The following is a 57,671-nucleotide window of genomic DNA, read 5'->3' on the forward strand; positions in this document are numbered from 1 at the left end:
GGGCTTATCCTATAACGTTTGCTTGGTCCATACAACCGGCAGACACCAACAAAGGCTTTCAGCAGCCTGATCTTTCGTATCCGGTTTTCAGCGTGCAATCCACGCTACGTTTGGTGGCGATGGCGGAGGGGAACCACGCGTTCCCATACCGAACACGACCGTTAAGCCCTCCAGCGCCGATGGTACTTGGACCGCAGGGTCCTGGGAGAGTAGGACGTCGCCAAGCACGGGAAGCCTGTCGCAGTTATGCGGCAGGTTTTTTGTTGTGCTTGAATCGGTCCGCACTCTCCCGGGGAGAGTAACTGAACCATGATCGAAGTCACTCGTGAAGCAGGCCCGGCTTAAGCACAGGAAGCCAGTCGCATGCGATAAGTTTTTGTAGCATATCAGTCATTTCTTTATAATAAAAATAGGCCTTAGAAGCTCGCTAAAAAGCTCAAAGGCCATATAGGCTCACCGATGATAATAGGACGCTTCACGTGATTGAAGGCGTAATATGCCGTCTTTCTTTTCGTTTCGGAACGAAAAAGAAAGCAGAAGGCGAGGGATAAGCAGCCATAAATGCCAGGTAACCAGACTGATCATGAGCGTTTCCTTTACCCATGGATAAAGAGCGGCAATGGCGCATAAACCAATCCAGAAGAGATGCCTGTGAACCCGGCGGAATAGCAGCAGCTTGATATCGTTAGCGGGCTTAAAGCCGATCCACGGGGGAGTGATCCGCCATACCCATTTTCGATCTGCTGCTTCGTCTACCCGAATAAAGGTTAAAAGTATAATGGCGATATGGATCACCTGTATGACTGCAAATCCGAATAACCAAGAAAACAGCCCGTCCATTTGATACATGAGCAGCTGAAAGGCCAGCAATATTGCCGCAACAAGCAGATGGCTTTGAATGAGCTCGGGCCGGATCAGCTTTCGCTTTACAAGCTGATATTGATAAATCGTTGCATTTTTTTGCTCGGATAACGTTTGTCGCATGCAAAACGCTCCCTCCCGTAAATGTCGTTCATACTTTCGATTTGTTACTCGATAACTATATCGGTTTTCGAATCGGATTTATCCAGAGCGAATTGGAACATTTTCAAAACGCAAGTCACCATTAGCCCATTTGTTGCATAGGATATATAAATATTTGAAATGGGCTATGAAACAAGTATAAAAAGATAGATTTTATGCCATAATAATAGCTATATAGGATTGTAAGAGAAAGTGGTGAAAGTAATGGACAATAAACTCGAGCATCAATGCGTCATTTGCGGAGAGCAAAAGTCCGAAGGCGAAGGAATCCGGATTATTTCCGGGTTTATATGCGAACCCTGTGAGATGGAAATGGTACGGACGGATGTAAGGGATGACAAGTATCCTTTTTTTATCCATCAGATGAAACAAATCTTTTTGGAGAAAAACGCTTGAGCGGCTTCTGAATCATGAAGCTGCTCTTTTTTTGTGCATTCTTTTTAGTACAATAGATAGTAAATCCAAACGGATGATGTCAGACATGCAAGGAAAGGAAAATCTTATATAATGAAACCTTTTTATTCGCCTGTATTAAATGCTCTGGTCAGTCACGCCCGGAGATCTCCCGTCAGCTTCCACGTGCCAGGCCACAGTTATGGAGGGGCGATGGAGCTCCAGCTTCCGGTCAGCGCTCCTGACATACAGCCTGCGGATTGGTTCAAGTCGATTATGAAGCTGGATGTAACGGAGCTTTCCGTCACCGACGATTTGCACCATCCCGAGGCATCGATAAGGGAAGCTCAGCAGCTGGCGGCGCGTACCTTCGGGGCGGACGAGACTTATTTTTTGGTGGGCGGCAGTACGTCTGGAAATATCGCGCTGCTCTTAACATTATGCGGTCCAGCGGATTTAGTCATTTTGCAGCGAAACGTACATAAGTCGATCATAAACGGTTTGAAGCTGGCGGGAGCGACTGCCGTTTTTTTAACTCCGCAAACGGAGCCCTTATCCGAGCTTTCAACGGTCCCTGCGCTCGAGCAATTAGAGGAAGCGCTCAAAAAGTATCCTGATGCGAAAGCCGTTGTATTATCCAATCCTAATTATTACGGCATGGGTGTGTGTTTAAAGGCTTATGCGAAAATGGCCCACCGCTATAATAAACCGCTTATCGTGGACGAGGCACATGGTGCTCATTACGGCTTTCATCCACTGCTGCCGCAGTCGGCATTGGCTGCCGGAGCAGATGCTGTTGTGCAATCCGCCCATAAAACGCTGCCGACACTAACGATGGGGGCCATGCTGCACGTGCAGGGAGGCCGGATAGACAGAGCCGCATTAAGAGAGCATCTGGCTATGATCCAAAGCTCAAGCCCATCATTTCCGCTTATAGCGTCCATTGATATTTCCCGAGCAATGATCGACTCTCTGGGAAGCGGAATGTTTGAGCAGGCTTTGGCAGCTGCAGCTGCTTTACGAACATGGCTGAACCTGCGCTCTTGTTCAATACAAGAAGCGGAAATTTCCGATGAATACCTGGAAAACGGTCACGTTTATAGGGATCCTCTTAGATTAATAATTTTCGACAGAAGCCGAAAGTTGTCCGGCTTTGATCTGCAGCTGCGTCTAGAAGAGTATGGATGTTTTACCGAAATGGCCGATCCGCGTTATGTGGTGCTTTTATTCGGCATAGGAGCAGCGATGGAGGATTGTCACAGGCTACAAGAAGCAATTGAGGGAATTGTAAAGGAATGCGGCATAGAGGATGTCCTTATGCACAAACAGGACGCAGCCCCAGCCCCGGTAGACAGGAAACATGTAGCACCGGAGCTATCGGAGCCTGTGCCGTTCACAAGAGAACGGTTCAAGAATGTCCCGACCGAACGCGTCGAACTCCGACATTCCGAGCATCGGATTTCGGCTGAGATGGTTACTCCCTATCCCCCCGGCATATCCGTCTTATATCCAGGGGAAATGATATCACGAGAAGCAATCGACAAAATCACCCGTTTATCGGCAGCAGGCGCCAAGTTCCAAGGTTCGGCAGATTCTGCGATGGAGACGATCGCCGTTTATTGCGTTTGAGATGACATATAGAATGAAGCTGCGTGAAAGCGATTGTGTATGTACAAACAGGATGCTAAGATAGAGGAACGAATCATTAACTTATATGTTAGGAGAAGCCTAAGCTTGAAACAGGGGATTTTCATTACAATAGAAGGCGGAGAAGGAGCAGGAAAATCTACACTGATTGAGCGCCTCTCGAATATGATGCTTGAGCGGGGCAAATCAGTGCTGACGACAAGAGAGCCCGGCGGCATTCCGATTGCAGAGCAGATTCGATCCGTTATTTTGGACAAAGCGCATGTGACAATGGATGCGAGAACGGAAGCCTTGCTTTACGCGGCTGCCCGCAGACAGCATCTGGTGGAAAAGGTTGTGCCGGCGCTGCAGCAGGGGCAATTCGTCATCTGCGACCGGTTCGTCGACAGCAGTCTCGCTTACCAAGGTCATGCTAGAGGGCTCGGTATGGACGCCGTTTGGGAAATAAACCGTTTTGCGATCCAGGAGCTCATGCCCGATCTGACCATTTATATGGATGTGACGCCGGAGACCGGCCTTTCCCGGATATCTCAAGCTGCGGAGAGAGAGGTTAACCGGCTTGATTTGGAGCAGATGTCGTTTCATGAGAAAGTAAGGGAAGGATACCACCTTTTATTGGAAAAGTTCCCGGAGCGAATCGTGTTGATTAATGCCGAATTAGGTCCGGAACAGGTATATCATGACGTATTAAACGTAATCGAGCAGCGATTTGCAGGATTTTTTGCAACCGATGTCAAACTTTAAGGGATAGGCTTTTTTATTCACGAACAGCCGAACACCTCAATAACCTATTCTAATAGTAGTCAAGGGGGAATGAAGATGAAATTAGTAATCGCGGTTATTCAAGATAAGGATAGCAACCGGTTGTCTAACGCTTTGGTTCGCGAAGGCTTTAGGGCGACAAAGCTTGCGAGTACCGGCGGATTTTTGCGGGCGGGAAATACGACGTTTATGATCGGAATAGAGGATGAGCGGGTACACGAGGTGCTCCATGTCATCAATTCCAATTGCAAAGTGCGCGACCAATTGGTCACGCCGGTATCCCCGATGGGCGGATCTACGGATTCCTATATTCCGTTCCCGGTTGAAGTGCAGGTCGGCGGTGCAGCCGTATTTGTCGTTCCGGTCGAACGGTTTGAACATTTCTGAACGGGCGTGACCACTCATGAAAATTGACCATGGCCTCCGGCCGCTTGGGCAAAGCCGCACAAGCAACGATTCGGGCTCCAGTAAAGTCCAGCCGAAAAATTTTGCCGATGTGATGGTTCAGCAGGATGCGATCCGCACCCGGGAACAGCTGCAGCAGAAGCTGCAGGACATTCACAGGCAGGGCGAGCGGCTGGCCAGGACGATGACCGTACGCGAGCTCAAGCTGTACCGTCAAATGGTTAAGCAGTTTCTCGAGGATACGGTCCGCCGCGGCGTGGTGCTGAAGGAAGTCAAGGGCTTCGACCGCAGGGGGCGCATCAAACGATACAAGCTTCTCGATGAAATCGATGCCGCACTCGTTACTATGGCGGAAGATCTGCTGGACAGCGAGCAGGGCAGAATCGAGCTGCTGGGCAAGATCGGCGATTTGCGGGGCTTGCTCATTAATTTGTTGTTTTAACGAAAGAAAGGTAAGAACGTTATGAGCCTTGAACAAGTGTCTGGACAATGGAAAGCGCAGCGGATATTGAAGCATGCTCTGCAAAGCGGTAAAATTTCACACGCCTATCTGTTCAACGGTCCGTCCGGAACGGGCAGGATGGCGATGGCTCGGGAATTTGCCAAAGCGTTATTTTGCACGTCGGGCGGAGTTGAAGCTTGCGGGGAGTGCCTGGAATGCCGAAAATTCGAGCACGGCAACCAAACCGATCTGACGGTCGTATCACCGGACGGGCAATCGATAAAAATCGACCAAATCCGCGAGCTTCAGCGCGATTTCTCTTATCGCAACAGCGGTACGAAACGCAAAGTATACATGATCGAGCAGGCGGATAAAATGACGCTGCAGGCTGCCAACAGCCTGCTTAAATTTTTAGAGGAGCCGTTATCGCCTGTCGTTGCGATTTTGCTGACCGATAACGGACAAGCCGTACTCCCTACGATTCGCTCGCGCACGCAGTGGGTTCCTTTTCTTCCTATGCCGCCTGAAAGCATGCTCAAAGTGCTTGTTGCGGAAGGCGCACCGCAGGCGCTGGCGAGAGCAGCCGTTCATCTGACCTCCGGTCTGGACGGAGCTAGGCAATTTCTCCAGCAGAATCAATTTGCAGAAATCAGAAACCTAGTGATACAATTAGGCAAGGAGAGTTTGACCCGATTCACCGCGGCGATGATCACTGCCCAGCAGCAGCTTTTTAAGACGGAATTGGTCGAGCATATTCAATTGCTGCTGTCGTTATTGGTTTTATGGTTTAAAGATATGATTCAGTTCCAGGCCGGAAGGCAGGATAATATCGTTTTTATAGATCAGTTGGAATGGATAAGCAAGCATGCTTTTCACCGGTCTGTGGCAGGATGGGTGCAGGGCATCGAGCATACGCTCGAAGCGGGCAAGCGTATGCGTGCAAATGTTGCGCCTCAGCTCGCATTTGAGCAACTATTGGTTAAGCTACAGGAGGGCTAATCCTTGTATAATGTCGTCGGTGTTCGCTTCAAGAAAGCGGGCAAGATCTATTACTTTGATCCGGTCGACCACCCCGTAGACAAAGAACAACACGTGATTGTCGAGACAGCGCGGGGAATCGAATACGGTAAAGTGGTGGTGGGACAGAAGCAAGTCGGTGAATCGGATGTCGTCCTTCCTCTTAAGAAAGTGATTCGTATTGCCAGCGATGTGGATGCGAAGGTTGTCGAAGAAAATCGCACCGCAGCTAAAAATGCATTTGTCACTTGCCTTGAGAAGATCAAAGGTCACCAGCTTCGCATGAAGCTCGTTGACGTGGAGTTTACGTTTGACCGCAACAAGATTATTTTTTATTTTACGGCAGAAGGCAGAGTCGACTTTCGGGAGCTGGTGAAGGATCTGGCCAGTGTATTCCGGACCCGGATCGAGCTTCGCCAGATTGGCGTAAGGGACGAAGCGAAGATGCTCGGAGGCATTGGACCTTGCGGCAGGGTGCTTTGCTGCTCCTCGTGGCTGGGGGATTTCGAGCCTGTGTCGATCAAGATGGCGAAGGATCAGAACCTGTCGCTTAACCCTACGAAGATTTCGGGATTATGCGGCCGGCTTATGTGCTGCTTGAAATATGAGCATGACAATTACGAGAGCGTCAGGGAAGAGCTTCCGGCCGTCGGCAAGATTGTTATTACCTCGTATGGTGAAGGTAAAGTGACCGGCCTGAACACATCCGCCAAAAGCGTGTATGTGCAACTATTCGATCTACCAGGTAAACCGAAAGAACTGCCGCTCGATGACGTAGTGATCAAGTAAAGGCAGGGTGCGTTCTCACGGGTGAGGCAGCACTCACGCTTGAAGCTCTGGGGTGGAAACTTGGAGAATAAAGATATATTCGTAAAAATGGACGAGATGGACAAGCAGGTCGGCGTGTTTCACTCCGAATTGGTCGCCTTGAAGCAGAAGGTTAAAGAGCTGGTTGAAGAGAACATGCGCCTGAGCGAGGAGAACGACCAGCTGCGTCAGCTGTTTAGAAGGGAAGCCGAGCTGAAGCGGGGCAAGGAAGCGAACCTTGCTCCGCCTAAGCGGAAGCATGCGGCCGTAAGCCAAGCCGTGGCGGCTGCCGTCGAGCAGACTTTCACGGATACGGGTGCAGCTGTCGGAGAAGGTCACGATAATCTGACTCGGTTGTATCACGAAGGATTCCACATCTGTAACGTATATTACGGACATTTGCGGACGGAAGGTGACTGCTTATTCTGTTTATCCTTTCTAAATAAATAGCGGAATTCGAATGACATGCCGTCCTTGCCGCAAAGGGCGGTATTTTTTGTTATTATAGAAAGAGGAAAGTCATCATTAATCGTCAAGCGTAGACGGCTGGCGCTACGCATGAACCGTTAGCTGCATCTTTACGCAGCTCGGTTCTGTGCCATCCTTTGGCGGTAAAAGCTCGTTTCGCGTTGAAATAGAAGTCATTTATATACTCAAGTTTATAAATTCTTATATTTTGGAAAAGGAGCTTTCATTCACGTGTCAGAACCAATAATTATTGCTGAAAATGAGCGGTTGGACGACTTAATGACGGATTCCGGGCTAAAAATAATACAAAGCCGCGACGTATTCAGTTTTTCGCTGGATGCAGTGCTGCTCTCGCGGTTCGCAAAGGTGCCGAAATACGGGCGGATCGTAGATCTTTGTTCGGGCAACGGGGTGATCCCGCTGCTGCTGTCCGACCGGACGAAAGCAAGTATCGATGCGGTCGAAATCCAGCCGCGTCTGGCCGATATGGCGAGAAGAAGCGTAGCGCTTAACGGGCTGTCCGAACAAATACGGGTTATTGAACAGGATTTACGTGTGTACAAGCAGCTTGCCGGTAATGGTGTCTATGATGCGGCTACCGTCAATCCTCCCTATATGCCCGTAACGGCCGGGGACAAGAACGAGAATGAGCACTATGCGATCGCCAGACACGAAATTCATTGCACGCTGGAGGATGTGGCGGAGGCATGCTCAAGGCTCGTACGCCCGGGAGGGAAAGTTTCGATGGTGCACCGCCCTTCAAGACTGCTGGATATTGCAGAGACGCTGCGCAAATGGCGCCTGGAGCCGAAACGGATCCAGTTCGTTCACCCACATGCCGGGGCCGAAGCCAACATGATATTAATCGAAGCCGTTCGGGATGGGAAGCCTGATATTAAGCTGCTTCCGCCGATTATGGTTTATGAGAACGGGGTACAGATCGTATGAATGTACAAAAGAGCTTTTCGCAGGATGAGCGGTCTAAGTTAGGCTGCCTGTATTTGGTCGGTACGCCGATCGGCAATTTGGAGGATATGACCTTCCGCGCCATTCGAATATTAAAGGAAGTACAGCTTATCGCGGCGGAGGACACGAGACAAACCAGGAAGCTGCTGACGCATTTTGAAATTGGTACGAGAACGGTCAGCTACCATGAACATAATAAAAAAGCAAGCGGACCGGAGCTGATCCGGCTGCTGCTGGAAGGCCAGTCGATTGCGCTGGTCAGCGACGCCGGTCTTCCGGCCATTTCCGATCCGGGCGCCGATCTGGTCAGGGAAGCCGTCAGCCACGATATCCCGGTCATCCCCGTACCAGGAGCTAATGCGGCCCTATCCGCTCTGATCATGTCAGGTCTTCCTACGGAACGTTTCTTGTTCGCGGGTTTCCCGCCGCGCGAGCGGAAGGTGCTCTCGAAATGGCTGCTTGAGCTGAAGCTGCAAAAAGAAACGTTGATTTTCTACGAATCTCCGCACCGGTTGGTGAAAACGCTGGAAGTGATGGTGGAAAGTTTGGGAGACCGGAACATCGCCTGCGTAAGGGAACTGACGAAGAGGCATGAGGAAGCGGTGCGCGGACGGATATCCGAATGCATGGCATGGTTCGGTGACAATCCGCCGCTCGGCGAGTTCTGCATTATTATAGAAGGAATAGATCAAGAGACGTTCGATGACAATGCGCAGGAAACGGCTTGGTGGTCGGGGCTGGATCTCGAAGCCCATGTGGCTAGTTATGAGGAGCAGTACGGCCGTAAGGAAGCAATTAAGAAAGCGGCTCAGGATCGCGGGTTATCGAAGCGGGACGTATATAATGAAGTAAACCGGTAATAATGCGCTTGTCCGGCGGGAAGAGGATGGATGGCTAGATGGTCATTATAAAAAAAAGGACCTTCCTGGCCGGGTTCTAGCGCAGGAAGGCATCAAGGAGTTTATAAAAAGGTTAGAATTAACAATTGGATAAGTACAGTATAACCTATTTTTTTTATTTTGTCACAGGTGTAGGCATCTCAGATAGACAAATATGGCAAACAATTTTTCCTTTGAAATAGGAAACGTTCTCTGCATTGCCGCAGAAGATACAAGCCGGCTCGTATTTCTTCAGCATGATGCGCTCGCCGTCTACATAAATTTCAAGGGCATCTTTTTCGCCAATACCGAGTGTACGGCGCAATTCGATCGGAATAACAACGCGTCCAAGCTCATCGACCTTACGAACAATTCCTGTAGATTTCATCATAATCTATCATTGCCCCTCTCCAAAATGTGTTTCGCCATCGTTCGACATAATTCTTACTTTTATGATTATTATAATACCAACCATTACCAAAATAGTCAACTGGAAAATAGCTTGAAATCACTGGTATTATGGGGCATTTGACTAGATAATAGGGTCATATTACTCTGTAATAGAATACAACAGCTTCGACAATTTGGAAACTGAAATACGACACTATTCGACATTCTTCATAAGATTGTGTCGAAACCATGAACAAAGGAGATGAGAGCAATGAAGGAACAGCTGACGGAAGAGAAAGTTTTCAAGGATCCCGTACATCATTACATATATGTCCAGGATCAGACTATTTGGGATTTGATCAATACAAATGAGTTCCAGCGTCTAAGGCGGATCCGGCAGCTCGGCACCTCTTATCTAACCTTCCATGGCGCGGAGCACAGCCGGTTTTCGCATTCGCTCGGCGTATACGAAATTACGCGCAAAATCATATCGCAATTCGAGCGGAACGGTTACCCGGATTGGCCGGTGGGAGAGCGGCTGGTTTCGCTGTGCGCCGCCCTTCTCCACGATATCGGTCATGGACCGTTCTCTCACTCCCTGGAGGAGGTATTCGACACGGATCACGAGGAATGGACCTGCAAAATCCTGCTGGAAGATACCGGAATCAACCGTGTTCTCCGGGAGGTTTCCGAGGACTTTCCGGACAAAGTGGCAGCGGTCATTCAAAAGAAGTATCCGCAGCCGATCGTCGTAAGCCTTATCTCCAGCCAGATGGATGCCGACCGAATGGATTACTTGCTGAGAGACGCTTATTTTACCGGTGTGAATTACGGAACGTTTGATTTGGAACGCATTCTGCGCGTACTCCGGCCGCATAAAGGGCAGATTGTAGTGAAGGAAAGCGGCATGCATGCCGTCGAGCATTATTTGATGTCCCGCTATCAAATGTATTGGCAGATTTACTTCCATCCTGTTACCAGAAGCTCAGAGATCATTTTACGACAAATATTTCGTAGAGCGCAGGAGCTTTATGTGGGTGGCTATGTATTTGAGTGGATGCCAGCGCCTCTAAAGGGGCTTCTTCATAACCAATTATCGGTCGATGATTATTTGAAATTGGACGAAGCTCTTGTTCAGACGGTATTTATGCAGTGGCAGGAGGAGAGCGATCCTCTGCTTAGCGACTTGTGCGACCGGTTCTTAAACCGTAAGTTATACAAGTACGTAACCATCGAAAATCCGGATGAAACGTTACTTAATGAAATAAGCGAATGTTTTTCTTCTATTGGAATGAATCCGGATTATCACATGGAAATCGACTTTCCGTTCGATTTGCCGTACGACGTGTACCGCCCAGATAAAAAAGAAGGCGAAAAAAGAGAAAAAGCGCCGATTTTGTTGTTACTTGGAGAAGATGAAATAAGCGAAATATCTGCGAAATCCGACATTGTTCGCTCAATTACGGGTCTGCATCAAGGCCAATATCACTTGTATTATCCGGAGGAGCCGCTAAAGGAGTCGGTTCATCTGCTAAGCGAACCTCTAAAAAAATTGTTTAAATTAGAATAGGAGCCTGATACCGATATGACATTATTGTTCGATACTCATACACATCTCGATTCGCATAAATTCGATCAAGACCGGGAGAGCGTAATTGCACGGGCGCGGGAAGCGGGCGTCCACACTCTTCTAAATATTGGATTTAACCGCGAGACGATTCCAACGACAATCGCGCTCACCGAGAAATACGATTTTATTTATGCAGCGGTAGGCTGGCATCCGGTAGACAGCATCGACATGCGGCCGGAGGACCTCGAATGGATCGAGCGCCTGTGCGCCCATAAGAAGGTGGTGGCTATAGGCGAAATCGGGCTTGATTACCACTGGGACACTTCCCCGAAGGAGGTTCAGCAGCGCGTATTCCGGGAACAAATCCGGCTCGCCCGCAAGCTTCAAATGCCGATCGTCATCCATAACCGGGATGCTCACGAGGACATCGTCCGGATTCTGAAGGAGGAACAAGCGTCCGAGGTCGGAGGAGTCATGCACTGCTTTTCCGGCAGCTGGGAGACGGCCAAGCAATGTCTCGATATGAACTTCTACATTTCGTTCGGGGGGCCTGTCACTTTTCAAAACGCAAGGGTTCCGAAAGAGGTTTTGAAAAGGGTTCCGCTCAACCGGATTTTGATCGAAACGGATGCTCCGTATTTGGCTCCTCACCCATTCCGGGGCAAGAGAAACGAATCTGCATATGTGACTTTAGTCGCAGAGACGGCAGCCGAATTATTAGGTAAAACGGTGGAGGAAATCGGTGCAATCACGACAGAAAACGGTAAAAAATGTTTTGGTATTGTCTGAGAACGGCTGAAATCACGAGAATTAAAGACCTTTATCAAGAAAAAACTGTTTTTTAACTCGTGAATCGCTTCATTTTTCCGTCTTAACCAGACTTTTTCGCTAAAATCGTCTTTTATCGTATCTTTACAATTCACCACGTATGAGGGTATGATTCATTTCAGAGCATAACATTATGTATTGGATTTCCAGTTTGCGCTTAATCTCCGAATAGGGAGAGCGGGGGAACCAAATGCGGTTGACGAATCGCATTTAGAATTTTATTCAGGGGTGAATTTCGAAAGCTTTGCCATGAGCAAGGTGCATCGATTAGGGCGACTCTCTTGCCCGAACCCGTCAGCTAACCTCGTAAGCGACCATAGAGAGCGATCAACCTCGTGCATCCATTTTTTCTGTATCCCAGAGTATTAAGTTACCAGGGAAGCCACGAAACAGATCCTCTGTCGACGGCTTCTTTTTATTTTCGAATATTCGGAAATCGGTCGACATAGGGTTAGAAAATGGAGGTGGGAGGTCGGAGAGTAGTTCTGGATTGCGTGCCTGCACGCCAATATACTAATAGTCGCGTCAGTTGGATCATGCGTCACACTTGGCGGCGGGGCTATGAAGGAGGACCGAAGAAGTGGGACTACTCCAGGTTAAGGACACCCATGGGAAACGATCATCCAGCATGTCTTTCGCATTGCGATGGAAGCGTGAAAACTTGCGTTTGATACTTTTAAGTGCTGCTATCTCAATCGCTATGACTTTCATGTTTTTGGTGTTGTTGTACGGAACGGCTGTCAAAAGCGTCTCCGTAGTAGTGAACGGACAAGAAACCGTTGTTGAAACCAAACAATGGGTCCTGCAACGCCTACTGGATGAACAAGCTATCACAATTGGACCACATGACGAGGTATCCGTCCCGCTTAATGCGGCAATTAAAGACGGTGATCGAATCGAGGTTAAACAGGCGATTCCGGTCATTGTGAAGGCTGATGGCAAGACATCAACGGTGTACACGACAGAAAGAACAGTTAAAGCAGCGGTAGAGGAATTAAATATTTCGATACGTAGTCAAGATAAAGTAACGCCTGCGCTTCAAACCAAATTGGATCCGCAGCAGACAGTAACCGTTGTACGTGTAGATACGCGAGTATCGGAGACGGAGCATAAGGTTCCGTATTCTATCGTGAAGAAGAATGACCCGACGCTGGAGGCCGGCAAAGAAAAGCTCGTGCAGACCGGCAAGGAAGGCGTTGTCGTTGAACAAATCGAGAAGAAATATGAGGACGGCGTCCTCATTTCGAAGAAGTCGGTCAGCAAGGTTGTGGAAACCGCTGCCGTCAATCAGGTAGTCGCGATCGGAACGAAGAAGCCGGCACCGAAAGTGACGGTGCTGTCGAACTCCGCCCCAAGCGTGAAGACATTGACCAAACGGGGAGTCACTTTTAAAGCGAAGAAGGTATTGAAGAACGTTACGCTTACCGCTTATTCCGCTGGCGTAGCTTCGACCGGCAAGGATGAGAGCCATCCTTTGTACGGGATTACCGCTTCCGGCACCCGTGTTCAAGAAGGCCGCACTATAGCCGTAGATCCGAAGGTTATTCCGATCGGCTGGTGGGTCTATATAGAGGGAATCGGCTTCCGCCGCGCAGAGGATAAGGGCGGTGCCATAGACGGCAACAAAATTGACGTCTATTTTGACAGCACGAAGACCGCAATGAAGTTTGGCAGGAAAAAGGGAATTACCGTTTATGTCCTTGGTCCGAATAAACCGACTGCCAGCTAATAGAACAGGTTATTATTAATTTATTTTAAGAAAGAATTAAATATGCCATTATAAGAAGAGGCACTGCCTCTTCTTTTTGCATGTTGTAAAGCGAAACAAGCAAGCGGAAAGGAATGAACCGGGTGATCAAGGAGATCATTGTTGTAGAGGGGAAAGACGATACGGCTGCGGTGAAGCGGGCCGTCGAGGCGGATACGATCGAGACGAACGGATCGGCTATCGGGGAGGATGTGCTGAGGAGGATTGCACTCGCGAACGAGCGGCGCGGCATTATTATTTTCACGGACCCCGACCATGCCGGCGAGCGGATCCGGAAAATCGTGGCCCGTCACGCTCCAGGGTGCAAGCATGCTTTTTTGCCGCAGGAGAAGGCCTTATATAAAGGGGATATCGGGATTGAAAACGCGAGTCCGGAGGCTATCCGGCAGGCGCTGTCCGAGCTCCGTACCGAATCCGCAAGCGAGACCGGCGAAATCAGCTGGGAGGATTTGATGGAGGCGGGTCTTATCGTTCATCCCGATGCCGCGAATAGGAGGCTTCTGCTCGGTAAGCTGCTTGGGATCGGTTATGCGAACGGAAAACAATTTTATAAGCGCTGCACCAGCTTCCGCATCTCGAAAGAGGAATTTATGGCTGCGCGCAAGCAGATGGAAGAGAAATTGGGGGAATAGCGAAGTGAGCGGACAAGATATCGCAACACCGAAGAGGACGAAGGAAATTATCGCGAAATACGGATTTTCCTTCAAGAAAAGCTTGGGCCAGAACTTTTTGATCGACCAAAATATTTTGAACAAAATCGTAGCGGCGGCCGAGCTCGATAAATCGAAGGGTGCGCTTGAGATCGGTCCCGGAATCGGTGCGCTTACCCAGCGGCTGGCGGATGCTGCGGGGAAAGTGGCCGCCGTCGAGATCGACAACCGGCTTATTCCGATCCTGAAGGAGCTGCTGGAAGGTGAGGAGCATACGACGGTCATTCACGGTGACGTACTGAAGCTGGACCTGAAGCAGGTGTTCGCAGAGCGCTTCGAAGGTTTAACGGGCGTAAGCGTAGTCGCCAATTTGCCTTATTATGTAACGACGCCGATCTTGATGAAGCTGCTGGAGGAGAAGCTGCCGCTCGAGAATATCGTCGTGATGATACAGAAGGAAGTAGCGGAGCGGATGGCTGCGAAGCCCGGCGGCAAGGAGTATGGCAGTCTGAGCGTAGCAGTCCAGTACTACTGCGTGCCTGAGGTCGTGTGCACGGTCCCTCATACGGTATTCATTCCTCAGCCGAATGTCGATTCCGCGGTTATTAAGCTGGCTCTGCGCGACAAGCCGGCCGTCGATGTGCCGGACGAGGAGCATTTTTTCCGCGTCGTGCAGGCAAGCTTCGCCCAGCGCAGAAAGACGCTCGGCAACAATTTGACGGCATTCGTCGGCAAGGAGCGGCGCGAAGAGCTGACGGAGCTTCTACGGGCATGCGGTATCGATCCCGTGCGACGGGGAGAGACGCTGTCGCTCGAGGAATTCGCAGTTATCAGCCGGGCGATGCTGGAGAAAGGCTGGCGCGGCTAAGCTTCCCAAAAAATACTCACCATTCGCCCTCTCTGCCCATAGGATAGACGAAGAGGTGATTAACCCATGAAGCAAGGGGACCTGGTCGTCCGCAATTCGTATGGCGGTGACGTGCTGTTCCGAGTAGAAGCCGTTCGCACAAATCATGCCGTATTGAAAGGCACGGACTACCGATTACTTGCGGACGCTCCGATTCCCGATCTGTCGGTCGTACGCGATCCGGAATCGACAAGAGCGGTGCAGCAAGTCCGGATTAAAGTAAATGACTCCATCAATCGTATGCGGTCGGAAAGAGAGCGGCAGACGGAAAAAGCCGAGCAGCATATTCGTCATGCCATGCAGCAGCAGAATCAATCCTTCTTTGAAGTGCCCGGAAAAGTATTGCATCTTGACGGCGACGGCAATTATTTAAAGAAAAGCATGCAGCTGTACAATACGATGCATGTCCCTTCCCATGGCCTTCATGTGCATGAATCCCAAATGGCGGATGTCTTATATCGCCTGCTTCCGCAGCTGAAGCCGGATATTGTCGTTATCACGGGCCATGACGGCGTGCTCAAAAACCGCTCGTCGATGGATCTCTTCAGCTTGAGCAGCTACAAAAATTCGCAGCATTTCGTTAATGCCGTACGCGTCGCGCGCGAGTATGAGAAAAGCCGTGACAGCCTAGTCGTAGTGGCAGGTGCCTGCCAATCGCACTTCGAGGCGCTGCTTCAGGCCGGTTCCAACTTTGCCAGCTCACCCGGCCGTATTTTGATACACGCCCTGGATCCCGTCTATATCGCGATAAAAGCAAGCTATACCTCCATCAAGGACACGATCAATTTAGCGGATGTGATTCACGGGACGATCAGCGGAATTGACGGCGTAGGAGGCATAGAAACGTTGGGCCGTTTCCGAGTCGGCCTGCCGAAGCCGAAAATTACTTCGTCAAATCCTGTTTTGAAGGTATAGCCGGCTTTCTTGAAGCAACTTCATAGTATGTATTTTTCTTGCACATATATGTATGGATTTTAAAAAATGTACGAAAATACCGTTGACAAGTAATTAACGCTGCTGATATAATATTTCTCTTCATTTGACATTAACCCTCTTTCTGGTTATAATGGACAAGGAAAGAGGTGGTAGTGGACAATGGCAAAAAATACGCTATTGGATATAAAACGCAGCTTGGAGGCTCACGTTGGCTCCAAAATCCGTCTTAGAGCTAACGGTGGCCGACGAAAGACCATCGAACGAACCGGCACGTTGGAAGAAATCTACCCTTCTGTATTCATTGTTAAGCTTGATGAGGAGCAGCATGCTTTTAAGCGGGTTTCCTACAGCTACGCGGACATTCTGACCGAATCGGTGGAAGTGACCGTATGCAATGATGAAGGCCATGTTAGAATCGCCCATTTGCAGCAATAGACGATAGAGAGCCCGAGTGGCCTTTCAGCGCAGATTATATCTGCGCCTTTTTTAAAGGAGCGGAAACGTATCGGAGTCTCGAATCCGAAGCATACTAAGCCTGCAGCGGAGTGCTACAGGCTTTTTAATGTTAATGTCGGATAAGGGAGGAAATGCGAATGAGCCGCAGAAGACGCAGTGTCATGTCGGAGCAGTTGAAATATGAGCTCGCCAAGGACCTCGGATTTTACGATACCGTGCAGCAGGAAGGCTGGGGCGGGATTCGCGCAAAGGATGCCGGCAATATGGTGAAGCGGGCTATCCAGCTCGCCGAGCAGGCGGCAGCCAAAAACAACGGACAATAGTCCAAGCGAAAGCAGGAATAAAAAATGCTAAAAGCTAAGCAGCTGGAGCCGTTTGACGGTCATTTACCAGTGCTTAGCTTTTATTGCGTTCGTTTGATATAATGTTGGTTAAGCTAACGAAACGAACGGGTGAACTTATCGGATGAAAATTTATGAAAAAGCTCCTGCCAAAATCAATCTGCTGCTCGACGTGCTGCGCAAGCGCGAAGACGGCTACCATGAAGTCGAAATGATTATGACAATGGTCGACCTTGCGGACCGCCTGGAAATGGAAGAGCTACCGAGAGACACAATCATCATCTCCAGTCAGGTCGGTTACATCCCTCTTGACGAGAAAAATTTGGCCTTTCAAGCAGCCAGGCTGATCAAAGAACGATATGATGTCAAGCAAGGCGTATACATACACCTGGATAAGAAAATTCCTGTTGCCGCAGGCTTGGCCGGTGGAAGCAGCGATGCAGCCGCCGCACTCCGCGGTTTGAACAGGCTGTGGAAGCTGGAAATCCCGGAGGACGAGCTATGCCGGCTTGGTGCGGAGCTTGGCTCGGACGTGCCGTTCTGCGTAACGGGCGGCACCGCAATCGCCAGGGGCCGCGGTGAAGTGCTGGAGCATATTTCAAACCCTCCACAATGCTGGGTCGTGCTTGCAAAGCCGCCTATTAACGTTTCGACAGCCGACGTTTACGGCCGGTTCCGCGTGAATGACCTGAAGGAGCATCCTTCGATCAGCCGGATGGCGGATGCGCTGGAGCGGGGCTCGTTCCCGGACATTTGCGACGGGCTTGGAAATGTGCTGGAGCGGGTGACGCTTGAGCTGTATCCGGAGGTCATGCAGCTGAAAGAGAGTATGATCCGTCTCGGAGCGGACGGCGTCCTGATGTCGGGAAGCGGACCGACCGTGTTCGGCCTGGTATCCAAGGAAGCCAAGCTTCCTCGCATTTATAACGGGCTTCGAGGCTTCTGCAAGGAAGTATATGTGGTAAGAATGCTCACATAGGAAATACGTTTTTCTTGATTAAATCCGTATAAAAATGTTATATTGACATTATATTATTCGGATTTAGTGGGGGGAGATGTGTTTGAAAAAGTTAAAGCGGAGCTCGCGGTTGGTAGAAATGACTCAATATCTGCTAAGTCGACCCCACACGTTAATTTCACTGACAGCGTTTGCCGACCGTTATCAATCGGCTAAGTCTTCGATCAGCGAGGATTTGGCCATTATTAAAGAAGTGTTCGAGGAAGAAGGCATCGGTGAGCTTCATACGCTAGCCGGAGCGGCAGGCGGAGTGAAATTTACACCCAAGATGCAGGAAGCCGCAGCTCTTACCATTATGACGGATATATGCCGCCAGTTAGAGCAGCCTGAGAGGGTTCTTCCAGGCGGTTATTTGTATATAACGGATATGCTGGGACAACCGGAACTCTTGGCGGATGTAGGAAGAATGTTCGCAACCGCATTTGCGGAGCGAAAGATCGATGTCATTATGACCGTGGAGACGAAAGGGATCCCGCTTGCCTACGCTACGGCCGCCTGTCTCAATATTCCTGTCGTCATCGTGCGGCGCGATAATAAGGTGACCGAAGGCTCGGCCGTGAGCATCAACTACGTGTCCGGCTCTACGAAGAGAATCCAGACGATGTCGCTTGCACGCCGGGCGCTGAAGGAGCAATCCCGCGTTCTGATCATCGACGACTTCATGAAGGCCGGCGGTACGATTCAAGGGATGATGGATTTACTGTTCGAATTTAAGGCAACGGTTGCAGGAGTCGGCGTTTTCGTCGAATCGGGCGAGGTTGAGCTGGAAGAGCGGCTGCTGGAGGATTACGTCTCGCTGGCCAAGCTGACGGCCGTAGACATGAAGACAAAGCAGACGACGGTAGTACCCGGTAATTATTTTTCGAATGAAAGGCTGGGACAATAGTGACGAAGAAGCAACCGACAGTGATTAATACGGATAAGGCGCCTGCGGCAATCGGACCTTATTCGCAAGCGATCCGGCTTGGCGGGTTATTGTTCACCTCCGGACAAATTCCGCTGGATGCATCCGGACAGCTTGTAGAAGGCGGCATCGAGGAGCAGACTCATCAGGTATTCCGTAATTTGGAGGCCGTGCTCGCCGCAGCCGGAGCCGGCTTCTCCGACGTTGTAAAGGCAACCGTATTCATGAAAGACATGAACCAGTTTGCGACAATGAACGGTATCTATGCTTCTTATTTCGGAGAGCATAAGCCGGCCCGTTCGGCGGTCGAGGTAGCAAGGCTGCCAAAGGACGTTCTTGTCGAAATTGAAGTCATCGCATCGACAAATGTCGAATGAAAACGAAAAACCTTCAAATGGAAAAAAATATTTTAAATAGAGCATGATTTTTCCAAAAAAATAGAAGGATTTTGCACAAAAACGTGGAAGTATACACCAAGTCTCTGATAGACAAAGGTGGTGAACACAAGTGCAAATTACTGATGTCAGACTCCGCCGTGTAAATTCGGAAGGGCGTATGAAGGCGATCGCATCCATTACTATTGACAATGAATTCGTGGTTCACGATATTCGTGTAATCGACGGTAACAATGGTATGTTCGTTGCAATGCCAAGCAAACGTACTCCGGATGGAGAATTTCGGGATATCGCTCATCCGATCTCTTCAACCACCCGGGAGAAAATCCAGGCTGCTGTTCTCGCCGAATACGAGCGTGCAGCGGAAGAAGTTGCGATTGAAGAAGGAGCTTAACCAGAGCATTTCAGGATGTAAGGGAATGATCGGAGAAGAGAGCCGCGGCTCTCTTTTCTTTTTTATGGATAAAATTATTAGAATGATGAGACTCCGAAGGACGGCACAGATCCGAGCTGCTCAATGATGCAGCTAACGGTTCGTGCGTAGCACCAGCCGACCAGGAGGAACGTAAATATAAGAAATCAGCATTTTACGTTATAATAGGACTTATACTTCAATGCAGCAATTAGGGGGTTATCGATTTTGAAAGTGATGGCAATTGTACTCGCAGCTGGACAGGGTAAAAGAATGAAATCGAAATTATATAAGGTGCTTCACCCGGTTTGCGGAAAGCCGATGGTCGGCCATGTGCTGGATGCGGTGCGGGAAGCGGAGGCCGGCCGGACCGTTGTGGTTGTCGGTCATGGTGCGGAAGCAGTGAAGTCGTATTTGGGCGACGCGGCCGAGTATGTGCTGCAGGAGCAGCAGCTTGGCACGGGGCATGCGGTAAGGCAAGCCGAAGCGCTGCTCGGAGCGGAAGAGGGAACGACGATCGTCATTTGCGGCGACACTCCGCTCGTGCAGGCTTCCACGATCAAGTCTATGCTGGAGCTGCATGCTTCAAGCGGGGCGGCAGCGACGGTGCTTACGGCATCTTTCGATAATCCGACCGGCTATGGACGCGTCATCCGCGGCGAAGACGGCACGGTGCAGAGGATCGTGGAGCAGAAGGATTGCTCGCCGGAAGAAGCGGCAGTTAAAGAAATCAATACGGGTACCTACTGCTTCGATAACAAAAAACTGTTCGAGGCGCTTGCCAAGGTGACGAGCAACAACGCGCAGGGCGAATATTATTTGACGGATGTTATCGGCATTTTCCGCGCGTCCGGCGAATCGGTTCAAGGCTATTGCACGGAAGATCTTGCGGAAGCAATCGGCGTCAATGACCGCATCGCATTGTCCGAGGCGGAACGGTTCATGCGCGAGCGCATCAACCGCAAGCATTTGCTGAACGGCGTAACGCTGATTGATCCCGCGTCGACGTATATCGAGGCAGGCGTGCAGATCGGTCCGGACACGACGATCTATCCGGGTACGGTTCTGAGCGGATCGACGGTCATCGGCGAGGACTGCGTTATCGGACCGCAAGCGGATATCGCGGACAGTAAGCTCGGAAGCAGCGTTTCGGTGAAATATTCGACGGTCGCGCAATCCGAGATCGGGGATGACTGCAGCGTCGGCCCTTATGCGAATCTGCGTCCAAACTCGAAGCTTGGCACAGGCTGCAAAATCGGCGACTTCGTCGAGCTGAAAAACGCGTCGCTGGACGACGGCAGCAAGGTGTCCCATCTTAGCTACGTGGGCGATGCGATCGTCGGCAAAGACGTGAACATCGGCTGCGGCGCCATTACGGTCAATTATGACGGATACAATAAATCCGTGACGGAGATCGGCGATCACGCTTTTGTCGGAAGCAACGTGAATTTGATCGCTCCGGTGAAAATCGGCGATGGCGCCTACGTGGTAGCGGGCTCTACCGTGACGCAGGATGTGCCTGCGGGCGATCTGGCGATCGCGCGCGAGCGTCAGGTGAACAAACCGGGGTACGCGGAAAAAATCCGCGGGCGTGCCAAGGCGAAGAAAGAAAAGCAGCAGCAATAAGCGGAACGGGCCGTACGATGAGGTCTGGCTGGCAAGCTTCATTAAACCTTTCTAATAAAGTTTAATTACGGGTTGGAATGGGTAAGTTATAGGGAAATCACAATGCGTTGCCTATGCAGCTTCGCATATTTTTAGGAGGTTTCCACTATGGCGATTGCGATGAAAGCGGACCAACGACCATGCTTAACGAAAGGCGAGCTGCGTCAATTGCGGCTCCAGGGGAAAGTCCCGGGCGTCATTTACGGCAAGAAAATTTCCGAGGCGGCGAACGTAACGGTAGACGTCAAAGAGCTTCAGTCGATTTTGCGGTCGCATCCCAATGCAATAATTGAGATCAATATTCCTACGGCCGGAAAGCAGTCTGTCATGGTATCGGATATCCAGCGGGATACGCTGAACCGGCAGGTCATTCATGTCGATTTCCATCAAATCAACATGAATGAAAATGTGCGGGCCAATGTGCGTATTCATGCGGAAGGCGATTCGACCGGGGTTAGGGAAGGCGGAATCGTTCAAGTCATTCTTCATGAGATCGAAGTAGACTGTCTGCCAAGCAGCATTCCTGAGTCGATTACGGCGGATATTTCGTCGCTTGCCATGGGCGAGAGCCTGCTGGTCAGCGATTTGGCGCTCCCGAAGGGCGTCGTCGTTAATGCCGATCCCAACCAGGTAGTCGTTACGGTTCTGGCACCGCAGAAGGATCTTACGGAGGAAGAAGCCGAAGCTCAGGCGGTGGAGACGGAAGAGGCCGAGTCCCGCTCGAAGGAAGCCCAGATGGAAGATACGAAGAGCTTGTAAGCTGACATATACGGATATATGGAATGGCGCCGTCCTGCTTCAGGGCGGCGTTGTTTTGCTGCGGTGCGGAGCAAGCCGTTTACGCGCAAGTACGGAGTGTGTTACATTGGTCCAAAGGCAAAGGAGTGAATGGAGCAATGAGGTGGATTGCAGGACTGGGTAACCCCGGCACCGCTTATCAAGGTACAAGGCATAACGTCGGCTTTATGGTCATTGACGAGCTGGCCAAACGATGGGGAATCAACGTAACGCAAAGCAAATGCAAAGCGTTGATCGGGGAGGGCAACGTCCAGGGCACGAAGGTCTTCCTGATTAAACCGATGACTTACATGAACTTATCGGGAGAATCGGTCCGCTCGTTCCTCGACTATTATAAAGGCGAAATCGCGGACGGGGTTATCGTCTACGACGATTTGGATACGGAGATCGGCAAGCTGCGGCTGCGGTACCAGGGCAGCGCCGGGGGCCACAATGGCATTAAATCGCTGATTCAACATTTGGGAACGCAAACGTTCGACCGCGTCCGAATGGGCATTTCCCGCCCGCAACCGGGCAAGAATATTGCGGATTACGTGCTTTCTCCATTTCCTAAGAGCGAGCAGCAGCAGCTTGCGGAAATGATCTCCGCGGCGTGCGACGCGCTGGAGTTCAGGCTGAAGGCGCCGTTCGAGGAGACGATGGCAAAGTTTAACCGTTAACCTTTTAAGATAGGCGATAACGGGCATACTGAAGGGTATAACGACTCTTCAGGAGGCATACATATGGCTGTAAACTATATTTGCAGACACTGCAAAACTTCGCTTGGGTCGCTGAGCGGGATGAATATTACCGAGCAGCAGCTCGGTTTCCATTTCTTGACCCCCGAAGAACGCAGCGATATAATAGCGTATAGCCCAAATGGCGATGTGACGGTGAAAGTGGTTTGCGATTATTGCCGCGAGGCGATGGACGCGAATCCGGAGCTCCATTTGGTAACGAATCCGCTTCAATGACGGATGAATCATACTTGAGCCTTAGCGGTCGGCTGAGGCTTCTTTTCAATGTAGAGGGAGCATCCGTATCCTTTCTCCCATTACAGAAACGGGGTGTCACAAAAGTTGAATGCGTTAATTAAGGCTTTTGCTGCGGATGCGGACGTTCAATCCGTTATTTCCGGTATTCGTAAGGGCATGCGCGAGCAAATGATATCCGGCCTTGCCGGTTCCTCGAGACAGGTGCTCATCGCAGCGCTTCAGGAAGATGTCGGCAAGCCGATGCTGGTCGTTACTCACAATATGTTCTCTGCGCAGAAGATTGCGGAGGATTTGCAGGAATGTCTATCTCCGGAATCCGTATTATTATATCCCGCCAATGAGCTGGTTGCTGCCGAAGCTGCGATCTCGAGTCCCGAGACGCTGGCGCAGCGCATGGACGTGCTGATCAAGCTGTCCAAAGGCTTCCGCGGGATCGTTGTCGTGCCATTCTCGGGCGTGCGGCGGTTTTTGCCGGTCAGCGGTGTAATGGCAGCGGCTCAAATTGATATTAAAGTTGGCGATTCTTTGCCGATTGACACTTTTTTGCGCCAAATGACGGAGCTTGGCTATGTAAGAACGGACCGGGTCGAGCTGCGCGGCGAAATGAGCGTGCGCGGGGGAATCGTCGATTTCTATCCGTTAACGGCGGCGCAAGCTTACCGCGTGGAATGGTTCGGCGACGACATCGATTCCATTCGGACTTTCGATCCGGCTGACCAGCGCTCGTCGGACCGGCTGGAATCGTATACGGTTCCGCCTTGCCAGGAGATGCTGGCCGATGGGAAGCGGATGGAGGCGGCTGCGAATCACGCTCAGCAGCTGCTCGATAAGCAGCTGGACAAGATGACGGACAGGACGGCCAAGGAAAGGCTGCGCGCCGAAATTGGCGGAGAGCTGGAGAGGCTGCGCGAGCACGTTTATTTTACGGAAATCTATAAATATATCTCTTTGCTGTATCCGGAGCGGCAAACGATTCTTGATTATATGCCAAGCGATACGCTGCTAATATTAGATGAGCCTACCCGGTTGATAGAAACGGCCAAGCAGCTGGAGCGGGACGAAGCGGAATGGTCCATTCACCTGCTGCAGAACGGCAAGTCATTGCCTGGTCTGGCGTTGGCGCGCGAAACGGAGGAAATTTTGCATCACCGTCCGTTTCCGACTTTGTTTTTATCCTTATTTTTAAGACAAATTCCGCATTCCCAGCCGCAAAATATATTAAACATGACAAGCCGGTCCATGCAAAGCTTCCACGGGCAGATGAACGTGCTTAAGGCGGAGATGGAACGGTGGCGCAAAACTGGCGCAAATATTATGATGCTGGCAGGCAATGCGGAGCGGATTGAGCGCATGCGCCGCGTGCTGGACGATTACGGCATTGAGCCGCCGACTTTGCTCGAGGGCAATTTGCAGTCGGGCTTTGAGCTGCCGTCCTCGCATCTGGTCGTTATCACCGAAGGCGAGATGTTCACGCAGAAGCAAAGGAAAGCCCGCAAGATCGACAAGAAGGTCGATAATGCGGAGCGGATCAAGAGCTATACGGAGCTTAAGGTCGGAGACTATGTCGTTCACCAGAATCACGGGATCGGGAAATATGTAGGTATCGGCACGCTTGAGATTGCCGGAATTCATAAAGATTATCTTCACATTTTATACGCGGGCGGGGATAAGCTGTCCGTTCCGATCGAGCAGGTCGACATGATCCAGAAATATGTCGGTTCGGAGGAGCGCGAGCCTAAGATCAACAAGCTGGGCGGCAGCGAGTGGACAAGGGCGAAGAGCAAGGTAAAGGCTTCCGTCCAGGACATTGCCGACGATCTGATCAAGCTGTATGCCGAGCGGCAGGCCGCGCCGGGCTATTCCTTCGGGAGGGACACGTCCTATCAGCAGGAATTCGAAGCCATGTTCCCTTACGACGAGACGCGCGACCAGCTTCGGGCGATTGAAGAAATCAAGAAGGATATGGAGAAAAGCCAGCCGATGGACCGTCTGCTCTGCGGAGACGTCGGTTATGGCAAGACAGAGGTAGCGGTCCGCGCGGCCTTCAAGGCGGCGATGGACAGCAAGCAGGTCGCCGTGCTTGTTCCGACGACGATTCTCGCCCAGCAGCATTACGAGACGTTCCGCGAACGCTTCGCCGGCTATCCGATCAACGTACAAGTGCTCAGCCGTTTCCGTTCCCGCAAGGAACAGAACGAAACGATGAAAGGGCTGAAGAACGGAACCGTCGATGTAGTCATCGGCACGCATAGGCTTCTTTCGCAGGACATTATTTTTAAATCGCTCGGGCTGCTGATCGTCGACGAAGAGCAGCGCTTCGGGGTATCGCACAAAGAAAAGCTGAAAAAGCTGAAAACAAACGTCGACGTTCTTACGCTGACCGCAACGCCGATTCCAAGAACGCTGCATATGTCGATGCTGGGCGTCAGGGATTTGTCGGTTATCGAAACGCCGCCGGAAAACCGGTTCCCCGTGCAGACGTATGTTGTCGAATACAGCCCGTCGCTTGTCCGGGAAGCGATCGAGCGCGAGCTGGCCCGCGGGGGGCAAGTCTATTATTTGTACAACCGGGTACAGGGAATCTACCAGATGGCCGAGCAGATTAACGCGCTTGTCCCGGGTGCTAGAGTTGCAGTTGGACATGGGCAGCTGACCGAGCAGGAGCTGGAGAAGACGATTCTCGATTTTCTGGACGGGGAATCCGACGTGCTCGTCAGCACAAGCATTATTGAGACGGGCGTCGACATTCCGAACGTCAACACGCTTATCGTGCACGATGCCGACAAAATGGGGCTTTCGCAGCTCTATCAGCTGCGCGGACGCGTAGGACGCTCCAACCGGATCGCATATGCGTATTTCACTTATCAGCGGGACAAGGTGCTGACGGAAGTGGCGGAGAAGCGCCTTCAGTCGATCAAGGAGTTCACGGAGCTGGGTTCCGGCTTCAAAATCGCGATGAGGGACTTGTCCATCCGCGGAGCGGGTAATCTTCTGGGCGCGGAGCAGCACGGCTTTATCGCATCCGTCGGCTTCGACATGTACTCGCAAATGCTTGCCGAGGAAATTGCGAAACGCAAGGCGGAGATGAGCGGCGTGGAAGCGGTGCAGGAGAAGCCGGTCAGCACGGTCATCGACCTCAGCATAGACGCTTATTTGCCGACCGATTATATTTACGACAGCATTCAGAAAATCGAGATTTACAAAAAAGTGGCCGCCATCCGCACCTTCGAGGAGCAGGATGATGTGATCGACGAACTGGTCGACCGCTTCGGCGACTTGCCGCAGGCCGTCAGCAATTTGCTCGCCGTTGCAAGGCTAAAGGTATACGGCTCGATGTACGGCATCGAACAAATTAGCGGGAAGGCCGACGATATTACGCTAAAGTTTGCCGCCTCCCAGAAAAAGCGGGTTAACCGGAAAAAAATCGACCAGCTTTGCCTTAAGTTTGAGAACCGCTTCAAGCAGGCGGGCGAACAGGAGCCGAATCCGATCATCATGCTGCGCGGCAAAGGACTGTCCATGGAGCAGAAGGTTCATGTTCTGGAGAGATTCCTGCAGGAATACAAGGATGTATTGTTATATAAGGATGAGCTGCAAAATGCGACAACGTAGACAATATTCGCTTTCTGCGTCCCTTTTCTGATACAATACAAACAAGTTTATAAATTGAAAGGGGATTCAACATGTTACACAGTTCACGCATATCGGCATGGCGCAAAGGCACGCTGTTGTTCGTAGCCTTGCTGCTCGTCATGACGATGGCGGCATGCGGCGCGAAGAAGGAAACGGGAACGGAAATTGCGACATATAAAGGCGGCAACGTGACCGATACGGAGTTCGACAAGTATTTGGCAGTATTTAATGTTATGCAGCCCGGTTACGAGCAAATTATTGAACAAATGCCGCAATTTAAAGAACAGATTCTTCAGCAGTATATCTCTTACAAGATCTTGGGCAGCCAGGCTTCCGAGGACGCCAAGAAGAAAGCTGAAGAAGACGTGAAGGAACAAATGAAGCAGTACAAGGAAGCGCTGAAAACAAATACCGAATTGAAGGCGGCAATGGACGCCAAGAAATTGAAAGACAAAGATATGGAGAACTTTATGTCTCTTACCGCAACGGTTGTGGCGCATATGAACTCCAAAGTGACCGAAGAGGAAATGAAAAAAGAGTACGAGACCAACGGCGCCAATTATGCGACCGTAACGGTTCGCCATATTCTGGTCGCAACGGTGGAGACGGATCAGACAACGCAAGAGCAGAAGGAAATCCGCACGCCTGAAGAGGCGCTTGCACGCGCCAAGGAAGTAAAAGCGAAGCTTGAAGCGGGCGGCGACTGGACGGCCCTTGCGAAGGAATATTCCGACGATCCGGGCTCTAAGGAAACAGGAGGCCAGTATAAGGACGAGAAGGCCGGTTCTTGGGTGGATGCGTTCAAGCAAGCCGCTTATACGCAGGAAATCGGCAAAATCGGCGATCCTGTAGAAACCGAGTACGGCTATCACGTCATTCTTGTCGAGAAGCGCGACACGCCTGCGTTCGACAAGCTGAGCGAGGAAGACAAAGAAGCGGTGAAAAGCGCTGTCGCTTACACCCACATGAACACATTCATGACGGACGAGCTGTCCAAGTATGAAATCGACATTAAGCTGCCTGAGCCTGAAACGTCGGGTGCGCCTACGGAAAGCGGTAAACCGGCCAGCGACGCTCCTGCAGCAACCGACGCTCCGAAAGCAACGGAAGCCCCTGCGGCGAAATAAACGGATAATCTGTTCGCAAGACCCTTTAACCGGATAACGGTTAAAGGGTCTTTTTATTTAATTGGCCTTCTGAAAGAACGAACGAACCAACAAACAAAGCAAATCGAAAATTTAAACACATATGACATAAATCTAACATTAAATTTTCGATATCATCGATTTTCAATAAAAAGATAACATAAATCATAAGGTTGCCTAGGTCGGCATAGCGTATACGGATACATTCTAGATATAACATTACATAAATATAACATGTATTTTGTAAATTCAGCTGACTATACCCCTTGGAGTGATCGTTCAAATAAATATATGTAAATTATATTGACATGATAAAAAGAGCCGATCTATAATAAAGAAGCGAACGATGGAGTAATATTCCAACAGAACGTTCGGATATTAGAGAAGAGATAGATGGATCGGGGAGTGGAGAGATGAAAAAGAGATTGTTTTATCAATTGGGCTTGATGTCAGTTGCACTAAGTCTGGTGCTGGCCGGATGCGGAGGCAACAATGCGCCTGCATCGACGAACGAAGCGACTGACGCACCGTCGGAATCGGCTAACGCCGGCACATCCGCAGGCGGGGAAATCAAAGTTGGCATCCTCCACTCGCAAAGCGGCACGATGGCGATTAGCGAGGTGTCGGTAATCGATGCCGAGATGATGGCGATCGAAGAAATCAATGCGGCAGGCGGAGTGCTAGGCAAGAAGATCGTACCGGTGCTTGAGGACGGCGCCTCGGATTGGCCGACGTTCGCGGAGAAAGCGCGCAAGCTTATTTCCGAGGATAAAGTCGCAACCGTGTTCGGCGGATGGACGTCTGCGAGCCGGAAGGCGATGAAGCCGGTATTCGAGGAGCTGAACGGGTTGCTCTGGTATCCGGTGCAGTACGAAGGGCTAGAGGCGTCGCCGAACATTTTTTATACCGGTGCGACGACGAATCAGCAAATCGTGCCTTCGGTTACCTGGCTGCTTGAGAACCGCGGCAAGAAGTTTTACCTGCTCGGATCGGATTATGTATTCCCGCGCACAGCTAACCTGATCATCAAGGAACAGCTGAAAGCGGAAGGCGGCGAGCTCGTAGGAGAAGAATATACGCCGCTTGGACATACCGATTACAGCACGATTATTTCGAAAATCAAGGAAGCGGATCCGGACGTGGTCTATAACACGCTGAACGGCGACAGCAACGTCGCATTCTTCAAACAGCTTAAGGATGCCGGCATTACAGCTCAAGATCTTACTACGCTTTCGGTATCGGTGGCGGAAGAAGAAATTCGCGGCATCGGCGTAGACGTGCTGGAGGGGCATTTGGCGGCCTGGAACTACTATCAAACGACAGAAACGCCTACGAACAAGACGTTCGTTGAAAATTACAAGAAGAAATACGGCGATGACCGCGTGACGGCCGACCCGATCGAAGCGGGATATACGGCGGTCTACCTGTGGGCGGCAGCTGTCGAGAAAGCCGGCTCTACCGACGTCGCGAAGGTGAAGGAAGCGGCGAAGGAGCTGGAGTGGGAGGCTCCGGAAGGTAAAGTGAAAATCGACGGCGAGACGCAGCATTTGTACAAAACGGTACGGATCGGCGAGGTGCAGGCGGACGGCCAATTCAAAGAGCTATGGAATTCGGGCGAGGCGGTTAAGCCGGATCCGTACTTGAAGGGCTATGAATGGGCGGCCAGCATTCAACCGACCGAATAAGACGGACAGCAGCTACACACTAAATCGCAGCAAGGGATGGAGGGGGTACCCGAGGACCGGGTGCGCCCTCCGTCTTCATGAAGGCCTGCGAGGGGAGCGGTCATATGGATGTATATGTATTGCAGCTGTTTAACGGGCTCAGCATAAGCTCGATTCTGCTGCTTGTCGCTTTGGGGCTGGCCATTACGTTTGGCCTCATGAAGGTCATCAATATGGCTCATGGCGAGCTAATCATGATCGGAGCTTATTCGACTTATTTGACTCAAAATCTGTTTAAAGACTATTTGCCGGAATCGATGTTCGATTGGTACTTCGTGCTGGCCATACCCGTCAGCTTCGGCATTGCTTTTGTTTTTGGACTCATTCTTGAAATGTCGCTCATCCGTTTCCTGTACGGCAGACCGCTTGACAGCCTGCTGGCTACGTGGGGGGTAGGCCTCGTGCTGCAGCAGGTGGCGCGTTCGATTTTCGGAGCCCCGAACGTGGCCGTAAAAAGCCCGACCTGGCTGGATGGAGGGCTGCGCATTGTGGATGGCACGCTGCTTCCGTATAAACGCTTGTTCATCATCGCTCTCGTGATCGTCTGCCTGGCCGCGATGTACGTTTACATTTACCGCAGCCATGAGGGAAGAAGGATGCGTGCCGTTATGCAAAACCGGGATATGGCCGCATGTCTGGGCGTATCGACGCGGCGCGTCGATTCGATGACGTTCGCGATCGGTTCGGGCATTGCCGGCATCGCCGGCTGCGCACTGACGCTGATGGGTCCGATCGGCCCGTCGCTCGGCACTTATTATATCGTTGACGCCTTTATGGTGGTCGTGCTCGGCGGCGTCGGCAAGCTGGTCGGAACGGTGCTCGGCGCGGTTGGGATCGGCATGTTCAATACGTTATTCGAATACTGGACGAACGCATCGCTCGGCAAGGTGCTTGTGTTCGTTTGTATCGTCGCATTCCTGCAGTGGAGGCCGATGGGGCTCGTTGCGATGCGTACACGCTCGCTTGATTAAGTAACTTATATGAGTGGAAGGTGGAGTGCGCATGCAGCTAAAAAAGATGACGCCCCGGCGATTATGGATTTTGGCCGGCTACGCTGCCGCGGCGGCCGCTTTGTTCTCGGCGCCGATGTTTGTCAGCGATTTCCGGCTTAACCTGCTGGCGAAATTTCTGGCTTTTGCGATCGTTGCATTAGGCCTTGATCTGATATGGGGATATACCGGCATTTTGAGCCTTGGCCACGGGATTTTCTTCGGACTTGGCGCTTACGCGATGGCGATGTACCTGAAGCTTGAGGCAGGCGGCGGAAAGCTGCCGGACTTCATGGGCTGGAGCGGACTGAAGGAGCTTCCGCTATTCTGGCAGCCGTTCGGGAGCTTCGGCTTCGCGGCGGCGGCGGGAATTGCACTTCCGGCGATCCTTGCGCTGGTGCTCGGTTACTTTACGTTCCGCAATCGCATCCGCGGCGTTTACTTTACGATTTTGACACAGGCGCTTGTTATTATTACGACTACGCTGCTGATCGGGCAGCAGGCCTTTACCGGCGGCACGAACGGCGTGACCGGTTATTCCGAGGTGCTGGGCTTCCCGCTTGGCTCGCCGGATACGAAGCGGGCGCTTTACTGGATTACGGTTGCGGCGCTTATCGTCATATTCCTGTTTTGCCGCTTTATCGTCGGCAGCCGCTTCGGCAAAGTGCTGCGGGCCATCCGCGACGGCGAAAACCGCGTACGGTTTATCGGATATAATCCCGCCATCTACCAAATGGTGATTTTTGCAATTTCTGCGGGGATTGCCGGCATGGCGGGCATGCTGTTCGTGCTTCATGTCGGGATTATATCCCCTTCGATGCTCGGCATCGTGCCTTCCATCGAGATGGTGCTTTGGGTGGCGATCGGCGGGCGCGGAACGCTCGTTGGTGCGGCGCTTGGCGCGATTCTGATGAACTGGGCAAAAAGCGAGTTCAGCACCGCCTATCCGGAAGGCTGGACGCTGTTCATGGGCTTGTTGTTCGTCATTGTCGTTGTGTTTATGCCAAAAGGGGTCGCGGGTCTGATCGGCCAAATCAATTTCCGCAAAAAGAGGAGGGAACCGAATCATGAAGGAGTCCGCAATCCTGCAGTGTGATAACGTGACGGTTGAGTTTGACGGCTTCAAAGCCATTCAGGGCATGAGCCTGAAGCTGCTGAAAGGCGAGCTTCGTTTTCTGATCGGTCCGAACGGTGCGGGCAAAACGACGATGCTGGATGTGATTTGCGGGAAGGTGCGGCCCTCTTCCGGGCAGGTGACTTTTAACGGGAAAATCGATATTACGCGAAAAAAAGAGCACCAGATCGCGGAGCTTGGCATCGGGCGGAAGTTTCAGGCTCCTTCCATCTTTCCGTCCATGTCCGTGGCCGAGAATCTGGAGATTGCGATGCGGCAAAATCGAAGCGTGTTTGCGACCCTGTTCGCGAGCATGAAGAGCGAGGAGAGTGACCGTCTCCATAGTCAGCTCCAGATGATCGGCCTGCAGGATAAAGCGTCATGGCGGGCCGGCGGCCTCTCGCACGGCGAGAAGCAATGGCTGGAGATCGGAATGATGCTGCTTCAGGAGCCCGAGGTGCTGCTTCTCGATGAGCCGGTAGCGGGCATGACGGATAAGGAAACGGATAAAACGGGCGAACTGCTGCATGAAATTGCCCGCCAGCGCTCGGTCGTCGTCGTTGAGCACGACATGGAATTCGTCCGGAACTTCGCCAGCAAGGTAACTGTGATGCACGAGGGCAAGCTGCTGAAGGAAGGCTCCATGGACGAGGTGCAGAGCGACGACCGGGTGGCGGAAGTGTATCTTGGGAAAAGGCGGGATGCCGATGTTAGCCGTTCAACAGCTTGAAGCGGGTTACGGAGAAAGCGTCATTTTGCGGAATGTGACGCTGAAGGTGAAGCCGGGGCAGGTCGTGTGCCTGCTCGGGCGCAACGGAGTCGGCAAAACGACGCTGATGAAAAGTATTATGGGGCTCCTTAAAGCGCGCGGAGGCTCCGTCTCGTATAACGGCTCCGATTTGACGAGGAAAGCGCCGGGGCAGCGGGCGAAAAGCGGCATCGGCTACGTGCCTCAAGGCCGGGAAATTTTCGCTCAGCTGTCCGTCTTTGAGAATCTCCTGCTTGGACTGGAAGCGTCCAAAGAGAAGGCCGGCCGCATACCAAAGGAGGCGATCGCCAAATTTCCGGTGCTGTCTGCGATGTACAGCCGGCGCGGCGGCGATTTGAGCGGAGGGCAGCAGCAGCAGCTCGCTTTCGCCCGGGCGCTCGCGTCAAAGCCGGAGGTGCTTCTGCTCGACGAGCCGTGCGAAGGCATCCAGCCCTCCATTGTGGACGATATCCGGGATGTGATCCGTTCCATTAAGGCCGATGGGCGGACGTCCATTCTGCTGGTCGAGCAAAGCCTGGATTTTGTCAAAAGCGTCGGCGACTACTTCTATGTGCTGGAGAAGGGCGCCATCGCCTGGGAAGGCGAGCTTGAGGCGCTGAGCGATGAGGTCATTCGCAAGTATTTGACTGTTTAAGACATATAGGGTTAGTGGGCTGCTCCGGAAGCGGGGCGGTCCTGTTTGTGTGGGAATCAGAGTCCGTGGAGGCTTGAATGGAAACGGTCCGTATTGCCGATTGGCGATTTGGGCCGTTTTTCTTATTGTTTATATTTGTAAAAAGTGATATCATAATTATATCAAAACAATATAATCATACGATGTTTGAGGGGTGAGGCGGAATGAACGAAAGAAAAGCCTGGTATGTGAGCGGATATACGGCACTGCTTGTGGCGCTTGCAGCTGCCGCAGCGGGCATTGCGCTGATCGTAAGTGAAGCGTCCGAAGCGGTTTCCTCCGGCTGGATGATCGGAGCCGGCGTTTTGCTCGTCGTTGTCGCTTTTGTCTGCGCATCCTCCCTGACGATCGTGCAGCCGAATGAAGCAAAAGTGATTACTTTCTTCGGGACTTATATGGGGACCGTGCTGGAAAGCGGCTTGTGGATGGTGCTCCCGCTTACGACAAAGGTCAAGGTGTCGCGGAAGGTCAGAAACTTCAACAGCCAGACGCTGAAGGTGAACGATGCGGAAGGGAATCCCGTAGAAATCGGGGCGGTTGTCGTGTTTAAGGTTACCGATACCGCAAGAGCGTCCTTCGATGTCGACGACTACGAGCGCTTCGTGGAAATTCAGAGCGAGACGGCCGTCCGGCATATCGCGGCCCAATATCCGTACGATACGTTTGCGTCGCCGGATGAACTTTCGCTTCGCGGCAATGCGGACGAAGTAGCCGGCGAGCTGCTGCGCGAGCTTCAAAGCAGGCTGGAGGTAGCGGGCGTAAAGGTGCTGGAGACGCGGCTGACCCACTTGGCGTACGCGCCGGAAATTGCAAGTGCCATGCTGCAGCGCCAGCAGGCGATTGCGATCGTATCGGCAAGGACAAAGATTGTGGAAGGTGCGGTAGGCATGGTGGAAAGCGCGCTGAAGCAGCTGGAGGCGAACGGGATCAGCCTGGACGATGAACGGCGGGCCGCGATGGTGAATAATCTGATGGTTGCGATCGTATCCGATCGGGCCGCAACCCCGGTCATTAACACGGGGTCGCTCTACGGCTAAGGCGTAAATCCAATGGCTAAGGAGAAGAAAGCATTTCCGCTCCGCCTGGATCCCGATATCCATCGCGCGCTGGAGCAGTGGGCCGCAGACGAATTCCGCAGCGTGAACGGGCACATCGAGTTTTTGCTCCGGGAAGCGCTGGGCAAGGCCGGCAGGCTGAAGCAGCCGGGCAGAGAAGAGAAATAAGCAGGAATAGGAAGGGCGGCTGCCGGCATTTATCCGGGAGCCGCGTTTTTTTTGCAGCAGGCGACCTTGAAAAAGTGTAAGAATACCTTACATCATTATTGACGAATTCGTACGATCCCGAGTATACTCCGAATTAACGTAAGGTTTCATGACAATTCTTCCTGCAGGGAGGTCGTCCAAATGAACAAAACGATCTTTAAGGCGTTAGCTTTTCTGGCCAAAATGATGTTTTTCCGTCATCCTGCCGCTCACTGGTGAGCGGTTATTTTTTTGCCCGGGAGGCGGTTTGGCCATATAAAAATGGACGGTTTGGATGGCTCTTCAGTCCGTGCATAAGAAATTGGGAGCGGATGAATACTATGGTCAGATTCAAAATCTTTTGAAGGATCTTTCCTCTTCGTTATAAACAAGCAGCAAGAATCCAGTCGATTCAAAATCCTCTAGGAAAGCGGGGCAACAAGAAAATGAAAGCAACTGGAATTGTACGTCGCATCGATGATCTCGGGCGTGTGGTGATTCCGAAGGAGATCCGCCGTACACTGCGTATTCGCGAGGGTGACCCTCTGGAAATATTTGTGGATCGCGATGGCGAGGTTATTTTAAAGAAGTATTCTCCTATCGGCGAGCTGGGCGATTTTGCAAAAGAATATGCGGAATCGCTGTATGAGGGCACGAGCCATATCACTTTAATTACGGATCGGGATTCGATTATTGCTGTGGCAGGAGCGTCCAAGAAGGAGCTGCTCGACAAAGCGGTGGGCTCCGTTCTGGAAGGCTGTATGGAAAACCGAAAAACGGTAGCCGAGTCTAACGGAGGCTCTTACGAGCTGATCAAGGACGCCCAGGATACGTACAGCTCGTTCGTGATCGCTCCGATTATTGCGGGCGGAGATCCGATCGGTACGGTTGTGCTTGTGAGCAAGGACGAATCCGTCAAAATGGGTCAAATGGAAACGAAAATGGCGGAAACCGCCGCAGGCTTTCTGGCCAAGCAAATGGAGCAGTAGAAGCTAAAGCGTAGTAAGATGGCACAGCTTGTCTTGAGCTGCGTGAAATGAAGAGGCGACAGCGAACATAACGGCTTCCTTGACCAAAACGATGTTTTGGCCGGGGAAGCTTTTTTCGAATTCGCTCCTGAATCGATAGGCGAATGCCGTTTGTGAGGTATAATAGGTTCCGACATGAATCATGAATGGGCAGGGGCGAGACGGATGAAGGAGGAGCCGGAGCTGGAGCGGCAAGGGACTGACGGGCCCGGACGGGCGGGCGCAAGCCTGGCTTCGGTGAAAAGCGGGCCGGGCAGGACCCGGATCGGGCTGAGCGGAGTAGCCGTTATGGCGGGGGCGGCATTATTGTCCAAAATCATTGGCGTATTTCAAAAAATCCCGCTGCAAAACATGGCCGGAGACCGCGTGTTCGGCATCTACAACGCGGTATATCCGTTTTACCAGCTGATTGCGGTGCTGGCGACGGCCGGTTTGCCGACGGCGGTGTCTTTGCTCATCGCGGAGAGGCTGCGCAAGGGGAGCGACCCGGAAGGGGTGCGCCGGATCCTGTATGCGGCAATTCTGCTGCTCGGCGTGACCGGCATCGCCGCTTTCGGTTGGATGTGGGCGGCTGCGGACGGGGTTGCGCGGCTGATCGGCGACTCTGGGACGGCCGGCGCCATTCGCGCGGTGTCGTTCGCGCTGCTGGCCGCGCCGTTTGCGGCCGCCTTGCGAGGCTACGCGCAGGGGACGGGGCGGATGGCGCTGTCGGCCGGCTCGCAGCTGACGGAGCAGCTTGTGCGGGTGGCGGTCATGCTTGCCGTGGTGGTAGCGAGCTGGTCCGCCGGCTGGAACGAGGCGTCGGTAGCTGCAGGGGTGATGAGCGGATCGGCGGCGGGTGCGTTCAGCGCTTTGCTGATGCTTATCGTCTGCTTGTGGAGGCAGCGTGAGGGACGGTTTTCTAGGCATGGAGGCGGCGGAAGCGGGAAGATTACAGCCTTTAGGCAGGCCTCCGCGCCGCAGCGGAAGCTGCTGGCTGAAATGAAAAAGCTCGCGGTGCTCGCGCTGCCTGCCGCTTTAGGAGCTGTCGTCGTTCCCGTCCTCGGCGTTGTGGACGCATTCACGGTGCCCCGTCTTCTGCGGGAAGGAGGGCTGCCGGAGCCGGAAGCGATGGCTTTGTTCGGCGTGTACAGCCGCGCCCAGCCGCTCGTGCAGCTGGTCGTCATGGTGGCCGGCGCCGGCGCCGCTGCGCTGGTGCCCGGTCTTGCGCTGGCCCGGATGCGCGGGGCGTACGGGCAGCTGCGGCTGCAGCTGGCCTTGACCGAGCGCGCGGCCTGGGCGGCGGGCGCTGCCGCAAGCGTCGGCCTTGTTCTGCTGGCCCGGCCGTTAAACGTCATGTTCTACGCCGATGATAGGGGAACGGCATTGTTTGCTCTGATCGGCTGTACGGCGCTGGCCGGCTGCGTGAATGCGGTGAATGCGCCTGTACTGCAGGCGCTGGGCTCGGCGCGGGCGCCTATCCAGCTGGTGCTGCTGGCGGCAGGATTGAAGGGCATATGCAACGCCGTTCTTGTGCCGCTTTACGGCGCTGACGGCGCCGCCGCCGCGGGCATCGCCGCCTTGACGGCCGCTGCCATGCTGGGGACGGCAGCCGTCCGGCGGGCCGCGGCGGCATCGGGGGCCGCGCTTGGCGGCAGGACGGTGCCCGGCAAGCGGAGCGGGTCTGCCGGCGGGCGTACGGCGGCGGAGGCGGAAGCGACGTCGGATGCTGCACAGCGGGGTATGTTGCAGGCGGAGAGAGAAGGAGCTGAGGCACTCCGGCATACTGCGAGAGCTTCGGGGGCAGTTACGGGCAATGCCGCCGGGAAGATAGGCGCTAAGCCGGTCCGGCTTGCCTCCGCAGGGTCGGAGGTAATTCCGGGTATGAAGGCTGCCGGGAAAGGCGATGATGCGAACGTGCCGGCGCAGCCGGGCGCAGCAAATGTCGCGGACGCCACCGCAGGCGGCGCAAGCGGCACAGGCCGCAGGCCGTGGCCCGCGGACCGCCGCGCGGCCGCTGCCTGCGGCTTCGCGCTCGCGGTCATGGCCGCGGCGCTGCTTGTCGCCGAGCGGGCGCTGGACGCAGCGCTCGGCGGGGTGCTGCCGCCGCGGGCGGCAGCGGCGGCGCTTGCGCTGACGGGCGCAGCCGTCGGCGCAAGCGCCTTTGGCGCCGCGGCTTTGCGCGGCGGCGCCGTAAGCGCGCGCGAATGGCGCGCGCTGCCGGGCGGCGGCGTATTGGCCGCCCGGCTCAGACGCTGGCGGCTGCTTCCGCCGGCGGAAGGGGAGCGATGACCGGGCGGCGCCGGCCCGGAGCTTGATTGTTCCGTTTATTTGGTCCATTATTATTTAGGCGGCAGCTGAAGGCTATCGCCTAATTGATGTACATAGCTTGGATCCGGCGCGGCTTTATTAGAGCGAAGCGCGGAACCCGTTCCATAACTTGCCTTACATCTCGATACGAGCTGTTTTGCTTATAATTGTCTTCTATTTCTACGCGAAACGAGCTGTATACCGCCAAAGGACGGCACCAGCCGTTTGCGCTAGCGATTCATCCTTAAGGAGGTTGATCTGGTATGACAAACCGGTCGATAACGGTAGTCGGTCTGGGATCGGGCGATCCCGATCATTTAACGCTTGGAGTGTGGCGGAGGCTTCAGGACGCGGAGCGGATTTTTGTCCGCACGGCACGGCATCCGGCGATGTCCCTCCTGCATGACAACGGCATCGCATATACTTCGTTTGACTCGCTTTACGAGCAGCACGATTCCTTTCCCGACGTGTATAAGGCTATTGCCGAGGCATTGATTGCCGAAGCGGGCGCCGGAGGACAGCTGCTGTACGCCGTTCCCGGCCATCCGATGGTGGCGGAGCGGACCGTGTCGCTGCTTCGCGAGCAATGCCCGGAGGCGGGCATCGAGCTTATCATCCTGGGCGGGGAGAGCTTTCTCGACCAGGCCTTCGTCAGCCTCGGCATCGATCCGATCGAGGGCTTTGCCCTTCTTGACGCGGCCGATCTGCAGCCTTCGCAGCTGCAGCCGCAGCTGCACACGATCATTGGCCAGGTGTATGACAGCTTCACCGCATCCGATGTCAAGCTTGCGCTGATGGAGCGTTACCCGGACGATTACGAGGTCGTGGTCGGCCATGCGCTCGGAGTTGCGGGCGAACAGTCGATCGAGCGCGTTCCGTTGTACGAGCTTGACCGTTTGTCCGGCTATGGCAATTTGTCGCTCATCTGGGTGCCCCGTTCGGAGGACGCCGCATTGCGCAACCGTACCTTTGACCGCTTGCACGAGATCGTCTCGATCCTGCGCAGCCCCGAAGGCTGTCCATGGGACCGGGAGCAGACGCATCAATCCATTCGCAAAAATTTCATCGAAGAGCTCTACGAAGCGCTCGAGGCGATCGACAACGACGACCCCGATGCGATGCAGGAGGAATTCGGCGACGTTATCCTTCAAGTTATGCTGCACAGCCAGATGGAGGAGGAGGCCGGTGCATTCTCGGTCTATGATGTGATACAATCGCTAAATGAAAAGCTGATTTTCCGTCATCCCCATGTATTCGGCAGCCTGAGCGCAAACGATTCGGAAGAGGCGCTCGGCAACTGGGAGCAGATGAAGGCGGAGGAGAAGCGGATCAAAGGGACCGATGCGGATCGCAAGTCCGTGCTTGACGGAATACCGCCGGATCTTCCGGCGCTTATGAAGGCGTACAAGCTGCAGAAAAAAGCGGCCAAAGTCGGCTTTGACTGGAATGAGATCGGACCGGTGCTGGACAAAATCGAGGAAGAGCTCACCGAGCTCCGCGAAGCGATCTCCTGCGGTGAACGGGAGCAGCAGGCTTCCGAGCTGGGCGATCTTTTATTCGCCGTCGTAAACGCTTCGAGGTTCATCCAGGCCGATCCGGAGGAAGCGCTGACCCGCACGAACAAAAAATTCCGCAGCCGTTTCTTGTATATTGAGGAGCAGCTTCGTATAAGCGGCAAAAATTTTGACCAGACTGATTTAACAGAAATGGATCGATGGTGGGAAGAGGCCAAGCATCAATCCTAGCTCTTGTTTCGGCACAAATCGCCTTCATTCCGCACGATTCGCAAAAAAATTTCAAGCAGCGGCAGGATTTTTTTACTTAGAGGCAGAATAACTATTCCTCATGCGAGTAAGAATTTCCAACCACGGCGGCGCTTCAAGGCGTCGACCACGAATAGGTTATCTGAACAATAGGAGGATTTTATCATGAACAAAACAGACCTGATCAACAACATCGCAGAAAAAAGCGGCTTGACTAAGCGTGACGTAGAAGCTGTACTTAACGGATTTTTGGGCGAAGTAACAGATGCTCTTGCAAGCGGCGACAAAGTACAACTGATCGGCTTCGGTACTTTCGAAACTCGCAAACGCGCAGGACGCACGGGCCGCAACCCGCAAACCGGCGCTCCGATCGAAATTTCGGAAGCTAAGGTTCCTGCATTCAAAGCGGGCAACAAGCTGAAAGAAGCGATCCAGTAATTCATGCGTCTGGATAAGTTTCTCAAGGTATCCCGGCTGATCAAACGCCGCACCGTTGCGAAGGATGTATCCGAGCAGGGGCGCGTATGGATCAACGGCCGCGAGGCGAAAGCCAGCAGCTCCGTAAAGCCGGGGGACGAGCTCCAAATCCAGTACGGCCAGAAGATCGTAACCGTACGCGTCGAGCGCATCGCGGAAACGACCCGTAAGGATGAAGCCGGAGAGCTGTATACCTTGATCAAGGAAGAACAGCGCCAGCGGGACAACGATCTCGATTGGCAGCAAAAGAATTAAAGCGAAAGCCGTCTGTAGACACCGATTCTGCAGGCGGCTTTTTTACTAGCAAGACCGTGCCCCAAGGCTTCTGCATTGCCTCTGCTGCTTCCGATTAGCGTAACTGGAATTGCTGCAGTTATTTTTGATCAAGAACCGGCAATGGGGGAAAATAACTGGTTTTTTTGTATCTAAAAAAGGAACTGCCCTCGTAACATAGGGATATTGGGAGATTTAGCTACACAAAATCCAGCTATTATTGCCAATTCGCAGAATCGATAGATTTAAATACACTGAATCCATTTATGAACAGTACGCAGTGCGAAGCGGACGAGAGGGTGCGCTGTTTTCCAGATTACCCACCCGGCCTTTGTTTCAAACAAACCCGGCCCGTTTAAATACCTTGAGGCTGTTAGGCAGAGGCAGCCTCATACAGGCCGGTGCAAAAACCGGTTCTAATTGTTTTCCCGTCCCCATAAGCTAGTCTTAAATCAGGAGACGGGGGACGAGTCGATGGTTGACCAAAGCAAAGGACAAAAGCGGCAGGAAGTCAGAATGACGAACCGAAGGCTGCTTGAGCTTACCGGCGTTTTGAAGGTGGAGAGCTTCGACAGCGAAGAGTTTCTGCTGGAGACGGAGCTGGGTGTCTTAACGGTTAAAGGGCAAAACCTGCACATGAAGCATTTGAGCCTGGAGCAAGGGCTTGTATCGATCGAAGGGCTGGTCCATTCCCTCGCCTATTTGGACGGCACCCAGAACGCATCGAAATCCAAAGGCTTATTCGGGAAGCTGTTTAAGTGACGTTAAGCATGCAGTGGATGACGATGGCAGTTATGCTGCTGTCAGGCCTCGGCATGGGAACGGTATTCGACGGCTACCGCGTCGTATCGAATGAGCTGAAGTTCCCGCGCTGGTGGCTGCCGGTGCTCGATGTCGTGTACTGGATGGCAGCGGCGCTGGCCGTCTTCAGGGTGCTGTACGCCAGCAACAACGGCGAGATGCGGGCGTACGTTTTTGTTGGACTGGCTTTCGGGGTGCTGCTCTATTACTGGCTGTTCAGCAGGCTGGTCATTTCCATAGTCAAATGGCTTATTAAAGCCGTGCGCAAGCTGATTTCCTTCGTGCTGAAATGTCTCGATATCCTCATCGTCAAGCCGATCGTGCTGCTCTATAAACTCATTATTTTAATGTTCGGAATTGGGTCTGCAATCACTATTTTCATTTACAAAATTGTGCTACAATTGGTTCGTCCTTTTTGGCGTTTATTTGTTTGGATGGTCAGGCCCGCACTCCGTCCGATCGGAAGGTGGCTGGCGCCTTACTGGGCCAAATGGCAGCTGAAGGAGAAACTCGCCAATATTGGACGACTAATCTCCCGGTTATGGGGCAGATGGTTTAGGAGGTAACACCGCTCATGGCAGCGAAAGTTAACAAGAACAAGAAGACAGGGAATGCGGGCACGAAGCGCCGGTTTAAACTGTGGATGATGTTCATCGTGCTATTTATGGGCTGGGCGGGTTATACGGTCTTTGGTCAGATGCAGCTTAAGGATACGACGAGTGCAAAGCTGGAGGCCATACAAGGCCAGATCAGCGCGGCAGCGAAAGATAGCGAAGAGCTTAAACGGCAGATTGAACGGTTGAACGACCCGGAATATATCGAACAGCTTGCGACTAAGGATCATGGTATGGTCAAGAAGGGCGAAAAGCAAATTTTCAGTGATTAAATCGGGCTTTAAATCGGGTGATCGTCTGTTGACCTTCCTTTGGCGGTTCGGTTATAATCACGTTAATAGCGGTTTCGCAAAACTATCGGTTTAAGCTTATACAGTCGGTTTTGCTTCGCATAACTTTTAGGGAGGAACATTTTATTTTATGGCAATTGAAGTGGGCGCTAAGTTAGAAGGAAAAGTGACGGGCATTACGCATTTCGGGGCATTTGTCGACTTGTCGGGAGGTGTCACGGGTCTAGTTCACATTTCGGAAATCGCTGATAACTACGTCAAGGACGTGAAGGATCACCTTAAGATCGACGATGTCGTGAAGGTTAAAGTGATCAACGTGGACAAAGACGGTAAGATCGGACTTTCCATTAAGCAAGCCATTGACCGGCCTGAAGGTCAACCCGCGCCACAATCACGCGAGCGTCACGGCGGCGGAAGCGCTGGAGGTGCTGGCGGCGGAGAACGTTTCAACCGCGGAGGCGGTGGCGGTGGCGGACGTCCCTTCAACAAACAATCGTCTGGCAGACCAGCCTACGGCAAACCGTCATTCGAGGATAAAATGTCACGTTTCCTGAAAGACAGCGAAGAGCGCATCTCCTCTCTGAAGAAGAATACGGAGGGCAAACGCGGAGGACGCGGAGCCAAGCGGGTATAAGCAATCAACTTTTTATGAATAACAAGGCAGGGCCGATTCGGCTCTGCTTTTTTGCTGTTTATGCCTTGGAATCGGGCTGCTCAGCTTCCCAGTGTCTTGTCGTATTGCGTTTTATTCCTCCTTCGTCCAAAAACTTTTCCCCCAACCTCCATCATTCCCGACAGGTTCCTACGTCCATTCGCCAACAAAAAAGCGCTTTCAAAATGACTGTTCCTGTCGGACGAAGCTGAAGGCGCATTTCCATCAGAACGTTCAATCCTATACGGGACGTATGTTTGGCGGTTTGCTGACAATGACTGCGCGGCCAATTCTTTTTGTCGGAAAAAACTTTTTGACAAGCTCCTTTAACTGACAAACTTTATACGGACGACCTCCTATAATGGGGAACACAATACTTTCGGATGGGTGGTGTCGGTAAGTGGATAAGGATAGCGCAGGTACGATTCCCGGTGTTAAGCGGGCGAATATATTCCAGTCGGCAATGCGGAAAGGGCGGGAATGGATTGCAGCACGCCGCTTCATTCAAGCGATTACAGCGAAAAAATGGGCTTTTCTATTGGTCGGTATAGCGTTCTTGCTTGGCAGGGCGGTTATCCTCGAATCGCTTATGCCATTTGCCATCGCTTATTTCGCGGTGATCTACTTCCTGAGAAGAGATATTTATCCTTGGGTGGCCATTTCGCTCGTTGCCGGCAGCTGGCTGGCGGCGGATCCCGCCCCGATGTGGATTGCGATGGAAATCGCGGTGCTTTTCCTGTTCCTGAAGGGACTGGAGGCATACGAAAAAGCGGAGCTGCAGTCGGCGCCGATTCTTGTGTTCGCGTCTGCACTGCTTGTCCAGATGTTCAGCGTGTTTATCGGGGACGAGCTCAGCTGGTATAATTTCATGCTTGTCGTCGTGGAAGCGGCGCTTGGCTTCGTGTTAACGCTTGTATTCATTCAAGCGATTCCTATACTCACGGTGACAAAAAAATCGGCCTCGCTCAAAAACGAGGAAATCATTTGCCTGATGATTCTGCTGGCTTCCGTCATGACGGGTGCTGTCGGCTGGGTCGTTTACGATATGTCGGCCGAGCATATTATGTCGCGTTACATGCTGCTGCTGTTTGCTCTGGCAGGCGGCGCACCGCTTGGCGCTTCCGTCGGCGTTGTTGCAGGCTTAATTCTGAGCTTGGCGGATTTCGGGGCAGTCGTGCAAATGAGCTTGCTTGCTTTTGCCGGACTGCTTGCCGGATTGCTGCGTGAAGGCGGCAAAATGGCCGCCGCGTTCGGAATGCTGCTTGGAACGTCGATTTTATCCATATATGTAGGCAGTCAGGCTGATGTGATGAGCTCGACCTGGGAGTCGGTTGCGGCCGCAACTTTGCTCATGCTGACGCCTCGCAGTATGATCCGCACGATTTCGCGTTATGTGCCGGGCACGAACGAACACGCGAAGTCGCAGCATGAATACGCCAAGCGGGTTCGCGAGGTTACGGCCGAACGCGTCTCGCAATATTCGGAGGTGTTTCAGCAGCTATCTCGAAGCTTTGGGCAACTAAACGGAACGGCGGCAGCCGCCAGGAACAAGGAGGATGAGATCAACCATTTCATGAATGCCGTTGCGGAGCGCAGCTGCGTTAGCTGCCACCGGCAAAAAGCCTGCTGGGAGGATAAGTTTTTTCATACGTACAATATGATGACCGAAATGATGACGGCGGTGGAGGAGGACCGCGTGCCCGCAGGGAAGGAGATTCCCCGCGCCTGGTCGGCTCACTGCGTGAAATCGTCGCAGGTGCTGCTGGATATGCGCCAGCAGTACGAGCTGTACCAGAATAATATGCACTGGAAAAAGCAAATATTCGATTCCCGCCAGCTGGTTGCGGACCAGCTGAACGGAGTGTCGCAGGTTATGGAGGATTTGGCCAAAGAAATTAAAAGAGAGGGGCAGACGCTGCATTTGCAGGAAGAACAAATCAGAGAGGCGGTGGAAGGGCTCGGTTTATCGATACAAGGGATTGATATCGTAAGCTTGGAGGAGGGGAACGTCGAGATTGAGCTTTACCACACTTTTGAGAAAGGATTTGATGAATGCCGGAAAATTATCGCGCCGCTGCTAAGCGATATTTTAGGAGAGCATATTGCGGTAAAATCGGAGCATCCTCCTGCGAAGCAAGGGGAGCCGGCGCTTGTTGCGTTCAGCTCGGCCAAGCAGTATGAGGTAGAGACGGGCGTCGCCGGGGCAGCCAAAGGGGGAGACTTGCTGTCGGGCGACAGCTTCAGCATGGTCGATATCGGAAACGGGAAATTCGCGGTTGCGATCAGCGACGGAATGGGCAACGGCGAACGGGCCCGTCAGGAGAGCAGCGCCGCCCTGTCGATTTTGCAGCAGCTGCTGCAATCGGGCATGGACGAGAAGCTTGCGGTAAAGTCCGTCAATTCGGTGCTGCTGCTCCGCTCCTCGGATGAGATATTCGCTACGGTCGATTTGGCGATCGTCGATTTATATACGGCTCAAACGACATTTTTGAAGATCGGCTCGACGCCGAGCTATATTAAAAGGGGGAACGACGTCATTCCGGTGACGGCAAACAACTTGCCGATCGGTATTTTGCAGGATATCGACGTAGACTTCGTGTCTATGCAGATGCAGTCCGGCGATACGCTTGTCATGATGAGCGACGGCATCTATGATGCGCCTGGACATGCGGTGAACAAGGAGCTGTGGATGAAAAGAATGATCGCCGAGCTGGAGACGGAGGACCCTCAAGAGATGGCCGATGCGCTGCTCGAGAAGGTGGTCCGTCACCATAACGGAGAGATCGTCGACGATATGACGGTTCTGGTTGCGCGAATCGACAAACATTTGCCGGAGTGGGCGTCGTTCCGCTTTCCGGGAGTGTCGCGCATGGAGCGCCCAAGGACGGTGAGCTGAGGAGAGTGACGTGACTGGGATGACGAAGCTTGTGGCGGTTTTGGATGACGGATAAAGGAGGAGTTTACGAAATAGACCGGGTATCATCTGTTTATACGGAGCCTTATTGCCTCTTTCGGCCAGCGCGCGGCCGACGGGCATTCGGGCTCTTTTTGTTTTTTTAAGATGCAGGAAGTATAAGTTTCACAAGTACATAGATGGGGTGGTCTGATTGGTTGCTTCTATGCTGGAATGTACTTTTTACATTGGAGAGTGGGATAATTTCGGTTAAAAGCTGGCTGTGCTGTAGTTTTTGCAGCTGAGATGCCAGGTTCGTCTTCTTTTGCCTCCAACACCTTTCTAGTCTCTAAATCTGGTGTAAAAAATGCAGTAGAATACTCGGGATGACGCTTCAATAGAGATTCTGGTGTACAAAATACATCTGAACCGGGCACGAGTCTTGGAAAATCCCTTGGAAGTTGGCGGTTCCTTTCCACTTTCATTCGTTTTTTGGTTTTAACTCTCCTAAAATAGGCAAAGCTGATAGAAAGGCTGGTGCCGGATCTGGGCTGGCGAAGCCGTGTTTGTCACTCATACGTTTTGGTATCTATATTTGTTAACCAAACACGAAGCCTTTGCTTACGAAGTAGTGTTTGTCACTCATACATTTTGGTATCTATATTTGTTAACCAAACACTTTAGGAGGGTAATCAATTATGAAACAAATATTGTTAATAACGGACGGCTGCTCCAACGTAGGATTAAGTCCGGTGGTGGCGGCGGCGCATGCGAGCTCGGAGGGCATATCGGTGAATGTAGTCGGCGTGCTCGATCATGGCGACGTAGGCGAGCTTGGAGCCGCTGAAATCGATGAAATTGCCCGCGCCGGAGGAGGGCTGAGCCGGCTGGTGAATATGCGGCAGCTTTCGCAAACGGTGCAGATGATGACGCGCAAAACGGTTGTACAGACGATTCAGCTGGCGGTACAGAAGGAGCTGAAGCAGGTGCTTGGAGACGGCTCGATTGAGGCTCTGCCGCCGGAGAAGCGCGGCGAGGTCGTTCGGGTGATCGACGAGCTCGGCGAAACGTCGGGACTCAAGGTAGCGCTGCTCATTGACGCGAGCGCCAGCATGAAGCCGAAGCTGGCGGCGGTAGAAGAGGCAATCCGCGATCTGATGCTCAGCCTGCAGGCCAGACAAGGGAAAAGCGAGATTGCCGTCTTTCATTTTCCCGGTACGAGAAACGGCGATGATTGCGTAATGGACCTGAACTGGACGAGTCATTTGAACGGGGTCCAGGCGATTTTTCCGAAGCTGCAGATGGGCGGTACGACACCGACGGGGCCGGCGATCATGCATGTGATTGATTTTTACCGTCAGGGCGATTATGGTAGACATAGTAGAGACGAAACGGATGGGATGATGAGTGGCTACGTCGTTTAGAGCCGAGCTTCGCCGGGGCGCGGTAGTGACCGGCAAATGGAAGCAGGGAATATATCGGGTCGAAAGGTTGCTTGGCGAAGGAGCAAACGGTAAAGTATATCTCGTACAGAGAGACCGCAGCTGGTATGCGATGAAAATCGGCTTTGACGCCATCGATCTGCAGTCGGAGATCAATGTGCTGCAGACTCTGGCCAAGCAAAGAAAGCAGGGGCAGGAAGCTTATTTGTATGACGTAGACGACATGTACGCGCCGGACGGAAAAAAATATCCGTTTTATATTATGAGGTACGTGCGCGGCTTGCGGCTGGCCGAATATTTGAAGCAGCAGGGCCCGGAATGGTTCCCGTTAGTCGGCCTGAACCTACTGAACAAGCTGTCCAAGCTTCATGAAGCGGGCTGGGTGTTCGGGGATTTGAAGGTGGAAAATGTGCTTGTCGCCGATTACGGCCATGTCGAATTGGTCGACTATGGCGGCGTTACGGCAAACGGCAAGAGCATTCGCCAGTTTACGGAAATCTATGACCGGGGCTACTGGAATTGCGGGCCTCGCTCCGCCGATCCGGGCTACGACATTTTCTCCTTTGCCGTGCTTTGCATTCAGCTCCACGAACCGAAGCGTCTGCACCAGTTGACAGCGGAGCTGCTGCCCCAGAATCGGTCGTCCGCCGATTTGATGGAAATCGTGGGGGCCAGTCCCGCACTCAGGCCGCTTTCGGGATGGCTCCGCAGAGCGTTGGACGGCCAGTTCCGGGACGGTTCCGATGCGGCTTTATCGTGGAGACTGCTGCTGCACAGGAAGGATACGCACAGACCGTCCTCGATGCCGCGCTGGTTGAAGGGTCTGGCTGCCGGTTCGGCTGTTCTTCTAGCCACCTCTGTTTATTGGCTGCTCCGGAACGTGCTGTAAGCGGTCGGGCTTGCAAGCGAAACGAAGGTGAGGATACATATGGATTTGCTGCATGAATTGGAGAGAGAAGGAGCCGAACGGGGGCTCTGGGAAGCTGGAGATCGTATTGTTGCCGCCGTTTCGGGCGGTCCGGATTCTATGGCGATGCTGCATATGCTGGCAGCCCTTGCGCGGGAAGGGAAAATATCGCTCATTGCGGCTCATGTGAATCACGGTTTTCGCGTGGAAGAGTCGGCGCAAGAGCTGGAGGTCGTTCGGGCATACGCGCAGCGGCTGAACGTTCCGTGCGAGACCATTATTTTGGACCTGCCCTCTTATATAGAAGAAACGCGATTGAACAGCCAGGCGGCGGCAAGGGAGAAACGGTATGCCTTTCTTCATGAAATAGTGCGGAAGCATGGAGCCTCCCGCATTGCACTGGCGCATCACGCAGACGATCAGGCGGAAACCGTACTCATGCGCATCATTCGGGGGACGGGCTTAACCGGACTTGCGGGAATGCTGAGCAAAAGAACCGAAAAAAACGTGGAACTTATCCGGCCTCTGCTGCGTATGAAGAAGTCAGACCTCCTGCGTTACTGTGAAGCTTACGATATTCCTTTTTGCACGGATAGCAGCAACAAGGAGCGCTATTATTTCCGGAATACGATCCGGCTTGATATTTTACCTTTCTTGTCGAAGTACAATCCGCAGCTCTCCCACTCCCTGCAGCGGCTAGCCGATGTGGCGGGCGCCGAGGACGAGTGGATGGAGCGGCAGACGTTGGATTTGTTCGCGCAGCTGGTAAGGAAATCCCCCGATGAATGCACTGTGCGCTGCGACGATCTGAGCGGTCTCCATGTCGCTTTACAAAGGAGATTGATTAAACTAATATTAAGTTATCTTTCTACTGAAACGGAAAAGATATCCTTCGATCAGATCGAAACGATGCGGCTTGCGGCCGCGGCCCATATGCCGGGTAACTGGCGGATGGATGCCGGGGCGTCGGTTCGCTGCACGCGCGAATATGACCTGCTTAGGTGGCATCGGATCCATCAGGCCGATTCGGACGAAAAGATCGAATATTCCTATAAAGTAGACAGGGAGCAGGGCAGCTTAAGCATCGCCGGCAGCTGTTGGACTTTCGAATTCGACTGGCTTGCAGACGGGGAGCTTAAACGCCCGGCATCCAGATACGAAGCATGCTTTGATGCAGCCCGGCTGGCCTATCCGCTTGTGGTCAGAAATCGGAGGCCGGGCGACAGAATTCATGTTTTAGGATTAAATGGATCGAAAAAAGTGCAAGATATGTTCGTTGACGAGAAGATTGCTCCGCCTATCCGGCACCGGTATCCTCTCTTGTTCGATGCAGAAGGGCGCCTGCTCTGGATTCCGGGCATTCGAAGGTCGAGTCATGCACTGACCGATCCGCATACGAAAGACGTATTATTCATCAAGGCGCTTGGCGAATAAGAAGCACTGGTACACTCATAAACATAGTTAAGGCGTAGGGGGATTTCTACTTTGCAGAACGATATCCAGGAAGTGCTGTACAGCGAAGAGCAGATTCGCGAGAAGGTGAAGGAGCTCGGAGCGACGCTAAGCGAGGATTTTAGCGGACGCAACCCGCTCGTAATTTGTGTGCTTAAAGGCGCATTTATTTTTATGGCTGATCTGGTTAAGGAAATAACAGTGCCGCTCGAGATCGATTTTATGGCGGTGTCCAGCTACGGCCAGTCCACCAAATCCTCCGGGGTCGTCAAGATCATCAAGGACTTGGATGCTACCGTGGAAGGGCGCGACGTTCTGATCGTCGAGGATATTATCGATAGCGGGCTGACGCTCAGTTATTTGATCGACGTGTTGGAGCGCCGCAACGCGAAAACGGTGACGGTCGTCACCTTGTTCGACAAGCCTGCCCGGCGTACGGTCGACCTGCAGGCGGATTACACCGGCTTTACGCTGCCGGACGAGTTTGTTGTCGGCTACGGCCTCGATTACGCGGAGAAATACCGGAACCTTCCATATATCGGTATTTTGAAGCCGCAGGTATATGAAAAATAACAGCGATTCACCCGTACATGCCCTCTCCGTATACCTCTATTGTTATGGAAAGTCATGCTATGGTAAAATATTTTAAGCGTCTGAGAGGAGGTTGGGGATGAATCGGATCATCCGTAATACAGGTTTTTATTTAATTATCTTTTTGGTGACCGTTGGGATTTTTCAATTTATCAGCAGCCAAAATGACACAAACGTTGCGTTGCGGTACGATGAGCTTCGTGCTGCGATTGAATCCGGCAACGTTAAGGAAATAAGCCTCAGGTACGAAAATCAAACGTATAACGTTACAGGTAAATATAACAACAAGCCTGCAGACGCGGAAACCGATCAGTTTACTTCGAGAGTAGGCGTCAGCGCGGAAGCGCAGATGCGGGATTGGTCGGAAGAGTTTGGTTTTGCATTAAGCGTAGAGGAAATGAAGCAGCCAAGCATTTGGCTCACGTTCCTTACATCCATCATACCGTTCGTCATCATTTTCGTCCTGTTCTTCTTCCTTATGAATCAAGCTCAGGGCGGCGGCGGCAAAGTGATGAACTTTGGCAAGAGCAAAGCCCGGCTTTACAACGAAGAGAAGAAACGGGTTACCTTTGAGGACGTCGCGGGCGCAGACGAGGAGAAGCAGGAGCTCGTTGAGGTCGTTGATTTCTTAAAGGATCCGCGTAAATTTAATCTGGTAGGCGCGCGTATTCCGAAAGGCGTACTGCTTGTAGGTCCTCCAGGTACAGGTAAAACATTGCTTGCCCGTGCGGTTGCGGGTGAAGCGGGCGTACCGTTCTTCAGCATTTCCGGCTCCGATTTCGTCGAAATGTTCGTCGGCGTCGGCGCATCGCGCGTGCGCGATTTGTTCGAGAATGCGAAGAAGAATGCTCCTTGTATTATCTTCATTGACGAGATCGACGCAGTAGGCCGTCAGCGCGGCGCCGGACTCGGAGGCGGGCATGACGAGCGCGAGCAAACGCTTAACCAGTTGCTGGTAGAGATGGACGGCTTCGGCGCCAATGAAGGCATTATCATTATTGCGGCAACGAACCGTCCGGATATTCTGGACCCGGCGCTTCTGCGTCCGGGCCGTTTCGACCGTCAGATTACGGTTGACCGTCCGGATGTGAAAGGCCGTGAAGCGGTGCTGAAGGTTCATGCCCGCAACAAACCTCTCTCGAAGGACGTTAAGCTTGACGTTATTGCCAAGCGGACGACCGGCTTTAGCGGTGCGGATCTGGAGAACCTGTTGAACGAAGCGGCATTGCTTGCCGCCCGCCGCAATAAGAAAGACATTGCCATGGTTGAGGTGGATGATGCGATCGATCGCGTCATCGTCGGTACCGAGAAGAAGAGCCGCGTCGTAAGCGACCGCGAGAAGCGGATCGTCGCTTACCACGAAGCCGGTCATACGATTGCGGGCTTCTTCCTCGAGCACGCGGACATGGTACACAAGGTTACGATTATTCCGCGCGGCCGCGCAGGCGGATACGTCATTATGCTTCCGAAGGAAGACCGCTTGCTTGTGACCAAGCAGGAGCTCCTCGACAAAATTACGGGATTGCTGGCAGGCCGTGTGGCGGAAGAACTGTACATCGGAGAAATCGGCACCGGCGCTTACAGCGACTTCAAGCAGGCTACGGGCATCGCTCGCAGCATGATTATGGAATACGGTATGAGCGATAAGCTTGGACCGATGCAATTCGGCAGCTCGCAAGGACAGGTGTTCCTGGGCCGCGACATCGGCCACGAACAGAATTATTCGGATGCGATCGCATATGAAATTGACCAGGAGATGCAAAGCATCATCACTTCCTGCTATGACCGTGCGAAGACGCTTCTTACGGAGAAGAGCAAGGAAATGCATTTGATCGCTCAGACGCTGCTTTTGCAAGAAACGCTCGAAATGGATCAGATCAAGAGCCTGATCGAGAGCGGGCAGGCGAAGTCGGATAGCGATTCCGGCTCAACGAACGGTGCGGCGGCTGAAACGCCATCCGAGCCGATTGTCGAGACGGTAGGAGACGTGAAGGTGCGTATCCAAACCCGCGATCCGGAGGAGCCGAAGGGCCCTGTCCTGGAGAAGCGCGATAATACGGCATCAGATCCGAACTCCGAACAAAGCTAAGAAACGAAGATAGATGCAAAATAGGAACCGCTTGAGAGCATGCTCTCAGGCGGTTTTTGGTTTTACAGCAATCCGGAGTGTTGGCGCTTGAATTTTTTTTCAGTTGGATCCGTAAAAAGGTGTTTAATACATTGACAGTATCATCTACCAAGTGTAAATTAAATCTTAATCAAATGAATTTTTCCCTTTTGGTTTAAACTATAGGTAAGCGGCTTTCTAAGTTTGTGCATCAATTCACAAAGTCGAGCTTACCGCAAATCGGAATGGGTTCATCGCCCATCCCTCATAAGAGGAGAGGATTACCTGTGGAAGCACTGGCACTGGAACGCAAAGCGGAGCAGAACCGTGAGCTGCGTGAACGGTTGTTACAGTTGAAGAAAGAGCGCAACGCCATCATTTTAGCGCATTATTACCAACGAGATGAAATTCAAGAGGTAGCCGATTTCCGTGGCGACTCCTTCCTGCTTGCCCAGAAGGCGGCACAAACGGACGCCGATGTCATCGTTTTTTGCGGCGTTCATTTTATGGGCGAAAGCGCAAAAATTTTGGCGCCGAACAAGACGGTTATTATTCCGGACGAGCGTGCGGGCTGCCCAATGGCCGATATGGTCAACGTCGACGGCTTGCGAAAGCTGAAGGCTCAGCATCCGAACGCGACCGTTGTTACGTATATTAACTCGTCGGCGGAAATTAAGGCGGAAACCGATATTTGCTGTACATCGGCGAATGCGGTGAAGGTTGTCAATTCGGTGGAGGGCGACGAAGTGATTTGGGTACCGGACAAAAATCTGGGCCACTACGTACAGCAGAACACCGACAAGAAAATGATTATTTGGGAAGGCTACTGCAACACTCACGACATGCTGACCGTTAAAGATGTAGAAGAGATGAAAGCGAAATACCCGAATGCACAGTTTGTCGTTCACCCGGAATGCCGTCCGGAGGTTGTAGAGCTGGGCGATTTCGTGGGAAGCACGACTGCAATCATTAAATACTGCAAGGAATCGGATTGCCAGGAGTTTATCGTAGGCACGGAGGATGGCACAGGCTATCAGCTGCGTCTGGACAGCCCGGATAAGACGTTCCATTTTGCATCGAAATATTTGGTTTGTCCGAACATGAAGGTCAACAATTTGAAGAAGCTCGTGAAATGCCTGGAAACGATGCAGCCGCAAATTTATGTACCGCCCCATGTAGCTGAACAAGCCCGCTTGTCCCTGGAGCGCATGCTACTCGTGAAGTAGCATGCGCTGCTTCCTGTACTTGGAAAATGCACGACAAAGACACTTGACGTAGAAATTGCCGTTTACACTTGGAGGAGCCGCGATGATTCCCAGATATTTAGTTGATGTGCAGCTGGACGAGCTGCCGGTTATTGAAAAAGACGTCATCGTAATCGGGGCCGGCATTGCCGGTCTTTTTACCGCTATAAGGTCAAGCGAGACCAATTCGGTTTTAATGATCACAAAGAAATCGCTGCTGGACAGCAATACCCGTTATGCGCAGGGCGGCATTGCCGCCGTTATTTCCGATGAGGATTCCCCTGCATACCACAGACAGGACACTCTTATTGCCGGGGCCGGCCTTTGCTCGCATGAAGCTGTCGATGTCCTTGTGCATGAAGGTCCGCGAGGCGTACGCAGCCTCATTCAAATGGGTACCCAGTTCGATCTAGAGAACGGCGAGTTTGCGCTTACGAAGGAAGGAGCGCACAGTCAGCGCCGGATTTTGCATGCCAACGGCGACGCGACCGGATACGAGATCGTCCGTGCCTTGTCCGAGAATGCGGTAGCCAATCCGAAAATTGAGGTATGGGACGATCATTTTGTCATCGATCTTGTCACGCAGGACGGGGAATGCTGCGGCGCCATCGTGCAGCGTCCCGGTGGACAAAGGGTGTTCGTCAAAGGTAAAGCGACGATATTGAGCTCCGGCGGTGCCGGGCAGCTTTACCGTTATACGACCAATCCTGAAGTCGCGACCGGCGACGGAATCGCAATGGCCTACAGGGCAGGAGCTTACATCCAGGATGTAGAATTTATTCAGTTCCATCCTACTTCCTTATGCTATCCGGGTGCGCCGCGCTTTCTTATTTCGGAAGCGGTTCGCGGCGAAGGTGCGGTGCTGCGCAACATTAAGGGCGAAAGGTTCATGGAGCGTTACCATGAGCAGCTTGAGCTGGCGCCTCGTGACGTCGTCGCGCGCGCGATCGTCAGCGAAATGGAGGAGACGAAATCTACATTCGTCTATATCGACATTACGCATGAGTCGGCAGATATGGTAAAGCACCGTTTTCCGACGATTTATGAATACTGCTTGAGATACGGATTGGACCTGACGACGGATTGGATACCAGTCGCTCCGGCGATGCATTATATGATGGGCGGGGTAAAAACCGACCTGAACGGCGAAACGAACATCAAACGTCTGTTTGCCTGCGGGGAAGTTTCGTCGACCGGCGTTCACGGCGCCAACAGGCTGGCCAGCAACTCCTTGTCGGAAGCGATCGTATTCGGAAGACGCATCGTCAAGAGAATCAATGAGCTGCCTGAGCTGACGGTGGAACCGGCGATCGTGAAGGAAAACGAGCGGGAAACGACGCCGATTCAGGCGGTCGTGGAGCGGAGGCTTAAGCTTCAGAAGATCATGGTCCGTTACGTCGGTCTTCGCCGCGATGCGAGAGGACTGACAAAAGGGCTCGAGGAGCTAAAACGGCAGCTGCCGATTTTTCAGTCGATTTTGACGGAGCGCGAGGATTACGAATTCGCGAATTTGCTGACCTGCGCCTTATTGACGACGGAATCCGCGCTGCAGCGCGAGGAAAGCCGCGGCGCCCATTACCGGGAAGATTTCCCGGCACGCGACGATTTAATGTGGAGAAAACATACAGTGCTGCACCGTTTGCATGGACTGACAGAGGAGCGGATAGAGGATGTTTGAATGGACGGCAGGCGGATATGATGCGATAGTGCGCGAACAAATTCGGGGCTGGCTCGCTGAAGATATCGGAAGCGGAGACATCACGACGGAAACGACCATACCGAGGGATTCGCATTCAAAAGCCGTTATTCATGTGAAAGAGAACGGCATCATTGCGGGCCTTCCGGTCGCTAAGCTTGTTTTTGATGTCGTCGATCCGTCGTTAGTATTCGAAGCAAAGGTTGCGGACGGTGACAAAGTCGAAAAAGGAACGGTGCTCGCCGTAGTTGAAGGCAGCACGCACAGCCTGCTGACCGGGGAGCGGCTGGCGCTGAATTTAATGCAGCGGTTGTCCGGTATAGCCACGAAGACTCGGGCTTTCGTGAACGCGCTGGAAGGGCTTCCGGTCCGCCTCGTGGATACGAGGAAAACGACGCCGGGACACCGACTGCTTGAGAAGTATGCGGTTCGTGTCGGCGGAGGCGCCAATCACAGATTTGGCTTGTACGATGCCGTGATGATCAAGGATAACCATATTAAAGGCTCCGGAAGCATCGGGGCGGCTGTCGAAGCGGCCAGAAGCAAAATTCCGCATACGATGAAAATCGAGGTGGAGACCGAATCGCTGGAGCAGGTCGATGAGGCGCTTGCCAGCAAAGCGGACATTATTATGCTGGATAATATGGCGGCTGCCATGATGAAGGAAGCGGTGGCCAGGATCAAGTCGGCTGCGCCTCATGTGATCGTCGAGGCATCGGGCGGAGTTACGCTTGAGACGGTCCGCGTTATCGCGGCATGCGGCGTTGACGTGATTTCCGTAGGCGGACTGACCTACTCCTTCCACGCGCTGGACATCAGCCTCGATCTCAATGAGAAGAAGGGCGGCGAGTTGTTGTGATCCTCGTCATCGATGTCGGGAATACGAATATCGTACTTGGCGTATATAAAGGAAAGAATTTGCTGCATCACTGGCGTCTGAGCACGAACCGTTCGGCTACCGTGGATGAATACGGTATTAATATTCATAATCTGTTTCAATATGCAGGCGTTAAGCTGGAGCAAATGGAAGGCGTAATCATTTCCTCGGTCGTTCCCCCGCTTATGAGGACGCTCGAGCAGCTGTGTTTAAAATATTTGCGCAAAACGCCGCTTGTCGTCGGGCCGGGCGTCAAAACCGGCCTTAACATCCGCTACGAGAACCCGCGGGATGTCGGAGCGGACCGGATCGTCAATTCCGTTGCCGGAATCGTGAAGTACGGGACGCCTCTCATCGTGGTTGACTTCGGAACGGCGACTACGTTCGATTACATAGATGAAGGCGGAAACTATTTGGGCGGAGCCATCGTGCCGGGAATCGGCATTTCCACGGAGGCGCTATACCAGCGCGCCGCGAAGCTGCCCCGCATCGAGCTGGCTAAGCCCAAAAGCGTAATCGGGCGCAATCCGATTACTTCGATGCAGGCGGGTATTATTTTCGGATATGCCGGCCAGGTAGACGGTATTGTCAGACGGATCCAAAACGAATTCGGCGTAAATCCGAAGGTTGTTGCAACAGGAGGCTTAGCGGAGTTAATCGCATCGGAATCGGAAACGATAGAAGAGGTGGATCCGCTTCTTACGCTCGACGGCCTTAGAATTATATATGAACGTAACCAGGAGGGAATGTAATGGATAATGAGCTGAAGGACATACTGGTTCGAGGCACGGCATGGGGCGGCAAAATTCGCGTGTTCGCGGCGCGAACTACCAGGCTCGTGGAGGAGCTCCGTCAGCGTCATGGCACATATCCTACTGCTACGGCGGCGTTTGGGCGTACTCTGACGGCTGGTGCGATTATGGGCGCTATGCTGAAGGGGAAAGAAAAGCTGACGATTCAAGTGAAAGGCGACGGCCCGATCGGACAAATCGTCGTCGATGCGAATGCTGAAGGCGAGGTGCGGGGCTACGTCGATCATCCTCACGTTCATTTGGCCAGCAATGCGAAGGGCAAGCTGGACGTGGCGGGCGCGGTCGGCCGCAGCGGGCATCTCCATATTATTAAGGATTTGGGACTCAAGGAGCCATACCGCGGAAGCGTCCCGATTATTTCGGGCGAGCTGGGTGAGGATTTTACTTATTACTTCGCCGTTTCAGAGCAAACTCCGTCGGCTGTAGGGCTTGGCGTTCTGGTGGATACCGACAATTCCGTTCTGCATGCGGGAGGCTTCATTGTCCAGCTGCTGCCGGGGTTGACGGATCAAGAAATTTCCAGATTGGAGCAGACAATCGGAGAGATGCCGACGGTTACGGCATTGCTTGAGCAGGGACATTCGCCGGAGGAGATTTTAAGCTTGATTGTAGGCGAGAACGATTTGCAAATTCACGATAAGATGGAATTAAGCTTTAAATGCGTCTGCTCCGTCGAGCGCGTCGAGAAAACGCTCATCAGCATCGGGGAGCATGAGCTGAAACAAATTATTGAAGAAGACGGAAAAGCCGAAGTCGTTTGTCAATTTTGCAACGAAGCGTATACATTTGAACGACCGCAGCTGGAGCTGCTGCTCGCTCAAGCGAAGCCGAAGCCGATCCAATAATCGGAGGCATTGAGGCAATGAGGAAATACGAGGTGCTGAGGGCGGTTGTCATCCTTCAAGCCGTATGTATGGTCGTTTTAACGGTAATGGTTGTAGTAAAGGTATGGCCGGAAGGTCCTGAGTGGCCCGATAACGCGGCGGGCACGAATGCAGGCAGCGGGGAAGAGGCGGGACCGTCCGGAAATAAGGAAATAGCACGGGTAGGCGGCACATCTATCACATCGGCCGAATTGGAAAGCCAGCTTTACAAGCAGTACGGCGATGCTGTATTGCGGACCTTGATGGTCCATAAAGCCATCGATTTGGAAGCCGCGGCGGCGGGGCTGTCCGTTTCGCCTGAGGAGCTTGAAGACGAGCTGCAGCAGCTTGTTCAAGGCTATGACAGCGAATCTCAGTATTTCGAAGTGATGCGGGAGCAGCTCGGCATGACGAAAGAGCAGGTGCTCGCGGAGCTGAACTACAGGCTGCTGCTGGAGAAAATTGCGGTCAAGAGCGTAGTCGTAACCGACG

Annotated in this window: 58 protein-coding genes, 1 rRNA gene and 1 riboswitch (1 of these 60 running past the window's edge); of the genes, 57 read left to right on the forward strand and 2 right to left on the reverse strand. The window is 52.7% G+C overall.

Going from position 1 to position 57,671, the window contains the following annotated elements:
• Positions 1-109 precede the first annotated feature (109 nt).
• Positions 110-226, forward strand: a 5S ribosomal RNA gene (gene rrf, locus KP806_RS25085).
• Between the two features lie 227 nt (positions 227-453).
• Here the strand turns inward: rrf and KP806_RS25090 are convergent.
• Complete coding sequence (locus KP806_RS25090; RefSeq protein ID WP_224726498.1) at positions 454-984, reverse strand: transposase; 531 nt, start codon at positions 982-984, stop codon at positions 454-456.
• Between the two features lie 243 nt (positions 985-1,227).
• Between KP806_RS25090 and KP806_RS25095 the strand changes: the two genes are divergently transcribed.
• The 10 genes from KP806_RS25095 (at position 1,228) to rsmI (ending at position 8,790) form a co-directional block, all read left to right on the forward strand.
• Positions 1,228-1,419 (forward strand): sigma factor G inhibitor Gin, encoded by a 192-nt coding sequence (locus KP806_RS25095; RefSeq protein ID WP_224726499.1) that lies wholly within the window; start codon positions 1,228-1,230, stop codon positions 1,417-1,419.
• 111 nt (positions 1,420-1,530) lie between these two features.
• Positions 1,531-3,045 carry an aminotransferase class I/II-fold pyridoxal phosphate-dependent enzyme gene (locus tag KP806_RS25100; protein ID WP_224726500.1) on the forward strand — a complete coding sequence of 505 codons (1,515 nt, stop codon included), beginning with the start codon at positions 1,531-1,533 and terminating at the stop codon, positions 3,043-3,045.
• Positions 3,046-3,150: 105 nt separating this feature from the next.
• A complete protein-coding gene (gene tmk, locus KP806_RS25105; RefSeq protein WP_224726501.1) occupies positions 3,151-3,807 on the forward strand; it encodes a dTMP kinase in 657 nt (218 codons plus the stop codon).
• 75 nt (positions 3,808-3,882) lie between these two features.
• Positions 3,883-4,212 (forward strand): cyclic-di-AMP receptor, encoded by a 330-nt coding sequence (locus KP806_RS25110; protein ID WP_224726502.1) that lies wholly within the window; start codon positions 3,883-3,885, stop codon positions 4,210-4,212.
• A 16-nt stretch (positions 4,213-4,228) separates the two neighbouring features.
• Complete coding sequence (locus tag KP806_RS25115) at positions 4,229-4,672, forward strand: YaaR family protein (protein ID WP_224726503.1); 444 nt, start codon at positions 4,229-4,231, stop codon at positions 4,670-4,672.
• A 21-nt stretch (positions 4,673-4,693) separates the two neighbouring features.
• A complete protein-coding gene (gene holB / locus KP806_RS25120) occupies positions 4,694-5,671 on the forward strand; it encodes a DNA polymerase III subunit delta' (protein ID WP_224726504.1) in 978 nt (325 codons plus the stop codon).
• Between the two features lie 3 nt (positions 5,672-5,674).
• Entirely contained in the window at positions 5,675-6,478 is an 804-nt protein-coding gene (locus KP806_RS25125; RefSeq protein WP_224726505.1) for a PSP1 domain-containing protein, read from the forward strand.
• A 60-nt stretch (positions 6,479-6,538) separates the two neighbouring features.
• Complete coding sequence (locus KP806_RS25130; RefSeq protein ID WP_224726506.1) at positions 6,539-6,946, forward strand: initiation-control protein YabA; 408 nt, start codon at positions 6,539-6,541, stop codon at positions 6,944-6,946.
• Positions 6,947-7,243: 297 nt separating this feature from the next.
• Positions 7,244-7,912 carry a tRNA1(Val) (adenine(37)-N6)-methyltransferase gene (locus KP806_RS25135; RefSeq protein WP_224726560.1) on the forward strand — a complete coding sequence of 223 codons (669 nt, stop codon included), beginning with the start codon at positions 7,244-7,246 and terminating at the stop codon, positions 7,910-7,912.
• On the forward strand, positions 7,909-8,790 hold the full coding sequence (gene rsmI / locus KP806_RS25140; RefSeq protein WP_224726507.1) for a 16S rRNA (cytidine(1402)-2'-O)-methyltransferase: 882 nt from the start codon (positions 7,909-7,911) through the stop codon (positions 8,788-8,790). Before KP806_RS25135 ends, rsmI begins: the two co-directional genes overlap by 4 nt.
• A gap of 154 nt (positions 8,791-8,944) precedes the next feature.
• Here the strand turns inward: rsmI and KP806_RS25145 are convergent, their stop codons facing one another.
• Positions 8,945-9,199 (reverse strand): AbrB/MazE/SpoVT family DNA-binding domain-containing protein, encoded by a 255-nt coding sequence (locus KP806_RS25145; protein ID WP_028609554.1) that lies wholly within the window; start codon positions 9,197-9,199, stop codon positions 8,945-8,947.
• 270 nt (positions 9,200-9,469) lie between these two features.
• Between KP806_RS25145 and KP806_RS25150 the strand changes: the two genes are divergently transcribed.
• The 46 genes from KP806_RS25150 to KP806_RS25375 form a co-directional block, all read left to right on the forward strand.
• Positions 9,470-10,768, forward strand: a complete 1,299-nt coding sequence (locus KP806_RS25150) for an HD domain-containing protein (protein WP_224726508.1) — start codon at positions 9,470-9,472, stop codon at positions 10,766-10,768.
• Positions 10,769-10,783: 15 nt separating this feature from the next.
• The gene (locus KP806_RS25155; RefSeq protein WP_224726509.1) at positions 10,784-11,557 is read left to right on the forward strand and encodes a TatD family hydrolase; all 774 of its coding nucleotides are present in this window, start codon (positions 10,784-10,786) and stop codon (positions 11,555-11,557) included.
• A 183-nt stretch (positions 11,558-11,740) separates the two neighbouring features.
• Positions 11,741-11,925, forward strand: a riboswitch (cyclic di-AMP (ydaO/yuaA leader).
• 251 nt (positions 11,926-12,176) lie between these two features.
• Positions 12,177-13,325 (forward strand): ubiquitin-like domain-containing protein, encoded by a 1,149-nt coding sequence (locus KP806_RS25160; RefSeq protein ID WP_224726510.1) that lies wholly within the window; start codon positions 12,177-12,179, stop codon positions 13,323-13,325.
• A gap of 122 nt (positions 13,326-13,447) precedes the next feature.
• Positions 13,448-13,996, forward strand: coding sequence for a ribonuclease M5 (gene rnmV / locus KP806_RS25165; RefSeq protein ID WP_318153811.1), 549 nt, complete (start codon positions 13,448-13,450; stop codon positions 13,994-13,996).
• 4 nt (positions 13,997-14,000) lie between these two features.
• Positions 14,001-14,882 (forward strand): 16S rRNA (adenine(1518)-N(6)/adenine(1519)-N(6))-dimethyltransferase RsmA, encoded by an 882-nt coding sequence (gene rsmA, locus KP806_RS25170; RefSeq protein ID WP_224726512.1) that lies wholly within the window; start codon positions 14,001-14,003, stop codon positions 14,880-14,882.
• A gap of 66 nt (positions 14,883-14,948) precedes the next feature.
• The gene (gene yabG, locus KP806_RS25175; protein WP_224726513.1) at positions 14,949-15,836 is read left to right on the forward strand and encodes a sporulation peptidase YabG; all 888 of its coding nucleotides are present in this window, start codon (positions 14,949-14,951) and stop codon (positions 15,834-15,836) included.
• Positions 15,837-16,016: 180 nt separating this feature from the next.
• On the forward strand, positions 16,017-16,292 hold the full coding sequence (gene veg, locus KP806_RS25180) for a biofilm formation stimulator Veg (RefSeq protein ID WP_224726514.1): 276 nt from the start codon (positions 16,017-16,019) through the stop codon (positions 16,290-16,292).
• A gap of 158 nt (positions 16,293-16,450) precedes the next feature.
• A complete protein-coding gene (locus KP806_RS25185) occupies positions 16,451-16,636 on the forward strand; it encodes a small, acid-soluble spore protein, alpha/beta type (RefSeq protein WP_224726515.1) in 186 nt (61 codons plus the stop codon).
• A gap of 142 nt (positions 16,637-16,778) precedes the next feature.
• Positions 16,779-17,633 (forward strand): 4-(cytidine 5'-diphospho)-2-C-methyl-D-erythritol kinase, encoded by an 855-nt coding sequence (gene ispE / locus KP806_RS25190; RefSeq protein ID WP_224726516.1) that lies wholly within the window; start codon positions 16,779-16,781, stop codon positions 17,631-17,633.
• An 82-nt stretch (positions 17,634-17,715) separates the two neighbouring features.
• The gene (purR, locus tag KP806_RS25195) at positions 17,716-18,558 is read left to right on the forward strand and encodes a pur operon repressor (RefSeq protein WP_224726517.1); all 843 of its coding nucleotides are present in this window, start codon (positions 17,716-17,718) and stop codon (positions 18,556-18,558) included.
• Positions 18,558-18,953 carry a RidA family protein gene (locus KP806_RS25200; protein ID WP_224726518.1) on the forward strand — a complete coding sequence of 132 codons (396 nt, stop codon included), beginning with the start codon at positions 18,558-18,560 and terminating at the stop codon, positions 18,951-18,953. Before purR ends, KP806_RS25200 begins: the two co-directional genes overlap by 1 nt.
• A 130-nt stretch (positions 18,954-19,083) precedes the next feature.
• Positions 19,084-19,365, forward strand: coding sequence for a septation regulator SpoVG (spoVG, locus tag KP806_RS25205; RefSeq protein WP_028609566.1), 282 nt, complete (start codon positions 19,084-19,086; stop codon positions 19,363-19,365).
• Between the two features lie 246 nt (positions 19,366-19,611).
• Positions 19,612-21,009, forward strand: a complete 1,398-nt coding sequence (gene glmU / locus KP806_RS25210) for a bifunctional UDP-N-acetylglucosamine diphosphorylase/glucosamine-1-phosphate N-acetyltransferase GlmU (protein WP_318153807.1) — start codon at positions 19,612-19,614, stop codon at positions 21,007-21,009.
• Positions 21,010-21,156: 147 nt separating this feature from the next.
• A complete protein-coding gene (locus KP806_RS25215; RefSeq protein WP_224726519.1) occupies positions 21,157-21,807 on the forward strand; it encodes a 50S ribosomal protein L25/general stress protein Ctc in 651 nt (216 codons plus the stop codon).
• A gap of 137 nt (positions 21,808-21,944) precedes the next feature.
• Positions 21,945-22,505: an aminoacyl-tRNA hydrolase gene (gene pth / locus KP806_RS25220; protein ID WP_224726520.1), complete on the forward strand. Its 561-nt coding sequence runs from the start codon at positions 21,945-21,947 to the stop codon at positions 22,503-22,505.
• Between the two features lie 63 nt (positions 22,506-22,568).
• Positions 22,569-22,799, forward strand: coding sequence for an anti-sigma-F factor Fin family protein (locus tag KP806_RS25225; protein WP_224726521.1), 231 nt, complete (start codon positions 22,569-22,571; stop codon positions 22,797-22,799).
• A gap of 105 nt (positions 22,800-22,904) precedes the next feature.
• Positions 22,905-26,432 carry a transcription-repair coupling factor gene (gene mfd / locus KP806_RS25230; RefSeq protein WP_224726522.1) on the forward strand — a complete coding sequence of 1,176 codons (3,528 nt, stop codon included), beginning with the start codon at positions 22,905-22,907 and terminating at the stop codon, positions 26,430-26,432.
• A 71-nt stretch (positions 26,433-26,503) separates the two neighbouring features.
• Positions 26,504-27,580, forward strand: a complete 1,077-nt coding sequence (locus tag KP806_RS25235; RefSeq protein ID WP_224726523.1) for a peptidylprolyl isomerase — start codon at positions 26,504-26,506, stop codon at positions 27,578-27,580.
• Between the two features lie 431 nt (positions 27,581-28,011).
• Positions 28,012-29,283 carry an urea ABC transporter substrate-binding protein gene (urtA, locus tag KP806_RS25240; RefSeq protein WP_224726524.1) on the forward strand — a complete coding sequence of 424 codons (1,272 nt, stop codon included), beginning with the start codon at positions 28,012-28,014 and terminating at the stop codon, positions 29,281-29,283.
• A gap of 104 nt (positions 29,284-29,387) precedes the next feature.
• Positions 29,388-30,293, forward strand: a complete 906-nt coding sequence (gene urtB, locus KP806_RS25245; protein ID WP_224726525.1) for an urea ABC transporter permease subunit UrtB — start codon at positions 29,388-29,390, stop codon at positions 30,291-30,293.
• A 31-nt stretch (positions 30,294-30,324) separates the two neighbouring features.
• On the forward strand, positions 30,325-31,407 hold the full coding sequence (gene urtC / locus KP806_RS25250) for an urea ABC transporter permease subunit UrtC (RefSeq protein ID WP_224726526.1): 1,083 nt from the start codon (positions 30,325-30,327) through the stop codon (positions 31,405-31,407).
• The gene (gene urtD, locus KP806_RS25255) at positions 31,379-32,155 is read left to right on the forward strand and encodes an urea ABC transporter ATP-binding protein UrtD (protein WP_224726527.1); all 777 of its coding nucleotides are present in this window, start codon (positions 31,379-31,381) and stop codon (positions 32,153-32,155) included. The genes urtC and urtD overlap by 29 nt, the downstream gene beginning before the upstream one ends.
• Entirely contained in the window at positions 32,133-32,828 is a 696-nt protein-coding gene (urtE, locus tag KP806_RS25260) for an urea ABC transporter ATP-binding subunit UrtE (protein ID WP_224726528.1), read from the forward strand. The genes urtD and urtE overlap by 23 nt, the downstream gene beginning before the upstream one ends.
• 203 nt (positions 32,829-33,031) lie before the next feature.
• On the forward strand, positions 33,032-33,904 hold the full coding sequence (locus KP806_RS25265) for an SPFH domain-containing protein (protein ID WP_224726529.1): 873 nt from the start codon (positions 33,032-33,034) through the stop codon (positions 33,902-33,904).
• Positions 33,905-33,916: 12 nt separating this feature from the next.
• Complete coding sequence (locus KP806_RS25270; protein WP_224726530.1) at positions 33,917-34,090, forward strand: hypothetical protein; 174 nt, start codon at positions 33,917-33,919, stop codon at positions 34,088-34,090.
• 464 nt (positions 34,091-34,554) lie between these two features.
• A complete protein-coding gene (spoVT, locus tag KP806_RS25275) occupies positions 34,555-35,097 on the forward strand; it encodes a stage V sporulation protein T (protein WP_224726531.1) in 543 nt (180 codons plus the stop codon).
• 204 nt (positions 35,098-35,301) lie between these two features.
• Entirely contained in the window at positions 35,302-37,407 is a 2,106-nt protein-coding gene (locus KP806_RS25280; protein WP_224726532.1) for an oligosaccharide flippase family protein, read from the forward strand.
• 281 nt (positions 37,408-37,688) lie between these two features.
• Positions 37,689-39,170 (forward strand): bifunctional methyltransferase/pyrophosphohydrolase YabN, encoded by a 1,482-nt coding sequence (locus tag KP806_RS25285; protein WP_224726533.1) that lies wholly within the window; start codon positions 37,689-37,691, stop codon positions 39,168-39,170.
• A 183-nt stretch (positions 39,171-39,353) separates the two neighbouring features.
• Positions 39,354-39,626, forward strand: a complete 273-nt coding sequence (locus KP806_RS25290; protein ID WP_137186792.1) for an HU family DNA-binding protein — start codon at positions 39,354-39,356, stop codon at positions 39,624-39,626.
• 3 nt (positions 39,627-39,629) lie between these two features.
• On the forward strand, positions 39,630-39,920 hold the full coding sequence (locus KP806_RS25295) for an RNA-binding S4 domain-containing protein (protein WP_224726534.1): 291 nt from the start codon (positions 39,630-39,632) through the stop codon (positions 39,918-39,920).
• Between the two features lie 492 nt (positions 39,921-40,412).
• A complete protein-coding gene (gene yabP / locus KP806_RS25300) occupies positions 40,413-40,700 on the forward strand; it encodes a sporulation protein YabP (RefSeq protein ID WP_224726535.1) in 288 nt (95 codons plus the stop codon).
• Entirely contained in the window at positions 40,697-41,305 is a 609-nt protein-coding gene (yabQ, locus tag KP806_RS25305) for a spore cortex biosynthesis protein YabQ (RefSeq protein WP_224726536.1), read from the forward strand. The genes yabP and yabQ overlap by 4 nt, the downstream gene beginning before the upstream one ends.
• Positions 41,306-41,313: 8 nt before the next feature.
• Positions 41,314-41,625 carry an FtsB family cell division protein gene (locus KP806_RS25310; protein WP_224726537.1) on the forward strand — a complete coding sequence of 104 codons (312 nt, stop codon included), beginning with the start codon at positions 41,314-41,316 and terminating at the stop codon, positions 41,623-41,625.
• A 148-nt stretch (positions 41,626-41,773) separates the two neighbouring features.
• The gene (locus tag KP806_RS25315) at positions 41,774-42,277 is read left to right on the forward strand and encodes a S1 domain-containing RNA-binding protein (protein WP_224726538.1); all 504 of its coding nucleotides are present in this window, start codon (positions 41,774-41,776) and stop codon (positions 42,275-42,277) included.
• A 481-nt stretch (positions 42,278-42,758) separates the two neighbouring features.
• Positions 42,759-45,191: a stage II sporulation protein E gene (spoIIE, locus tag KP806_RS25320; protein WP_224726562.1), complete on the forward strand. Its 2,433-nt coding sequence runs from the start codon at positions 42,759-42,761 to the stop codon at positions 45,189-45,191.
• A gap of 695 nt (positions 45,192-45,886) precedes the next feature.
• Positions 45,887-46,612, forward strand: a complete 726-nt coding sequence (locus KP806_RS25325; RefSeq protein ID WP_224726539.1) for a vWA domain-containing protein — start codon at positions 45,887-45,889, stop codon at positions 46,610-46,612.
• The gene (locus KP806_RS25330; protein ID WP_224726540.1) at positions 46,596-47,519 is read left to right on the forward strand and encodes a protein kinase domain-containing protein; all 924 of its coding nucleotides are present in this window, start codon (positions 46,596-46,598) and stop codon (positions 47,517-47,519) included. Before KP806_RS25325 ends, KP806_RS25330 begins: the two co-directional genes overlap by 17 nt.
• Before the next feature lie 39 nt (positions 47,520-47,558).
• A complete protein-coding gene (gene tilS, locus KP806_RS25335; RefSeq protein ID WP_224726541.1) occupies positions 47,559-48,971 on the forward strand; it encodes a tRNA lysidine(34) synthetase TilS in 1,413 nt (470 codons plus the stop codon).
• 51 nt (positions 48,972-49,022) lie between these two features.
• Positions 49,023-49,562, forward strand: a complete 540-nt coding sequence (gene hpt, locus KP806_RS25340) for a hypoxanthine phosphoribosyltransferase (protein ID WP_224726542.1) — start codon at positions 49,023-49,025, stop codon at positions 49,560-49,562.
• 97 nt (positions 49,563-49,659) lie between these two features.
• Positions 49,660-51,669 (forward strand): ATP-dependent zinc metalloprotease FtsH, encoded by a 2,010-nt coding sequence (gene ftsH / locus KP806_RS25345; protein ID WP_224726543.1) that lies wholly within the window; start codon positions 49,660-49,662, stop codon positions 51,667-51,669.
• A 305-nt stretch (positions 51,670-51,974) separates the two neighbouring features.
• Positions 51,975-52,913 (forward strand): quinolinate synthase NadA, encoded by a 939-nt coding sequence (nadA, locus tag KP806_RS25350; protein WP_224726544.1) that lies wholly within the window; start codon positions 51,975-51,977, stop codon positions 52,911-52,913.
• A gap of 82 nt (positions 52,914-52,995) precedes the next feature.
• Complete coding sequence (gene nadB / locus KP806_RS25355) at positions 52,996-54,609, forward strand: L-aspartate oxidase (protein WP_224726545.1); 1,614 nt, start codon at positions 52,996-52,998, stop codon at positions 54,607-54,609.
• Positions 54,602-55,486 carry a carboxylating nicotinate-nucleotide diphosphorylase gene (gene nadC / locus KP806_RS25360; RefSeq protein WP_224726546.1) on the forward strand — a complete coding sequence of 295 codons (885 nt, stop codon included), beginning with the start codon at positions 54,602-54,604 and terminating at the stop codon, positions 55,484-55,486. The genes nadB and nadC overlap by 8 nt, the downstream gene beginning before the upstream one ends.
• Positions 55,483-56,256 carry a type III pantothenate kinase gene (locus KP806_RS25365; RefSeq protein ID WP_224726547.1) on the forward strand — a complete coding sequence of 258 codons (774 nt, stop codon included), beginning with the start codon at positions 55,483-55,485 and terminating at the stop codon, positions 56,254-56,256. The genes nadC and KP806_RS25365 overlap by 4 nt, the downstream gene beginning before the upstream one ends.
• Positions 56,256-57,161: an Hsp33 family molecular chaperone HslO gene (hslO, locus tag KP806_RS25370; protein ID WP_224726548.1), complete on the forward strand. Its 906-nt coding sequence runs from the start codon at positions 56,256-56,258 to the stop codon at positions 57,159-57,161. Before KP806_RS25365 ends, hslO begins: the two co-directional genes overlap by 1 nt.
• A 17-nt stretch (positions 57,162-57,178) precedes the next feature.
• A protein-coding gene (locus tag KP806_RS25375) for a peptidylprolyl isomerase (RefSeq protein WP_224726549.1) crosses the window boundary here: on the forward strand, positions 57,179-57,671 show its 5' portion. Its footprint extends 464 nt past the window's final position; 493 of the gene's 957 nt are visible here — the first part of the coding sequence; it begins with the start codon at positions 57,179-57,181; the stop codon falls past the right edge of the window.

The sequence above is a fragment of the Paenibacillus vietnamensis genome, from assembly GCF_020169515.1.
Taxonomy (GTDB): Bacteria; Bacillota; Bacilli; order Paenibacillales; family Paenibacillaceae; genus Pristimantibacillus; species Pristimantibacillus vietnamensis.

Coding starts and splice junctions, on each gene's coding strand:
- KP806_RS25090 (WP_224726498.1), bottom strand. CDS start 984: ATGCGACAAACGTTATCCGAGCAAAAAAATGCAACGATTTATCAATAT.
- KP806_RS25095 (WP_224726499.1), top strand. CDS start 1,228: ATGGACAATAAACTCGAGCATCAATGCGTCATTTGCGGAGAGCAAAAG.
- KP806_RS25100 (WP_224726500.1), top strand. CDS start 1,531: ATGAAACCTTTTTATTCGCCTGTATTAAATGCTCTGGTCAGTCACGCC.
- KP806_RS25110 (WP_224726502.1), top strand. CDS start 3,883: ATGAAATTAGTAATCGCGGTTATTCAAGATAAGGATAGCAACCGGTTG.
- KP806_RS25115 (WP_224726503.1), top strand. CDS start 4,229: ATGAAAATTGACCATGGCCTCCGGCCGCTTGGGCAAAGCCGCACAAGC.
- holB (WP_224726504.1), top strand. CDS start 4,694: ATGAGCCTTGAACAAGTGTCTGGACAATGGAAAGCGCAGCGGATATTG.
- KP806_RS25135 (WP_224726560.1), top strand. CDS start 7,244: ATGACGGATTCCGGGCTAAAAATAATACAAAGCCGCGACGTATTCAGT.
- rsmI (WP_224726507.1), top strand. CDS start 7,909: ATGAATGTACAAAAGAGCTTTTCGCAGGATGAGCGGTCTAAGTTAGGC.
- KP806_RS25145 (WP_028609554.1), bottom strand. CDS start 9,199: ATGATGAAATCTACAGGAATTGTTCGTAAGGTCGATGAGCTTGGACGC.
- KP806_RS25150 (WP_224726508.1), top strand. CDS start 9,470: ATGAAGGAACAGCTGACGGAAGAGAAAGTTTTCAAGGATCCCGTACAT.
- KP806_RS25155 (WP_224726509.1), top strand. CDS start 10,784: ATGACATTATTGTTCGATACTCATACACATCTCGATTCGCATAAATTC.
- yabG (WP_224726513.1), top strand. CDS start 14,949: ATGAAGCAAGGGGACCTGGTCGTCCGCAATTCGTATGGCGGTGACGTG.
- veg (WP_224726514.1), top strand. CDS start 16,017: ATGGCAAAAAATACGCTATTGGATATAAAACGCAGCTTGGAGGCTCAC.
- KP806_RS25185 (WP_224726515.1), top strand. CDS start 16,451: ATGAGCCGCAGAAGACGCAGTGTCATGTCGGAGCAGTTGAAATATGAG.
- ispE (WP_224726516.1), top strand. CDS start 16,779: ATGAAAATTTATGAAAAAGCTCCTGCCAAAATCAATCTGCTGCTCGAC.
- KP806_RS25215 (WP_224726519.1), top strand. CDS start 21,157: ATGGCGATTGCGATGAAAGCGGACCAACGACCATGCTTAACGAAAGGC.
- pth (WP_224726520.1), top strand. CDS start 21,945: ATGAGGTGGATTGCAGGACTGGGTAACCCCGGCACCGCTTATCAAGGT.
- KP806_RS25225 (WP_224726521.1), top strand. CDS start 22,569: ATGGCTGTAAACTATATTTGCAGACACTGCAAAACTTCGCTTGGGTCG.
- KP806_RS25235 (WP_224726523.1), top strand. CDS start 26,504: ATGTTACACAGTTCACGCATATCGGCATGGCGCAAAGGCACGCTGTTG.
- urtA (WP_224726524.1), top strand. CDS start 28,012: ATGAAAAAGAGATTGTTTTATCAATTGGGCTTGATGTCAGTTGCACTA.
- urtB (WP_224726525.1), top strand. CDS start 29,388: ATGGATGTATATGTATTGCAGCTGTTTAACGGGCTCAGCATAAGCTCG.
- urtC (WP_224726526.1), top strand. CDS start 30,325: ATGCAGCTAAAAAAGATGACGCCCCGGCGATTATGGATTTTGGCCGGC.
- urtD (WP_224726527.1), top strand. CDS start 31,379: ATGAAGGAGTCCGCAATCCTGCAGTGTGATAACGTGACGGTTGAGTTT.
- urtE (WP_224726528.1), top strand. CDS start 32,133: ATGTTAGCCGTTCAACAGCTTGAAGCGGGTTACGGAGAAAGCGTCATT.
- KP806_RS25265 (WP_224726529.1), top strand. CDS start 33,032: ATGAACGAAAGAAAAGCCTGGTATGTGAGCGGATATACGGCACTGCTT.
- KP806_RS25270 (WP_224726530.1), top strand. CDS start 33,917: ATGGCTAAGGAGAAGAAAGCATTTCCGCTCCGCCTGGATCCCGATATC.
- spoVT (WP_224726531.1), top strand. CDS start 34,555: ATGAAAGCAACTGGAATTGTACGTCGCATCGATGATCTCGGGCGTGTG.
- KP806_RS25280 (WP_224726532.1), top strand. CDS start 35,302: ATGAAGGAGGAGCCGGAGCTGGAGCGGCAAGGGACTGACGGGCCCGGA.
- KP806_RS25285 (WP_224726533.1), top strand. CDS start 37,689: ATGACAAACCGGTCGATAACGGTAGTCGGTCTGGGATCGGGCGATCCC.
- KP806_RS25290 (WP_137186792.1), top strand. CDS start 39,354: ATGAACAAAACAGACCTGATCAACAACATCGCAGAAAAAAGCGGCTTG.
- KP806_RS25295 (WP_224726534.1), top strand. CDS start 39,630: ATGCGTCTGGATAAGTTTCTCAAGGTATCCCGGCTGATCAAACGCCGC.
- yabP (WP_224726535.1), top strand. CDS start 40,413: ATGGTTGACCAAAGCAAAGGACAAAAGCGGCAGGAAGTCAGAATGACG.
- KP806_RS25310 (WP_224726537.1), top strand. CDS start 41,314: ATGGCAGCGAAAGTTAACAAGAACAAGAAGACAGGGAATGCGGGCACG.
- KP806_RS25315 (WP_224726538.1), top strand. CDS start 41,774: ATGGCAATTGAAGTGGGCGCTAAGTTAGAAGGAAAAGTGACGGGCATT.
- spoIIE (WP_224726562.1), top strand. CDS start 42,759: ATGCGGAAAGGGCGGGAATGGATTGCAGCACGCCGCTTCATTCAAGCG.
- KP806_RS25325 (WP_224726539.1), top strand. CDS start 45,887: ATGAAACAAATATTGTTAATAACGGACGGCTGCTCCAACGTAGGATTA.
- tilS (WP_224726541.1), top strand. CDS start 47,559: ATGGATTTGCTGCATGAATTGGAGAGAGAAGGAGCCGAACGGGGGCTC.
- ftsH (WP_224726543.1), top strand. CDS start 49,660: ATGAATCGGATCATCCGTAATACAGGTTTTTATTTAATTATCTTTTTG.
- nadB (WP_224726545.1), top strand. CDS start 52,996: ATGATTCCCAGATATTTAGTTGATGTGCAGCTGGACGAGCTGCCGGTT.
- nadC (WP_224726546.1), top strand. CDS start 54,602: ATGTTTGAATGGACGGCAGGCGGATATGATGCGATAGTGCGCGAACAA.
- hslO (WP_224726548.1), top strand. CDS start 56,256: ATGGATAATGAGCTGAAGGACATACTGGTTCGAGGCACGGCATGGGGC.